This window comes from Nitrosomonas sp. Is24 (genome assembly GCF_033063335.1).
Taxonomy (GTDB): domain Bacteria; phylum Pseudomonadota; class Gammaproteobacteria; order Burkholderiales; family Nitrosomonadaceae; genus Nitrosomonas.
Map to the genome: position 1 here is coordinate 2,478,845 of NZ_JAWJZG010000001.1, position 57,671 is coordinate 2,536,515.

The following is a 57,671-nucleotide window of genomic DNA, read 5'->3' on the forward strand; positions in this document are numbered from 1 at the left end:
TACCGTTACCGTGTTGGTGTGTTCTTCACCGGCATCCAGCACCAGATTGCCCGTCGGGTCAAAGCTGAAACTGAGCGATTCGCCCGGATTCAGTACGATGGCCGTTGCACTTGGGTTTGTTTCCTGGTATTTCGCCAGCGCCGCAGCAAACAACGCTGTGTTATCCGCCGCACTGAAGGTGTTGTCGCTCAGTGAGGTGATCGTCACAGGGTCGGTCGATGCATTCGTGGCGTCCGCTGTGATGGTGAAGTTGTAAATTACGTTTGCTCCACCTTCGCTGATCGTCGCAGGGCCGCTCTTGTCTATCGTGATCTTCGCAGCCACGTTTTCACCGGTTACGGTGTGATCATCGGTATCACTGATCGTCGGTGTGCCAGCGTCATCGTCCTTGCCTTCTACCGTTACCGTGTTGGTGTGTTCTTCACCGGCATCCAGCACCAGATTGCCCGTCGGGTCAAAGCTGAAACTGAGCGATTCGCCCGGATTCAGTACGATGGCCGTTGCACTTGGGTTTGTTTCCTGGTATTTCGCCAGCGCCGCAGCAAACAACGCTGTGTTATCCGCCGCACTGAAGGTGTTGTCGCTCAGTGAGGTGATCGTCACAGGGTCGGTCGATGCATTCGTGGCGTCCGCTGTGATGGTGAAGTTGTAAATTACGTTTGCTCCACCTTCGCTGATCGTCGCAGGGCCGCTCTTGTCTATCGTGATCTTCGCAGCCACGTTTTCACCGGTTACGGTGTGATCATCGGTATCACTGATCGTCGGTGTGCCAGCGTCATCGTCCTTGCCTTCTACCGTTACCGTGTTGGTGTGTTCTTCACCGGCATCCAGCACCAGATTGCCCGTCGGGTCAAAGCTGAAACTGAGCGATTCGCCCGGATTCAGTACGATGGCCGTTGCACTTGGGTTTGTTTCCTGGTATTTCGCCAGCGCCGCAGCAAACAACGCTGTGTTATCCGCCGCACTGAAGGTGTTGTCGCTCAGTGAGGTGATCGTCACAGGGTCGGTCGATGCATTCGTGGCGTCCGCTGTGATGGTGAAGTTGTAAATTACGTTTGCTCCACCTTCGCTGATCGTCGCAGGGCCGCTCTTGTCTATCGTGATCTTCGCAGCCACGTTTTCACCGGTTACGGTGTGATCATCGGTATCACTGATCGTCGGTGTGCCAGCGTCATCGTCCTTGCCTTCTACCGTTACCGTGTTGGTGTGTTCTTCACCGGCATCCAGCACCAGATTGCCCGTCGGGTCAAAGCTGAAACTGAGCGATTCGCCCGGATTCAGTACGATGGCCGTTGCACTTGGGTTTGTTTCCTGGTATTTCGCCAGCGCCGCAGCAAACAACGCTGTGTTATCCGCCGCACTGAAGGTGTTGTCGCTCAGTGAGGTGATCGTCACAGGGTCGGTCGATGCATTCGTGGCGTCCGCTGTGATGGTGAAGTTGTAAATTACGTTTGCTCCACCTTCGCTGATCGTCGCAGGGCCGCTCTTGTCTATCGTGATCTTCGCAGCCACGTTTTCACCAACATACGAGCTTGGATCAGAGCTATCTACGGTTTTAAGCAGATTAGCACTATCAAGATACTCACCGGATGCTGTACCTATATTTGAGTAATTAACAGGGTACGCGACACCGGTCGCTTGGAAAGTCCATACCTCATTTAATCCAAGAATACCGTCATCACCATCATCACCAGAAATTAATGTTGGTTTAAAATCATCGCTGTTGCTCGCGGTACCATTGTCATCCACAACTTGAATATTGGATAAATCCACATTACCTGTATTTGATACCGTGTAAGTCCATGTAACAGTTTCGCCTTCAGAAATAGTCGGACCATCAGTTCCATTGGTGGTCTTGATGATGGCAATGGCTCCACTCGGCGTAAATCCCACTTCCAGATTAGTCGGCTCGGTATTGATATTGTTGCCAGGGGTCGGATCTTTGGTGATCGCAGTGATGCTGACACTATTCAGTAAGTCTTGCGTGAGATTGCCGGTTGGCGCGTTGTCGTTTACTCTGACGGTGACGGTAAGCACCTGAGTTTCACCAGGACTAAGGGAACCGACATTCCAAGTTACGGTATCCGCCGCAGCTCCATTATCTGCGAAAACTCCACCACCTGTTACTGATACAAATGTCACATTGGCATCAAGCGTATCGGTAACCACAACGCCATTGGCAACCGTGTCGGTTGAGTTATTCTTTGCGAGAATCGTATAGGTAAACGTGTCGCCCGGATTCAGGTCGGCTGGATCAACATCGGGATTGGCTGTCAGATTGGCGGAATTAGTGGAAGCATCGGCGCTATCACTTTTGATGATTGACAGATCGGCCTGACTGGTAAAGAAATCCCCAACTTGTAACAAAGGAACTGTTTCCTTTCCAGTATTGATACTATTGTTTTTATCAATCGGAGTCGTCGCTGGTCCTGTGTGCGCACTAACCAAGCTCGTTTGCACGTTACCCGACACACCTAAAGAAATCGTATCTTTAAGTACAGCCCACAATTCGACGACGATATTGTCGCCATTGTTTAGCCCCGAAAGCTGAACAGTGCTTTGTATACGCTCGTCCTTTGTGCCTGCTCCAAGAATCACGGAACTAAAAATATCCACTGTGGCATTCAAACCGGGATCGACGGTAGCGACATCACCAGTGTCAACAAAAGCTGCAATAATTTTATAGTTGGTATCAAACCCAAAGTTGTCACCACTGGTCGTCTTGGCCAGCAAGTCGGTGGTAAATGTAATCACGCCGTTCTCGGGCGTTGTATCGCCATTCACACTGATGATCATTTCAAATGGCACGATTTGACCAAGCGCCATGTCCTTCGGAGTTAAAGAAGTTACAGCATCGAGATCACTGGCTATGAAAGTCGGACCATAGGCGACAGCATTGTCGATCGGATTCGAAGACGGCAAATCCGCACGTCCGCTCGGATAAGTAAACCCCGCCGTCAAATATTCCGCTGGTGAAATTTTAGTATAGGTGGGCAGGTAAGGAGCTTTGTTCACCGCTGGATCGGCTGCTGTCCACTTTAAAGTATAAGTGCCCGCTGAATCGGTAAAGATGGATGTGGCCACTTCATCATCAGACGTACCAAACTCACCGTCGGCACCTGCGCCGGTTGCCGTTAACAGAAAAGTTTCATTCAAGGAGTCATCGGGATTGACATACCATAGTGTTTGGATGCTACCGTTGATGCTCTTATCCAAATCATTAGCTTCGTCACCATCAGTGACAACCCACGGCAGGTGCCCCGAGCCGGTATTATTACCTAGCAGATCATCGTTGATGCCCGTTAAGGGGTTTACACCGAATACACCATCAAGACCCGCAAGGATATGCTGAACCTGGAACTTGATGTTGGAACCTAGGAGAAATCCATCGGTTGTAATCAACGCTGTTTGCCCAGGGTTATAATCCGGTTTATCTGTAAAAACGGTTGCCATTGTGCCCACTCCTTTTTTAAATAATTAGAGAATCCAATCCAAGAAATTAAATTTCTCTAATTAATGTTATTGTTATAGCCTTTACTTACTTTAACTTATTACTTTTCTTACGATTATTGTTCATTCTTTTACACTGCTCTTATATGCTATCTTACAAATCAAGTAAAAAATTAACTAAAACATCACAAAAAATTAACTAATTTGCCTTGAAGATTTCTTTTTTCCGGCAGACAAATATCCCGATTTTTCCTTGTTGATTTCCTTCAATCGTATGCCGAATTTGAATTTATTCATGAATCTGAAGAAACCTTGACCAATCGCCAATCTGTCAAAGCGGAGTTTTCCCATGCTGAAAGGTCAAATGGGCGCATCCGGCGCGCTGGTCAAAATGGCGGACGGGCCATCCGGCGGAAATGCTGTGCTGGTCTATTTTTCCTGTGCGGATTGTGCTGTTGAGGCTGCTCGTGCAGCCTCTGCGGGAGGGCATTTGATCCGTGAAAAAATGTCCATCGGTCCCTATGGCTTTATCGCTTTGATCCGGGACACCGAAGGCAACATGATCGGCTTGCATTCAATGCAATAACTCCCGCTTCTCTCAACCGCAATAAAAAAACCCCGCCACACGCAGCGGGGCATCAAACCGGAAGGAATTGAATTATTTGTTACGTACCCCAGCACGCTTTTGCTCCAGCACCTTGGCAACGGCTTTGATATCGGCTTCGCTTATACCGGCCAACTCAGCTTGTTGACCGATGATCTGAATGAATTTTGTAATGGTTCTATCCGGAATATTGCGCCCCTTGTGAATTTTAGGCATCGAACCCCGGCATTTATGACCGGTATCGAGCACGGTGCCATCATGCCGTGAGGAACCGCCCAAGTCATGATCCAGCATCATGGCCAAGCACTGCGAGATATCCACGGGGGTTTCCGTCAAATTGCCAAAGAACGATGCGATTTCACGATCGGACAATAAAGCAGGCAATGCATAGTTATCCAAAAACGCCAAAATGCCATAATACCCGCCCAATCGAGACGCAACAGAGTCACTATGTATCACCAGACGCGGTTCGTCCGAGCTATCGCTGGTGTTTGTTTGCTGTGTACTGGTCTTGACTTGATCCGCCATGACCGAACCGATGCCATCGACGGCAACCAGTGCGCAGATTAACGCCATCGCGAGATATTTAAGCCATTCCGGTGAAACTTGTCTTGATTGTGCAAACATCATGATTTCCTCTCCTGTTCATTCATTTCAGATTATTGTTTCCAGTACGCGTTTCCGCTCTCACTGGCAGTTCGTGGAATCTCTCAAAAATATTTTTGAAGTCCTTCCATTGCACAATACGCAGCCACTTGAGATTTGGATGCAAGCCATCATAAGATTTTTAATCTTTCTGCATATTCAATTTATATACAGACAGTTAAATAGCACTCACAAGAAAAAAAACCGGCTCACTCAATCATGCAGTCATAGTCCGTTGCATCCAAACAGCAGATTCCTTCGTATAGATTTATAGAAGCGATCGCTTTCATATCGCTTGAGATGGCTCATCAACCGAAGGAAGGAAAATTTCATGTCGAAGCAAACTATCAAAGTCGTTGCGCACCTCATCGCACGCGCAGACAAAATTCCACAAGTGCAAGCGATTCTGCAAGGAATCGTCGCACCAACGCGCCAGGAAGCTGGATGCTTGAGCTACCAGTTATTCAGCAATGACGGTAATCCGGTTGAATTTTTGTTTATCGAAGAATGGACAGACGAAAATGCCATCGTCGCACACTTCGGCACGCCGCATATCCAGAATGCACTGGCAGAAGTAACGCCCCTGCTGGCCCAAGCACCGGACATCCAGAAATACACCTTACTGGCCTGACAAATCCATTCAGCCCGATAACACTGAGGAGAAACCGGCAATGGCTGCAACCGGAAGATGTGCGCATTCCCCGCAAACTCGCGCGCAGCCGGTTTATCACGCCTTACTATCAGTAGTTTTTAGTGTGATGATTTTTTACCGCCGGCGACAGGAACCGTGTGCCTGAACGCATCTGATGATATATTTCAGCACAGAAAAAAGACCAACGTAATGCGAAGGATTTGACCGGGAGTGACGACGAGCAGCACACACAATCGTGACAGCAGCGCTGCGGATGCGCACATGCGGGCTTTAGTCACTGCGATTGCGGCGCATGACGAGCAGGCGCTGGCCGATCTGTACGAGGCCACGCTGAACCGGGTTTATGGCGTAGCGCTACGCATCACGCGCAATGCGCAAGCGGCTGAGGAAGTGAGCGAGGACGTGTATTGGCAAGTGTGGCGCGAAGCGCCGCGCTTCGATGCGCAACGCGGCAACGTCATCGCCTGGCTGCTGACGATCGCGCGCAGCCGCGCGCTGGATTACTTGCGCAAGGAAGATCATGCTGAACTTTGCGAGGAGCCGGAGCTTCTATTAGCCCTTGAACCTTCGCACGACGGCGATCCGCAAGATCTGCTGGCCGCTACGCAGCATAATCTGAAATTGAATCAGACGTTGCAGCAACTCGAACCGGTCCAGCGGCAATTGGTCGCGATGGCTTTCTTCCGCGGTTTGACGCACGAAGAGATCACTGCTTCCACGGGCCTGGCGCTGGGTACGGTAAAGTCGCATATCCGCCGCGCCCTGAAACAGCTGCACGAGGTGCTGGAAGACGATTTAATCAAAGGCTTTGAATGATGAAAAAACGCTATTCATTAGACCCGGACAATCCGCAACACGCAGAAAAAGTCGAATCGGCTTTGCTGGAAGGAATGGCGTCATTGCAGCCGAGCGCGCAACAACGCGCAAAAATCCGCGCGCAGCTTTTTCAGCGCATTCATGCCAGCGCGGCTGCGGAATCGGCGCGCATCACCGTGCGCAGCGATCAAGGCCAGTGGCGCAAGATCCGCCCCGGCGTGCGCGCCAAAACGCTGGATAAAAACAGCCGTGCCTTCTTGCTCGATCTCCAACCCGGCGCCAGCCTGCCGATGCACCGCCACCATGAAGACGAAGAATGCGTGGTATTGCGCGGATCGGCCAGTCTCGGAAACCTCAGGGTGAGTACCGGAGATTATCACATGGCGCGCGCGGGCAGCCGGCATGGCAAAATCTCGTCGGAAAGCGGCGCGCTGCTGTATTTGCGCGGCATACCGGTAGGCCACAGCGCGGAAGTCGCGCGCGACTTGCTCACCGCGTTCCTGCTCGGCGAAGGCCGCGAATTAATCACCATCCGCGCCAACGAAGGCGAATGGTCGGATGTGGCGCCCGGCGTCTCCAGCAAACCGCTATACGACGATGGCCATAGCCGGTCGGCACTGATCCGCATCGCCGCCGATGCGTGCTGGACCACACCGCAACCGTTGCTCGCGCACGACGAAGAGTGTCTGTTGCTCGAAGGTGACGCATTCTTCGGCGACACGTTGCTGCGCAGCGGCGACTGGCAACTCGCACCGGCGGGCTCGGAATCCCGTCCGATCTCGACCGGCAAAGGCGCATTGGTATTCATGCGCGGCGCGCTGGACAACCGGCAATCGATCTAAAAACCCTGGCACTATCCATTGAGCAAAACATTATTGAGATTCACACATGCGTATCGGTATTGATCTGGGTGGTACAAAAATAGAAGGCGTAGTGCTCGACCACAGTGGCAACGAGCTGCTGAGAAAGCGCGTGGATACACGGCAGGCGGAAGGTTATTCCGCCATTCTGCAAATCCTGCGGCAACTCGTCCGCGATCTGGAAGCGGAAGCCGGCACACGCTGCCCGGTTGGCATCGGCACGCCCGGCGCCATTTCGGCGGTAACCGGCAAAATGAAAAATTCCAATACCGTTTGCCTGAACGATCAACCGCTGCTGGAGGATTTGCAAAACATACTGCAACGCCCGCTGCGCATCGCCAACGACGCCAATTGCTTCGCCCTGAGCGAAGCGCTGGATGGTGCGGGAAAAGGTTACGGCATGGTGTTCGGCGTGATCATGGGCACCGGCGTGGGCGGCGGCATCGTGTTCAACGGGCAATTGCACCCAGGCCGCCAGCACATCGGCGGCGAGTGGGGACACAATATCCTCGAATGGAATGGGCCGGATTGCTACTGCGGCCAGAAAGGCTGCGTCGAAACCCTGATCTCCGGCCCCGGCCTGGCCGCCGATTATCACCGCCACGGCGGCAATCAAACATTCACGGCCAACGACATCGTGGCGCTGGCAGCGCAAGGCGACGCCTTGGCGGAAGCAACGATGCAACGCTTCTTCGACCGCTTCGGCCGCGCCTTGGCGATGGTCATCAACATCCTCGACCCCGATGCCATCGTCCTTGGCGGCGGGCTTTCCAACATCGACCGGCTCTACAGCGAAGGCCGCAACCGCGTCGCGCATTACGTGTTCAACGATCAGCTCATCACCCCGATTCTGAAAAACATCCACGGCGACAGCTCCGGCGTGCGCGGCGCAGCGCAGTTGTGGCGAACCGATGAAATCTAATGTTTAAACACCAAAAACCATGAATACCGAATTCAAGATATACTATAAATCTATGTATATCATTACTTAAGGATTAACTAATGCAAGTTGCCAAATGGGGTAATAGCTTAGCGGTAAGATTACCCGCCGCCGTGGTTGAAGTATTGGATCTCAAGGAAGGTGACAATATTGAAATTCATGTCACGGGATCGCGCGACCTGGAAATCAGCAAAACACCCGAAGTGCGCGAGATTCTTGCCCGCTTAAGAAAATACCGCGGAAAATTACCAGCGGATTTTAAATTCGACCGTATCGAAGCCCATGACCGATAAGGCATTTCTGGATACCAATATTCTCCGAACTTACTATCTGCAAATCACATAAATCCAGCAACACACTTCAACCGGTTCACAATCCCTCTCAAATTCGATAACCAAACTTGCATAGGCTTTATGCGTAGCGCCATTATTCCAGCAGATTAGGATAACTCACTACCCATTAATCGGATTAGCATCAAGCTTTTCTCCGACTATTCTAACGTCTGACTTTGGATTAGCCGGAACATGGATAAAAATATCACACGTACTCTCGGGAAAGTAATTCTGGAAGCAATGCCAGAATTGTAGGATGGACAAGTAAAACGTCGTCACTAGAGAATCCGGTGGATGGCGCTTCGCTTATCCACCCTACAAAACCGAAAAATCCCTGGCGATGCGAAAACCGAGGTAATAGTTGGCTTCAGCAGTGTTAAACCTGAGACGAAGAGCAGACCGCAAGTTCTGTGCCTTGCTGAGCCACGAACCGCCACGAACCACCCGGAGATTACATTCTCCGCCGTCTTTCTCCAACCAAGCGGAGCCATCATCCGGTGCGTTGTGATAATTGTCATGCCAGCAATCCTGCACCCATTCCCATACATTACCGTGCATATCGTACAAGCCGAACGCATTCGAGGCAAATGACCGGACTGGCAATGTTCTCCCATGTTTTCTATTAAAATTGGCTTGCTGGGAATTAATCGTTTCTCCAGTATGAAACGGTGTTTGGGTTTCAGCACGACAGGCATATTCCCACTCGGCTTCACTGGGCAATCGATACGGCTGATTGCTCTGTTCGCTTATCCAGGCACAGTACGCTTGCGCATCACGCCAAGAAATATCGATGACGGGACGGTTTCCCCGTCCCCAATCGTAATCTCTCGGCCTTCTACCGGTTGCTTCGCAAAAGCGATCGTATTCCACAAACGTGACCACAGCGACACCTAGTGCAAAAGGTTGCGCTATAATTATTTCATGTTGCGGAACTCCATCATCACTCCGGTCGAGTTCATTTAAGGGTGATCCCATTAAAAATCGCCCTGGAGGAATCACCGCCATCAACGGCCCCTCACCACCGGATTTCAATTTATCGCGAAAGACTCGCCCGGGTTTGAGGATGTGGTGAGCATTAGAAATCGGTTTTTCTGGCTCAGCGATAATTGGTGGCTTAGCAGCTGAATCGTTCAGGTGCACTCGTAAGGACTCCAATAACTGAATTAATCCGGCATGTTCCGTTCGATGATCCCAGCCAATCAAATCCGCAGTTTGGATACGACCGAATCCATACGGAAATTCCATACGCTCAATGAAAGCCGGAAAAAGAATGTCTTTGCGTTTGCCATATTCCGCTTCTTCCAGCACAAAATCACTGTCGCGCGAGGTCACTGACCACAGCACCACCACCGCTTTTGCCGCATGTAATTCCCGTTCGATTTCCTTATGCCATCGCCGTCCCACATGCGTTTGCTGATCGATAAAAACCTTCCATCCTTCCTGGCGAAAATGTTGCACCAACCGATTCGCAACGGCGGTATCGCTTCTCGAATACGCAATAAAAATATCGCTCATGGTTGTTTCTTGTGATTACAATGCGGGGCATTATAAATGGATAGCAAATTTGCGGTATTTAAAAATCCGCCCCCACACGTAGTCCTGTTTCATGGCGCCACATTGATCCGTTATAATGCCAATTCTGTTTCATTAATCTCATGATTAAAGAGGATCATCTCATGAAAGCAGCCGATCTCACTGTTGATGAATTGCAAGCATTGATTCGAAAAGTAGTTCATGAAGAATTACAAAACCTAATAGCCGATCCCGATCAATTTCTCGAACTATCGAATGAAATTAAAGCAAGACTCCAGCTTTCACTCACTTCCCGGGAGCGCACTTCCCTGCGTGAAGTAAAAGACAGGTTAGGTATTTCTTGAAATATCACATTGAATTTACACCGCAAGCTCTCGAAGATCTTTCGCAGCTTGATCTTCCCGTCGCAAAAAGGATCATAGAAAAGATCGAATGGCTTGCCGGACACTTCGATGAAATTCAGCCCGAAACACTGACAGGGTCTTTGGCGAACTTATACAAATTACGAGTTGGCGATTGGCGTGCGCTGTACACCGCACAATCCGAACACTGCGTTATCACGATTCATGTGATAGCGCATCGGAGAAAAGTCTACAAAATGTAATCAGATGGCTAGCCTGCGTGGCCGGAATCAGCCAACGCAAACACCACCCCCGCCAGCGGCGGCAACGTAATCGCGATCGAATCGGCGAATCCCATCCAGGGCATTTGCACGCTGGCGATGCTGCCTAAATTGCCGGCGTTGCTGCCGCCGTAATAGGCGGAGTCGCTGTTGAAAATTTCCCGGTACGTGCCGCTGGCGGGGACGCCGATGCGGTAGCCGTTGCGCGGAACCGGGGTGAAGTTGAGGATGACCAGCACGAATGTGCCGTCCTTGCCGCGCCGCAGGTAGCTGATGGTGGATTGATCGGCGTCCTGGCAATCGATCCATTGAAAGCCTTCGGCGGCGAAGTCGAGTTGATGCAGGGCCGGGGTGTTTTGATAGCAGCGATTCAAATCGCGCAGCGCGGCTTGCACACCGGCATGCAAGGGGTATTGCAGCAATCCCCAGTCCAGCTCCGCGCTTACACGCCATTCCTGCTGCTGCGCGAATTCGTTGCCCATGAAATTGAGTTTCTTGCCCGGACAAGTCATTTGGTAGGTCAGTAACAAGCGCACATTGGCAAATTTCTGCCAATCGTCGCCGGGCATTTTGTTGAGCAGCGAGCCTTTGCCGTGCACGACTTCATCGTGTGAAAACGGCAGGACAAAGTTTTCGCTGTACGCATAGAGCTGGCTGAACGTAAGTTGATCCTGGTGATAGCGCCGGTAAATGGGATCTTGGCGCATATACGATAAGGTATCGTGCATCCAGCCCATGTTCCATTTCATCGAAAACCCCAGGCCGCCGACGTAGGTCGGGCGCGACACCGCGGGCCAGGCGGTGGATTCTTCCGCCAGTGTCAGTGCGCCGGGAAATTCGCCGTGCACCATGACGTTCAGATCGCGCAGGAAATCGATCGCTTCCAGGTTTTCCCGGCCGCCGTATTTGTTCGGCAGCCATTCGCCTTCCTTGCGCGAGTAATCGAGGTACAACATCGAAGCGACCGCATCGACGCGCAATCCGTCCAGATGAAACTCAGACAACCAATAATGCGCGCTGGAGAGCAGAAACGATTTCACTTCGTTGCGCCCGTAATTGAAAATGTACGTACCCCAATCCTGGTGAAATCCCAAGCGCGGGTCTTCATGCTCGTACAACGCCGTGCCGTCGAAACGCGCCAACGCGAACGCATCCTGCGGGAAATGCGCGGGCACCCAATCCAGAATTACACCGATGCCCGCTTGATGGCAGGCATCGACAAAGAAGCGGAAATCATCGGGTGAACCATAGCGGCTAGTGACGGCAAAATAGCCGGTGGTCTGGTAACCCCACGATTCGTCCAGCGGATGTTCCGAAACCGGCATCAGTTCGATATGCGTGTAGCCCATGTCCACCACATAGGGCAGCAGATGCTGCGCCAGCTCGCGGTAGTTATAAAAACGCCCATCGGGATGACGCTTCCACGAACCGGCGTGCATTTCAAAGATGTTTAGCGGCGCGTGCAGCCAGTCCCAGTTCTCGCGATGGGTCATCCATGCCGTATCTTGCCAGTCAAAACCGCTATCTGCGGGCGCCAATGCCGCCGTCTGAGGGCGCAGTTCAAAGCGCTGGGCATACGGGTCTGTTTTGATCAGAATCTCACCGCTGGCGCGGTTGCGAATCTCGAATTTGTACAGCGAACCGGGCGGCAATTCCGGAATGAACAATTCCCAGACACCGCTGGCGTGATGCACGCGCATGGGATGCATACGGCCGTCCCAACGGTTGAAATCGCCGACCACACTGACGCGCTCCGCATTCGGCGCCCACACCGCGAAACGCATGCCGGTCACCCCGGCATTGCTGACAGAATGTGCGCCGAGGGTACGGTACGTCTGCCATAACTTGCCTTCGTTGAACAAGTACAAATCGTGATCGGAAATTTGCGGCGCAAAAGCATACGGATCGAATAGCTCATAAACGATATGCCGCTCCCCTTTTTTCTCGATGCGCAAACGGTAAGGCATAGCAGGCGCTGTGTCTCCGCGCCATTCGAAAATTCCATCCGGATGGATGCGTTGCATCGGTTCAAAACCGGTTGCCGTTCTGATCCACACCTGTACGTCGTAGGGACGGAATACCCGTACCAGCGTTTGACCCTGCTCACGGTGCAGTCCGAGGTAGGCATAAGGATCGTGCAGGCGCGCATCGAGCAGCGCATTTTGCATGGCGTTGGTTTTTCTGACTGTAATCACATTATTTGACCGGTTGGCTGATATCTCGTGAATTATAACGTGTCTGCTCTTTGACTTAAGACAATTGAACTGAGAGCTTAATGTGAGAAAGTGCCATAATACGATACTATATCGACATGCATTAAAAAGGGACATCGCGATGGACAATCATAATGAACCGCACTATGCCGGTGAATCCCAGGCGCAAAACAAAACCGGCAGTCACTTCCACAGCAACATTTCGCACGACACACTGGCACTGATTCTGGCCGGAGGACGCGGCAGCCGCTTGCATCAACTGACCGATTGGCGCGCCAAACCGGCGGTTCCCTTTGGCGGCAAATTCCGCATCATCGACTTCCCGCTTTCCAACTGCGTCAATTCGGGTTTCCGGCGCATCGGCGTGGTCACGCAATACAAGGCCCAAAGCCTGATCCGCCATATCCAGCATGGCTGGAGTTTTCTCGATGGGCGTTTCAAGGAATTTATCGAACTGCTGCCCGCGCAGCAGCGCACAGCCGATGAAACCTGGTATCAAGGCACGGCCGACGCGATTTTTCAGAATATCGACATTATGCAGCGCCACGCAGCCAAATACGTGATGATTCTGGGCGGCGATCACATTTACAAAATGGATTACAGCAAACTGCTGGCCGAGCATATCCAAAAAGGCGCGGATATGACGGTGGCTTGCCTCGAAGTTCCATTGGAAGAAGCCACTGCTTTCGGGGTGATGGGCGTCAATGAAGCCTGGCAGGTCACCAGCTTTACCGAAAAACCGGCACATCCTGCGCCGATACCGGGTCAACCGGAAAAAGCGCTGGCGAGCATGGGAATCTATGTGTTCAACGCCGCATTTCTTTACCAGCAATTAATCCGCGACCATCAAACCCAGGATTCATCGCACGATTTCGGCAAAGACCTGATTCCTTACCTGGTGCCGCGCTACCGCGTCTTCGCGCACCGTTTCCAGAACAGTTGCGTCAACATGGCATCGGATACAGTACCGTACTGGCGCGATGTGGGAACGATCGATGCGTATTGGGAAGCCAACGTCGATCTCGTCAGCGTCACCCCGCAGCTCAATTTGTACGATGCCGACTGGCCGATCTGGACGCATCAGGAACAATTGCCCCCCGCCAAGTTCGTTTTCGACGACGACGACCGCCGCGGCCAGGCTTTGGATTCTTCGGTATCGGGCGGTTGCATTATCAGTGGCGCGACGGTGCGCCGTTCCTTGCTGTTTTCCAATGTGAAAGTGAATAGTTTCAGCAGCGTGGAAGACTCGGTCATACTGCCCGATGTGGTGGTCGGCCGACATGCGCGTCTGCGCCGTGTGGTGGTGGAAAAAAAATGCATCATTCCCGAAGGATTGGTGGTGGGCTATGATCCCGATGAAGATCGCAAGCGGTTCTATGTAACAGATAGAGGTATTACCTTGATCACACCCGAAATGCTGGGACATGAAATCCACAAGGCCTGCTGACCCGGTCATGGCGAACGTAACCTATGAAAAGCCTCTCTAATAACAATAATTCAGCGGGTATCACCATTTTTAAATGAAGCAATTAAATCTAGTTTTACTGTGGCACATGCACCAGCCGGACTACCGGGATTATGTCACCAACGAATTTGTGTTGCCGTGGGTATATCTTCACGCCATCAAGGACTATACCGACATGGCGTATCATCTGGAAATGCACCCGCGCACCAAAGCGGTCATTAATTTTGTGCCGGTGCTGCTGGATCAGCTGGAAGATTTCTCCATGCAATTTTCCACCGGGCAAATCCGCAGCCCCTTGCTGCGTCTGTTAGCAACACCCGACCTGGAACACATCTCCATCCAGGATCGCTTATACGTGTTCGACAGTTGCTTTCTCAGCAATCACACCACCATGCTACAGCCGTATCCGGCCTATAAGCGCTTGCACGAGCTGTACCAGATGTTCAACAAACGCAGCGAAAGCGAGCTGACTTATTTCTCCGGGCAGTATTTAGCCGATTTGCTGGTGTGGTATCACTTGGCGTGGATGGGCGAAAGCGTGCGCCGCAATAACGAGTTTGTGATGAAATTGATGGCGCAAAGCCAGGAATTCAGCTACGAAAACCGCTTGCAATTGTTCAACCTGATCGGTGAATTGATCCGGGAACTGATCCCGCGTTACCGCAAACTCGCCGAATCCGGCCAGATTGAATTATCTACGACGCCGCACTATCATCCGCTCGCACCGCTGCTGATCGATTTCACTTCCGCCCGCGACAGTCAACCCGGCGTGACATTACCGGAGCATCAGCTGTATCCGGGCGGCCGCAGCCGCGTCGCGTTTCATCTTTCTTCGGCCATCTCCAGCCACACCCAGCGTTTTAATGAGCAACCCACCGGGATATGGCCAGCCGAAGGCGCTTTGTCGTCGGCATTACTGAAAATCTTTGCCGAGCAAAATTGCCAATGGAGCGCCAGCGGCGAAGGCGTACTGGCCAATAGTCTGCGCGCCTCTTATCCAGATGCGCCGTTACCGGACCGCAACGAGTATCTATACCGCCCCTACCAAATCGATGGAGAATCCGGTCACGTCACCTGCTTTTTCCGCGATGACCAGTTATCCGACTTGATCGGCTTTGAATACGCCAAATGGTTTGGCCGCGATGCGGCAGAAAATTTTATCCAATCGCTGGAGCGGATCTACCATGGTACCCCCGCTGGCGAGAATCCGGTGGTCAGCGTGATTCTGGATGGAGAAAATGCCTGGGAGTCATACCCCTATAATGGCTTTTATTTTCTCGACGATCTCTACGGTTTGCTCGAGAACCATCCGTTTATCCGCACCACGACGTACCGGAACTATATCGCCGGCACGGAGAAGACTAATATTACTAGAACATTGCCAACACTGGCGGCCGGTAGCTGGGTGTATGGCACCTTCTCAACCTGGATCGGCGACAAGGAAAAGAATCATGCCTGGGATATGCTCTGCGCCGCAAAACAGAGTTTTGACCTGGTCATGCAAAGCGATCGCTTGAGCGACGAAAGAAAGGTTGAAGCCAGCCGTCAATTGGCCTCCTGCGAAAGCTCCGACTGGTTCTGGTGGTTTGGTGATTACAACCCGGCGCATTCGGTCGCCAGTTTCGATCATCTATTCCGGTTAAACCTGATGAATCTGTATCGCTTACTTAAACTGCCGGTACCACCGGCATTACAGGAATCGATTAGCAAAGGCAATGAGCAAAACGAAGCAAGCAGTGCCATGCGGCGGTCTTCATAGCATCTGATCAGCTCCAACTGCTTCGCGCAGTTGTAATCGGGTGTGCGGTCGCGCTGGTTTTTAAAAACGACTACCAGGATCATTGAATGTCACAACGTGTATCGCTACTTTTCGGTGTGCATGCGCACCAGCCCGTCGGTAATTTTCCCGAAGTGCTCGAAGACGCGCATCTGCGCTGTTACAAACCGTTTCTGCAGGTGCTGTACCGCTATCCGGATTTCCGCTTTTCCGTGCATTTCTCCGGCTGGCTGCTCGATTACCTGTTGCAGCGTTTTCCCGATGATATGGCATTACTGCACGAAATGGTCGCACGGCGGCAAGTGGAGTTATTCGGCGCTGGCGATACCGAACCGGTGCTGGCAGTCATTCCCAACCGCGACCGCACCGGGCAGATTGACGCCTTCTCCAATAAATTAGCGGCAAAATTCGGTCAACGCCCGCAAGGCGCATGGCTCACCGAACGCGTGTGGGAATCCACAGTCGTTCCGTCGCTGGCAGATTGCGGTATCCGCTATGTCACCGTGGACGACTACCATTTTCTCTGCGCGGGCAAAACACCGGAGGAATTAAACGGTTACTTCACCACCGAGGAAGATTCCCATAAGCTCGACTTATTCCCGATTTCCGAATCGCTGCGCTACAAAATTCCTTTTTCTCCCGTCGAGGAAACCATCGCCTATCTGGAATCACTCGCCGGTCAACATGCGCAAAATACCCGCGCGGCGGCGATTTACTTTGATGACATCGAGAAATTCGGCATCTGGCCGGAAACTTACCAGTGGGTATACGAAAAAGGCTGGCTCGAACGTTTTATTCAAGGCGTACTCGCTTCGAACAAAATCAGCACGCAGCACTACAGCGAATATCACGCCAGCGAAAAAACCCGTGGCATCGTCTACCTGCCCACGGTATCGTACATTGAGATGAACGAATGGACCTTGCCCGCGCAATCCGCCAATACCTACGCGGACTTGGTGCAGCAAGCCAAAACTAGCGGCTGGTACGAACACAAAAAATCGTTTTTACGCGGTGGTATCTGGAAAAATTTTTTCTCGCGCTACCCGGAATCCAACTGGATGCATAAGCGCATGCTGAGTCTATCCGCACGGTTGAACGCGCTGCCGGAAAAACACCGCAGCGCGCTGATGCAGCAAAAGCTTTACGAATCGCAAGCCAACGATGCCTACTGGCACGGCTTGTTCGGCGGGCTGTACCTGCCTCATCTGCGCCGCGCCGTGTACAACGCGCTGATTGAACTGGAAGCGTTGCTCGACGCGCGCGCGCCACGCGCGGCGTATTTCACCGAAGACACCGATCTGGATGGCGTGGAAGAAACTTACTTGCACAATGGCGTTCTGCAAGCCGTGCTGAAACTAGATCAGTTTGCCAGCATTTGCGAGCTGGATGCCTATCCGCTCCGGCATAACTTTGGCGATACCCTGCGCTGCCAGGTCGAACATTATTATCAGAAAATTCAACCGGGTGCAGGCGCGCCATCCAGCCACACAGCCAGCGGCATCGCCTCCGCGCATGACCGAATCAGCTACAAGCATGAAATCAGCGCCGAAGACATTGTGCCGGACGATCATCCGCGTAATCTGTTCGTCGACCGCCTGGACGGCATGTTCATCACCTACCGGTCTCTGGCTTCAGCGCTTGAAAACAACCATTTCCAGTCGGAAAACACGGCGTATCCGGTGCATAAACTGATTATGCTGGACGGCAACCGGCTGCAAGTCACTTATCATTTCACCGCCAAACTGGCGCACAGCTTCAGCACCGAAATCAACTTGGCGATGCCGAGCTGCGACGGTGTCGGCGGACGCTATATTTATCAAGGTAAAATTCCCGGCGGCTTCGGCCAGTGGCTCGAATTAACCGGTCTATCCGAACTCACCCTGGACGATGACACCTTGGGCGGCAGTGTCACACTGACGACATCTCATCCGGTTACATTACGTGCACACCCGCATTTCTCGGTATCGCAATCCGAAAGCGGGTTTGAAAAAATTATGCAGGCAACGACGCTTATCCTGGAATGGCCGGTCACAGCACCGGAATTAATCGTCACGTTGCAAATCAATACACGCAAACCGTAATCAATGAACCGGCAATCTGCAAAATCCATCATTCTTAGCAACTAAAACATCATGCTATCCCTTACGCAATCACCGGCCTGGCTTGCGCTGCAAGCCCATCAATCCGCCATGGCGCAACAGCATTTGCGCAGCTTGTTCCAGCAAGATCCGCAGCGTTTTGAAAAATTCTCGCTGTTGTTCAATGATATTTTGCTCGATTATTCCAAGCAACCGGTCAATCAGGAAACGGTCGATCTGCTGCTGGCGCTGGCGCAGCAGCAAAAACTGAAGGATTGGATCGGTCGCATGTTTGCCGGGGAAAAAATCAACTCAACCGAACAGCGCTCCGCATTGCATATCGCGTTGCGCAGCGAGCAGCCGGTCCATGTGGATGGCATCGACGTGCTGCCCGAAGTCAAACGCGTGTTGAAACAAATGGAGCGTTTCACCATCGCGGTGCACAGCGGCGCGCGTAGAGGCTATACCGGCAAAATGTTCACCGATATCGTCAACATTGGCATCGGCGGCTCGGATCTCGGCCCGGTGATGGTGACCGAAGCGCTCAAGCCTTACCAGCTCAGCAGCATCACACCGCACTTCATTTCCAACATCGACGGCGCGCAATTATCCACCACGTTGTGTAATCTCAATCCTGAGACAACCTTGTTCATCATTGCTTCGAAAACCTTTACCACGCAGGAAACGCTGACCAACGCGCACGCCGCGCGCACCTGGTTTCTGGCGCATGGCGGCGGCGAGCAGGACATCGCACAGCACTTTGTCGCGGTATCGACCAATCGCACCGCCGTGGAAAAATTCGGCATCGATCCTGACAACATGTTTGAATTCTGGGATTGGGTCGGCGGGCGTTATTCGTTATGGTCGGCAATCGGCTTGCCGATCGCGCTCGCCGCCGGCATGGACAACTTTTATGCCTTGCTCGCCGGTGCGCGCGGCATGGACCGGCACTTCGCCACCGCGCCGCTGGAAAAAAACCTGCCGGTGATGCTGGGCTTGATCGGTATCTGGCAAATCAATTTTTTCGATACATCATCGCATGCCGTATTGCCGTACGATCAATCGCTGCATCGCTTTCCCGCTTATTTGCAGCAACTGGAAATGGAAAGCAACGGCAAGCGCATCACCCGTAACGGCGAGGCGGTCGATTACGCCACCGGCGCGATCGTTTGGGGCGAACCCGGCACCAATGGGCAACATGCGTTCTATCAATTATTGCATCAGGGCACGCAAACCGTTTCCGCCGATTTTCTGGCGCCTTGCCAGAGTCATTATCCGGTCGGCGATCACCATCGCATGTTGTTGGCGAATTTCTTCGCCCAGACGGAGGCATTGATGACCGGCAAGAATGAACAGGAAGTCCGCGCCGAGCTAACTGCACAGGGCATGAGCGCGAATGCCGTGGAACAATTGCTGCCGCACAAAATTTTTCCCGGTAACCGTCCGACCACGTCGATTCTATTCAAAAAACTCGATCCCGAAACACTGGGGGCGTTGATTGCCCTGTACGAACATAAAGTGTTCGTGCAAAGCGTGATCTGGAATATCAATCCGTTCGACCAATGGGGCGTGGAGCTGGGCAAGCAGCTGGCGGGAAAAATCCTGACCGAACTGGAACACACAGGTACCGTCACTTCTCACGACGCATCCACCAACGGCTTGATCGGTTACTTCAAGGCCAACCAGTAGACAATCCTCATGCCGTCACCGCAAGAACTGCGTGTTCTATTCATCACGCCGGAAGTTTTTCCACTCTGTAAAACCGGCGGTTTGGGCGATGTCAGCGCGGCATTGCCCGCCGCATTACGCGCATTGCATACCGATGTGCGGCTGCTGCTGCCGGGTTACCCGCAAGTGCTGGCCGGGGTTAAATACAAATCCAAAGTGGCCGAGTTCACCGCGCTGCCGCAATTCCCCCCCGCCACCTTGCTGTCGGCACGGCTTTCGCTGAGCAAAACCGAACACATTCCGGTCTTTGTCATCGACTGTCCGGGGTTGTACCGCCGCGATGGCGGGCCTTACATGGATGAATTCGGGCGCGACTGGCCGGACAATGCGCTGCGTTTCGGTTTGCTGTCGAGAATCGGCGCAATTCTGGCCAGCGACGACAGTCCGATCGCTTGGCGTCCGCACATTGCGCACTGTAATGACTGGCAAAGCGGTCTCACGCCCGCTTACCTGCATTTTCACCCCGGTAAAAAAGCCGCCACGTTGATGACGATCCACAACCTCGCATTCCAGGGTGTTTTCCCGCCCGGCAGCGTGGTGCAACTGGGATTGCCGCCGCACAGTTTCGCTATCAACGGCGTGGAATATTACGGCAATCTGTCGTTCCTCAAAGCGGGACTCTATTACGCGAACCATATCACCACGGTCAGCCCCAACTACGCGGAAGAAATTCAAGCGCAACCGTTGGGATTCGGCTTGCAAGGACTACTGGCGACGCGCCGCAGCCACTTGTCCGGGATCGTCAACGGCATTGATGTTCACGAATGGGATCCCGCGGCCGACCGGCATCTGGTCAAAAACTACAGCAGCAAAAAACTCGCCGATAAAGCGCTCAACAAGAGCGCATTGCAACAGCAAATGGAACTGACGGTAAACGCCGAGATCCCGCTATTCGGTGTAATCAGCCGCTTAAGCCACCAAAAAGGAATCGATGTGCTGATCCAAATCGCACCGCAACTGGTCAAGATTCCCGCGCAACTGATCGTGCTCGGCAGCGACCAGGCGCAATTGGAACACCAGCTGTCGATGCTGGCCCAGGCTCATCCCGGCGCTATCGCCGTGCGCATCGGCTTCAACGAAGCGTTATCGCATCTGATCGAAGCCGGGGCGGATTGCTTCCTGATGCCGTCGCGTTTTGAACCGTGCGGCCTGAATCAAATGTACAGCCAGCGCTACGGCACTCCGCCGGTAGTACATGCAACCGGCGGCCTGCTCGACACCGTGGTTGATTGCACACCGCAAACCCTGGCCAATGGCAGCGCCAGCGGGTTTGTATTCGACACGATGAGCGCGGATCACTTGCTCGCCACGATCAAACGCGCGGCAGCGGCTTATCACGACAAAAAAATCTGGCATCGCTTGCAGAAAAACGGTATGGCGAAGGATTTCAGCTGGCATGCCAGCGCGGCGGCTTACCGGGAAATCTATTTGTCGTTGTTATCCTGATCCCGCATTCTGGCTGCTCGTCATAGCGCCATTAGCGCATGCAGCGCAAGACAGCTATCAATCAAGCGCTTCCGTATTATAAGCGCCGCACATGGACAAATCGGATTCGTTGACGGACGGCAGCTGCACCGCCAGCGCGCGCAGTGCCGTGCGCAGACCCTCCTCCAGAACCGGATGGTAAAACGGCAGACGCAGCAATTGCTGCACTGTAAGCGAGCGATCGATAGCCAGTGCCAGCAGATGTGCCATATGTTCGCCAGCAGGCGCGCACATTTCCGCACCCAATAACTTGCCGCTTACTGCGTCGGCATAAAGACGCTGAATACCCTTGTTGCGCTGACCGGCGCGCGCCCGTCCCTGACGGTCAAAATGTACTTCTCCTACCACAATCTTTGCCGGATCCAATGCCTCAAAGCGGCAACCTACGACCGCGATGTCCGGGTCAGTAAAAACGATGGCCAAGGGTGTCCGGCGTGTAAAGCAAATTGGATGAGAACGCATGGCATTCAGCCCGGCAATGTATCCTTCATCGGCCGCTTCATGCAGCAGCGGCGCTTGATCATTCGCGTCACCCGCCATGAATACGGGCAGATCAGCCACTTGCATGGTACCTGGATTTACAGGCGGCATGCCGTGTTCATCCAGCGAGACGCCCAATGTCTCGAGACCCAGATTGTCGATATTCGGACGTCGCCCCAACGCCGCAAGCACACAATCGACTACCACTTCTATACTCCCGGCACGTACCTGCACGCCATCTTTCACAAGGCTCAATTCGGCTTTCTCGCCCATATGCAGAGGAAATTCTTTCTTAAACAGATCAGCCGCCACTGCAATCACCTGCGGGTCTGTTAATCCGGCAATCGCTTTACCGCCAAATGCCGCCACTTGAATACCCAGCCGAGAAAGCGCCTGCGCCATCTCAGCGCCAATGGGCCCCATGCCCACAACAGCCATGCGTGCGGGCAGCGTTTCCTGTTCAAATAAGGTATCTGTCGTGAGCAACCGGTTTCCCAATGCATTCCAGGGCGCAGGTACAACCGGACGCGATCCGGTCGCAATAATAATTTTATGCGCACGCAATTCCGTACCATTGACTTCCAATCTATCCGGCGCAAGCAGATGCACACGCCCGGAAATGGCACGTTCGCCCAGTTCTTCCGTCGTTTTTACCGTGCTGGCAACAAAATCATCGCGTAACCGCCGCACACGCCGCAGCACCGCCGGTATATCCAGCGTAAGCTGATCCCCGCCGCGGATACCGAATTCTTCAAAGGTGCCGCGCCGCTGAAAGGCATTGGCCGCTTCGATCAGCGTCTTGGATGGCATACAACCCACCCGCGCGCAGACAGTCCCCCAGGGTCCGTCATTGATAATCACAAAGTGTTGCGTATATTTTCTCACTTCCCGCAGCGCGGACAAGCCTGCGCTACCCGCTCCGACGATTATCACATCCAGTATTTCATTCACAGCCATTTCCTCCGATGAAGGCGGCAATTCAGTACCGCGCCCGTTTTCAGTTCAGGTTCCCGGTGTCCCCGTATCTTGATTTCCCAGATTTAACTCAGAGCGCACCCTGAGTTGCACGGATCAACGCATCCGGTTTTACTTGGATCATTGCAGCTCATTGGAGTTGATGCGGGTAATCCATCGCTTTAACTGGTTACAGTATCAAAACTGGAGAAACTGAGGATTACCGCCGGATTTCACCACTATTCAGTCTGGTAAGACGCTGGTGGCGGCCATTTTACGGCAGCTCTCCGCGCAGTCGCGGCAGGCCTTGACACAATCCTCCATGCCGCCGATCTGTTCGCAACTCTTGGCGCAAGCCTCGCAGATTTCTGCACAGGTAGCACAAACCCTGTGATGAAAGATCGAACCGCTTAACATTAAGTCGGCTGAAAACTGACAGATTTCGACGCAATCGATCATGAGGCGGAAATGACTGGCTTCGACATGTTTGCCACCCACCACAAGACAATGATTCATCGCGGTATGCAAACAGGTTGCGTGGCAGCGGCTACACGCATCTATGCACGCCTGCATGTTGATATCGTTCATATCATATTCTCCAGCAAGGTAAAAGGCGCTAAGCGATTGGCACTCATTGCAGTTCGTCTAAAAGAAAAAGCGGCAGATATGAATTGCAATTACGCAAAAGATACGAGGCGCGAAAAGAAGCGTCTGTACGGTATCACACAGAGCGATCACTCAAAATTATGCTAATATTCGGACTGCAAAACACTTCTCTTAAAAAGATCAACGAGTTCCAGACGAACTGACGATTCAGGTCAAGGCCGGAATAATTTGGATAGCCATTATGCCCACGGCCAAAAAAACCCCCTCCCAAATACAGAATCTGCTTCTGGCAGCCTTGCCGGAAAAGATATTCGACAAGATTGAACCTTCGTTAAAACTGGTCGACCTGAAACTGGATGAAGTCCTGTGGGAAATGAACGAAAAGCGCAAACATATCTATTTTCCCACGAGTGCCATGATCTGCTTGCTCTACGAAACAGAAGACGGCGAATCGATTGAGGTTGGAATGACCGGCAGGCAGGGGCTGGTTGGTGTCGTCACTTTTATCGGCGATGCGCGGATGGCTAAACGGGCTGTAGTCATGAATTCTGGCCAGGCCTATGTGATGCAAGCCAAAGATGTTGAGCAATATTTTGAAGAAATACCCGATTTTCAGGAAATCTGCATGTTGTATACACAAACGCTGCTTGCCCAGATTTCTCAGAATGTGATCTGTAATCGCCTGCATTCTATCGAACAGCAGCTATGCCGGTTCTTGCTGATCATCAGCGACAATCTGCAAACGACAACCATTCATATGACCCACAGCCGCATCTCCAGCGTGCTGGGTGTGCGCCGCGAAAGCGTTTCCGCCGCTGCCGCACAGCTTCAGGACAATGGGTTCATCAAATATACGCGCGGCAAAATCGAGTTGCTTGACCGGAAGGGTCTGCTGGGCACCGCGTGCGAGTGTTACGAGGTTGTTAAGGATCAATACGAAAGGATACTGGGAAAATATATCTCCCAGCACGATTCGTAATGACACTTATAGTTTTTCAACGGCCTGTTAGCGAGATCTTAGGTACTTCAGCATAGTATCAGCGCTTGAAATCTCAAAAGGATCGGTAGGGCAATGGTCCGCAAAACCTGGCTCCACGAATATTTTCTCGATCTGCTTATCCTGAACAACCATGGAATACCGCCAGGAACGCATGCCGAACCCTAAGTTCGATTTGTCTACCAGCATTCCCATCTTGCGCGTGAACTCGGCATTGCCATCGGGCAGCATGAATATGTGCTCGACCCCGAGATGTTTACGCCATTGATACATAACAAATGCATCGTTCACCGACAGGCACATCACCTCATCGACACCCAGCGTTTTGAAATCGTCATAGTGCTGCTCGTAACCGGGCAAATGCGCGGTAGTACAGGTCGGCGTGTAGGCGCCGGGTAACGCGAATAATACAATCCGCTTATTCTTAAAAATATCGTCCGTCGTTACATCCTGCCAGCGAAATGGATTATCACCGCCTATCGATTCATCGCGCACGCGCGTTTTAAACGTTGCACTGGGAACTTGCCATTGCTCGATCATGATTGCCTCCTGAAATGATTGCGCTATTTCTCAATTGCTATACCCGAATGGGCAGATAACCAAGGGTACTATCCACATTAGACCGCCCCTTTACTGCGCTCTTACAACTCAAGGGTTAAATTGGCCACTTCGTAACCAGGCTAAAATCTCGAACAATGGATGCCCATTGATTAATCCCGGGGCTATCGGGATTTGGCGCCCCCCAGGCAGGGCGGCGAATCGTTGCGTGTCCCGCTCTTTTCAAACCATTCTTCCATCGTCATGGTGTTTAGAACAAGCGCATGAATCGATTGCGCCAGCTCATCAGCCAGGATTGCATTCACCATCCGGTGACGCGCCACAAGCATTTTGCCTTGAAATGCACCGGAAACGATCGTCACCTTGAAATGGGATTCGGATCCTGCCGGTACATTGTGCTGATGGCTTTCATTAACCACTTCCAGAAATTGCGGTTGCAGTGATTGCAGTTTGGTTTCGATCGAATTCTTAATGTTCACAGTACGTTCACTCTCCTATCGCGCAGCGCGGATTCCAACAAACAAAGCCCGTCAGTCTACCGCGATTCGCCCGTCCTGTTGAGATTTGCTCGTGTCATTTACCTTGTTCAATATCTTGCTTGAGATCACCATAACCCTTCTGGGCTTTGCCGACATTTTTTTGCACATTGCCTTCCGTTTGCATTTTTTTATCGTCCAGTATCACGCCGGCGGCTTCCTTGGTCTTACCTTCGGCTTCACCGATTCTGCCGTCTACTTGGTCTTTATTCATCGGCGCGGGCACATGGCTTTTTTGCGCATTAACGCCAAAGGCGCAAAACGTCAATGCGATCACGGTCACTAACTGAGTACATTTCATTTTATTGAATTGCATGTTTTTTCTCCCTGAGAAAATAATTGAAATCAGGAATTTCTCCCGAAAACTTTTCAGCCGCAACCGGATAGTTGCAACCCGGGCGTGAATTACTTATTTCACTGCCCGGAAGTTACATTACAATCATCTTTGAATTGGATCTGTACAGTAACGCACATATACACAGGATAAAATCAAAAAACCGGTTAATCCGCTCCCGATGCGCCATCAAAGCCAAGCCGCAACGGGCCCGCGCTGAGAAATGCCGCACAGCCTGGAGCCTTCTATTCAACTTCACGATAAGGAATGTCCATGAAAACCCGGATCGCTGTTCTGTTTGCCCTATCCGCCATTACCCTCGCTGCTTGTAGTTCGCATCCGCTGGAAGCCCCTTCTCCTCCGGCCTATGTCAGCCCGGTGCCGGATGATTGGCCGCAGGCGCAAGCCAAAATAGTGCAGAAAAAAGCGGATTATCTCCAGTCGCATCAGGTCGCTTACGACTGGTTCGGCAATTTTGCCTTCAGCGAAGCCGACGGCATTCCCTATCTCGTTTTGAAACTGCTGCCGAAACTCGCGCCGGAACTGTGGGGCAGCGAAGACAACTTTCTCGACGCGGTCGGCTTGTTCATCGACGAGCGGCAAAAAACCTTCCCGGTCGCGCGCGGAATCGGTTTCAGCGGCTTATCGCGAGCCGAAGCGCAAGGCAACATCGACTACGCTTCGTTTACTTGCGGCGCTTGCCACATTGGCCGCGTGCGGCTGGAAAACGGGCAAATGGATTACCTCGACGGCGGGGTGAACGGTTCGTTCAACATTGTGCAGTTCCGCGTCAAAGCCTATCAAACGCTGCAAAAAGCCTATGCAGGCAAAACCGGCGATGAGCGCTACGCAGTGCTAACGCAGAAGCTGCTGGACGCATTGGATGCCACGCACCAGCAAAACCCAAATTATTTTTACAACAATTACCAGTCCGCGGGCAGAAACTTTGACGCGGATTACGAAGCAGCGCAGATCGCGCTGTTCAAGAAAACCGCCGGGCAAACGGTGAAAAAATACGCGCAACGCGTCGAAGCCGAATACGAAGGCTTTGGCGCTCTGGTCGCCAAAAACTACCCCGGTCTTGAATCCGCGATGATCGCCGGATTCCCCGGCATGGCCGACGCCACCGGCTTGAGCGCGATCAATGGCTATATCGGCTTGCGCAGCACCCCTATATTGAAATGGTTTGCCGGTATCGTTCTGCCGCCGGAGCCGGGCATTACCGATTTCATGTCAGTGTGGGAACAAGACAAACGCCTCGCCAGCTGGGATGAAAGCCACAAACGCCTGATCAACGGCGGCGGGCAATGGAACGGCAATATACCGATGCCGATCTACCGCAACCTGGTCGCCATGCTGACGCTGGGCTTGGAAAACACCGACGTGCGCGTGGCCGCATTTGCCGAGGAATTGCTCGACGGTTTACCCGCCAGCCCTTATCCGTTCGCGGTCGATGTTGCATTGGCTAAAAAGGGACAGGACTTATTCGCCGAACACTGCGCCGATTGCCATCAACCGAAAAACGGCAAAGTGTACGACAACCTCGGCACCAGCATGAAACGGGCTTACGTGGTCGGTGCAGTGCTGAACTACGCCGCGCGTAAGGGGTTGTACGACAACTGCTCCCCGGATACCACCATCCGGCTGTACAACAAAGACATCAAGCCTTGCGCCGAGTTCGACGGCGTCTCGCTGGCCGGTAAAAAAGACTTGCTGATGTCGCCCAACAGCGAACACCACGGCTACAATGCGCGGCCATTGAGCGGCGTGTGGGCGCAAGCGCCGTATTTGCACAACGGCACGGTACCGACGGTTTACCACCTGCTGGTACCGGACGAACGCCCGGCCAGCTTTGTCAAAAGCCGCCTCGATTACGACCAAAAACTGCTCGGTTTCTCCTGGAACTCGCAACAAACAAGCGGTAAAGAAGAAGGTTATGTGTTCCAGACCAATGCGGTTCCCGCGCTGAGCAACAAAGGTCACGACAAGGACATCGTGGAAGGCAAGAAAACCTACCGTCTCAACTGGTCGAACGATAAGGACGGCGCGTTTGCCATCATTGAGTATTTAAAAACTTTGTAACTTTCAGCACAAGGAGGAATCGTCATGGCCAGCCCTTTAATTCAACCTTATCTGATGTTCGGCGGGCGTTGTGAAGAAGCGCTCGAATTCTACCGTGCCGCTTTGGGCGCGCAGGTCGATATGCTGTTGCGCTTCAGCGAAAGCCCCGATCCCACGCCACCCGGCATGCTGCCGCCGGGATTTGAAAACAAGGTCATGCACGCCAGTTTCCGCGTCGCCGGTAATGTGCTGATGGCTTCGGATGGCTGCGAAGTGGGGGCGCAATTCAAAGGTTTCTCACTGTCGATTGCGGTGACCACCGAAGCCGAAGCGGACCGCTATTTTGCCGCGCTGTGCGACGGCGGCCAGGTGCAAATGCCGCTGACCAAAACCTTCTGGTCGCCGCGCTTCGGCATGCTCACCGACCGCTTCGGCATCGCCTGGATGATCAACGTCGTCGGCCCCGAACACACCGCATGAGCTCCCGCATTCTGGCTATCGTTGCCGCCATCGCCGTGGTGACGGCAACCGGCTGCACCGCACAGCAGCTCTACTCCACCGGACAATCGTGGCAACGCAACGAGTGCAGCAAAATCATGGATCAACAGGAACGCGCCCGCTGCTTGTCGAGTACCAGCGCCTCTTATGAGGCCTACAAGAAACAGTCTGATATTGAAGGCAAGCAAGGAAGGTAGGTAACAGTCCGGTAGTTCTTCCAAGTTACACAAGGAGATATTTCATGAATCAAAAGGTATACAAAGGCAATTGTTTTTGCGGCGCGGTTGAGTTTACGGTAACCGGTGAGCCGGATGCGATGGGTTATTGCCATTGCGAATCCTGCCGGCATTGGTCTGCCGGGCCGGTCAATGCTTTTACGCTATGGAAGCCCGCCGCGCTGCAAATTACGCGCGGCGCGGACAACATCGGCACCTACAACAAAACAGCGCAAAGTTCGCGCAAATGGTGCAAAACATGCGGCGGCCACATTTATTCCGAGCATCCAGGCTGGAATCTCATCGATATATTTGCCCCCATCCTGCAGAATTTTTCATTTCAACCGGCCATTCACGTGCACTATCAGGAATCCGTGCTGCGCATCGTGGACGGACTACCCAAGATGAAAGATGTTCCGAAGGAAATGGGTGGCTCAGGTATCAGCATCGCGGAATAAAAAACCGGCATTCGCGTTGAAAGACATGACTCTGAACTTTGAAACCATGAGCGAACAGCAGATTCTGGCGATCGCCGATCCGATCATGGACAACTTGATGGATGCGTCCACCCAAATCGATCACGCCCGGCATGTCTGCGATTTCACCGGACGGCTCAAAGCCATCGTCACCCCGGACTATTTTCAATGCGTCTGCCAGCAATACCAAACGGAGAAAGGCTACTTCGCCACCCGCCCCCCCATCGCCGTCCTCCACCGCCCGGATTCAGCGGCGATCTTATGGAAGCAACACTTCACCCAAGCACCCGGGGAATTTGTCGCGGAAATGGTGCTGGTGCATCGGGATGGGAGGTATTTAGTAGATCATGTGATGGTATTTTGAATTTTTTCTTAGTGACGGAATACACGAAATCGCACAGTAGAAATCTTTTAACGTAATATTTTGTGTCATTATAAAAGCATAGTTCTAGTTAGAGTCAAAGAGAGAAACTAAACAGAATGGATCAAGCTAATAGGTTCGAACTGCACTATTACTTCAATGAACACGGTCACGAGATTAATGCTCTTGTGCGCAACAAATGTGAGGCAGAGCTCCTCGCAATCTTAATTGAGGCAGCATCCCTTCTTGATATCGAAGCCGACTTAATAGCAGAAGCCTATCGAGAAGGTGGATTCCGAGATATATGGAAATTCCTTGGAAAGAATGCCAATAGTCTGACAGTATTGGCATTAATCGCACAGATTATCATCGCCGCAATACCACTTTTCGATAGTGAAAGCTCCGATCTAGAAAAGGAACTAAATCAACTTAGTATCGAAGAAAAGAAATTGCAGATTGAGAAGCTCAAGAAAGAACTAAGAGAAAGCCAAATCGATCCTGAGACCATAAAACAAGCAGCTGATACCGTTGGAAAAAGTCTTAAAATTATAAAACGAAAATCCAATTTTTATTCACATCTTGAGAGATATCCTAAAGTTACAGAAATTGGAATCTCAGCATTGAACGACGATTTCCACCCAATTTCCAATGAACTTATTGTTCCACGAGCAGATTTCTCAAAATTTGTCTTAAGTACTAATAAGCTCCGATCCAATGAAGATGACAATGCGATTATCGAAATTGTTTCCCCTGTGCTCAAAGAGGGGCGATTCAAGTGGAAGGGCGTCTACGATGAGAAAATCATCAGCTTCGAAATGCAAGATTCAGCATTTCGTGATGCCGTTTTACTCGAAAACATTTCTTTTCAGCATGGCACAAAGATAACTTGTGTTTTAGTGATGCATCGAGAGATTGATGAAGTCGGCGAGATCAGGATTACAGATTACGCTGTTACAACAGTAATAGAAAAAATTGACGGCGACCACACTATAGAAACATTGCAGGGCAAGAAATACCGTCATGCTAAAAAACTAGCCGAGTCGCAGGGTGATCTCTTCAATGAAAGCGCTAACCAGTAGTTCTGGAGGATAGCAAAAATTTCATTTTGAGGTCAGAGCCTACAATTTGCACTACAACAATTGAATTCACCGCCTGCGACCAGAAACAAAGAGGACAGACCACGAACAAAGAACATGGAAATACACTGAATATAAGGCAAATGATCGCCATCTACCGATACCTAGGAAAACCATGGCTATGCCCCCCTCCACGACCTTTACCAAATAATATCGCAACGGCGACAAGACCAACAATGACAACACCCGCCACCACTTTTCTCCAATCCACAACGGTTTTATAGAGCTGAAAATCCTCGCGCCAGCGCATGCGTTGCCAGATTTCATCCGGGGCCAGTGCATGGGGTTGGCCGATGGCATCCGGCGTGACGGTAATTTTCTGATCCGCCCGGACAACCACGAATTGCCCCGTATCCTCCCGCGTCATCACTTCAATCGTGCCGCTGAGCACCATGATGTCAGTTTGTTGTTGCGACACGCTGATTTGCAGCACGGCGTTTCTGGCTTGAATTCTGGCATGCAGTGTCTCGATGTCGTGCAGGCAACTCGATGTGTCCGCGTACGCTTTGCCGGCATTGAACTGGTCGACGCGTATCGAGCAGGTTGAATCCGACGCTTTGAATTCAATACGGGCACCGCTTTGCATACCCGAGCTTACAAACGAATTGTTCTTTACCGGTGCGGAAACTTTTACTTGCTCGCCATTCAACAGCACGTTTTTGCCCGATGCGTAGAGCGTTCCGATGACGGCATCGCTCGCTCCGGCGTTGCGATGAAGGCGGAATCCCATATTCTCGTCTTGCTCCCAGAAACCGCCGTTTCCGGCAAAATTCCTATCCTGGATGGGCACGGTTTTACAGCCGGAAAGCAGCATAACGGCCAGCACAAGGATCAACCAGGATTGAATGTGAACGCCCGGCTCGCCTTGTTTGCGAAAGAATGGTTCGATTCTTGTGATGCTCATTTTACTTCTCCTTTCAGTCGTACTTCCCGCACAAATTGCCGCTGGGGTCACTGTAATGCGATCTGTCTGAATCGGGACTGAATGAAGCACGGAGCCCGATAGCGCGCAATTGGAGTTGCGCCGTGAATTGTTCCAATCAATCGCACCATTTCCGGGTGATTACTTTTCTCTTTGACACCACGTACGCCACAGCGTACGCTTCTATTTTTTTGGAGGTGACTATGACCATACTCAACGCCACGGAAGCCAGAGCAAAACTGTACAGTTTGATTGACGAAACGGCTCAGACTCACCAGCCGATCATGATCAAAGGAAAACGAGCCAACGCCGTGCTGCTGTCCGAGGAAGATTGGAATGCGATCAATGAGACGCTGTATTTGTTATCGATTCCCGGCATGCGTGAGTCGATTATTGAGGGACTCGCTACCGGCGTCAATCAATGCAGCAAAGACTTGGATTGGTGATGTGGTCGCTCGTTTACACCAGCCAAGCCAGAAAAGATGCAAAGAAGCTATCATCCGCCGGTTTAAAGCAAACAGCGCAGGCACTGCTCGACATTATCCGGCAAAATCCGTATCAAAATCCCCCGCCGTATGAAAAATTAGTGGGTGATTTATCCGGTGCCTACTCGCGGCGCATCAACATCCAGCACCGATTGGTCTATCAAATTCTCGAACAAGAAAAAATCGTAAAAATCCTGCGCCTGTGGACGCACTACGAATAACCGCACCCCTCCGGCTTTTGTGAATCGCCACGGCCGTTGCCGCTTATCCTATCGCTTCCATCTTGTACTATAATGCCCCACAACCCGGAAATTCATATCCTTATCAAAACGAAATCCATGAATACCACAGATATCAAAAGTTACATGCAATCCGTCGGGCAGGAAGCGCGTGCAGCGTCACGGCTGGTTGCCAAAGCGGATACAGCGGCGAAGAATCGCGCGCTGACGGCGATGGCGGATGCTATCCGGCGCGACGAAGCGCTCTTGCTGGCAGCCAACGCCAAGGATCTGGACAATGCGCGCGCCAAGGGCTTGGAGGCGTCGATGATCGACCGTTTGACGTTGTCGGCCAAAGGCGTGGCAACGATGGCGGAAGGCTTGCTGCAGATCGCCGCACTGGCCGATCCGGTGGGCGAGATCAGCGGGTTGAATTACCGTCCGTCCGGCATTCAGGTCGGCAAAATGCGCGTGCCTTTGGGTGTGATCGGCATTATTTACGAGGCGCGCCCGAATGTGACCGCCGATGCCGCCGGTTTATGCCTGAAAGCGGGCAATGCGGCGATTCTGCGCGGCGGTTCGGAAGCGATTCACAGCAATCAGGCGATTGCCGCGTGCGTCAAGGAAGGTTTGCGCGTGGCCGGTTTGCCGGAAAGTGCGGTGCAAGTGATTGAAACCACCGACCGCGCCGCGGTGGGCGAGCTGATCACGATGAAGGATTATGTCGACGTGATCGTGCCGCGCGGCGGCAAGGGGTTGATCGAGCGCATCGCCAACGAAGCGCGCATTCCCGTGATCAAGCATCTGGATGGCGTCTGTCATGTGTACATCGACGATCAGGCGGATTTCGACAAAGCGATCCACATTGCCGACAACGCCAAAACGCAGCGCTATGGCACCTGCAACACCATGGAAACGTTGCTGATCCATGTCGGCATTGCACAGAAAATTCTGCCCGCGCTGAGCAAGATTTACTTCGATAAAAACGTTGAACTGCGCGGCGACGCGGCAGCACGCGGCATCATTCCGCAAATCAAGGAAGCCACGGAACAGGATTGGTACGAGGAATATCTCGCACCGATTCTCAGCATCCGCGTTGTCGATGGATTGGATCAAGCGATCGATCACATCACGAAGTACGGCTCGCAACACACCGACGCGATTGTCACGGAAAACTACACGCGCGCACGCCGTTTCCTGCGCGAAGTCGATTCCAGTTCGGTGATGGTCAACACCACCACGCGTTTTGCCGACGGCTTTGAGTACGGCCTGGGTGCCGAGATCGGCATTTCGACCGACAAAATCCACGCGCGCGGCCCGGTCGGTCTGGAAGGATTGACCAGCCAGAAATTTATCGTGCTGGGCGACGGCCAATTGCGGCAATAATCCGCCGCACACGCACTTTTTCGCATCAAATCGAGTGCATGGCACTCACTTATCAACCAGGGTGTTATGACGCAAACTGTTGAAATAAAAATTCCCGATATCGGCGATTTCAAGGATATTCCGGTCATCGAAGTGCTCGTTGCACCCGGCGATAAGGTTGAGAAGGAAACTTCGCTGATCACGCTGGAAACCGACAAAGCTTCGCTGGAAGTACCCGCGCCGCAAGCCGGGGTGGTGCAAGATCTCAAGGTTAAGGTCGGCGATAAAGTGTCGGAAGGCACCGTCATTCTCACTCTGGCAGTCACGGAGCAATCTGCCGCACCGGTGCACCCGGAAGTAACTACTCAAGAACACGAACAAGCACCTGCTCAACCAGCTGCGCCAGCACCCGCCGCATCTTCGCAATCCATCGTTCCGGGCGATATGCACGCGGATGTCGTGGTATTGGGCGCGGGTCCCGGCGGCTATACCGCCGCTTTCCGCGCGGCCGATCTGGGCAAGAAAGTCATTCTGATCGAACGCTATCCGTCGCTCGGCGGCGTGTGCCTGAATGTCGGCTGCATTCCGTCGAAAGCGTTGCTGCACGCGGCCAAAGTGATCACCGAAGCGGAAGAAGTGGCGTCGCATGGGATTGTATTCGGCAAACCGCAGATCGACCTCGATAAGCTGCGCGGCTGGAAAGAATCGGCCATCGGTAAACTGACCAAAGGATTGAAAGCGCTTGCCAAACAGCGCAAGGTCGAAGTCGTGCACGGCAGCGGAAAATTTGCCACCGCACACAGCATTCAAGTCGAAACGGCGGAAGGATTGAAAACGGTTTCGTTCGAGCACTGCATTATCGCCGCCGGTTCCAGCGTCACGCGCATTCCCGGTTTTCCGTACGACGATCCGCGTCTGATCGATTCTACCGGCGCGCTGGCGCTGAGCGATGTGCCGCAACGCATGCTGATCATCGGCGGCGGCATTATCGGCCTGGAAATGGCCACGGTTTATGCCGCACTGGGTAGTAAAGTCAGCGTGGTGGAATGGATGGATCAATTGATTCCGGGCGCCGATGCAGACCTGGTCAAACCGCTGCAGCGCCGCATCGGCAAACGCTACGAAGCGATCTATCTGAAAACCAAAGTCACGAAAATAGAAGCTACCGAAGCCGGATTGACCGCCACCTTCGACGGTGACAACGCACCGCAACCGCAAACGTACGACCGCATTCTGATGGCGGTTGGACGCCGTCCGAATGGACGCGAGATCGGCGCCGAAGCAATCGGCATTCAGGTCAACGAACGTGGTTTTATCCTGGTCGATCCGCAAATGCGCACGAACGTGCCGCATATTTTCGCTATCGGCGATATCGTGGGCGAACCGATGCTGGCGCATAAAGCCAGCCACGAAGGCAAACTGGCCGCCGAAGTGATCGCCGGGCACAAAGCCATCTTCGACGCGCGCACGATTCCGTCGGTCGCCTACACCGATCCTGAAATCGCTTGGATGGGCCTGACCGAAAAAGAGGCGATCAAGCAAGGTATCGATTACGAAAAAGCCGTCTTCCCGTGGGCTGCCAGCGGCCGCGCGATCTCGATGGCGCGGGAAGAAGGCTTGACGCAACTGCTGCTGGATAAAACCACGCGCCGCATACTCGGCGCTGGCATGACCGGTGTCAACGCCGGTGAGTTGATTGCCGAGACGGTGCTGGCGCTGGAAATGGGTGCGGACATGCAGGATCTCAGCCTAACCATCCATCCGCATCCGACACTTTCGGAAACCGTGCTGTTTGCCGCGGAGATAGCGGAAGGAACTATTACCGATCTTTTCCTGCCCAAGAAATAGCCTTCTGCACCGGCATTGACTTCCCGCTCCGCTCCCTTAATGAATTCCAACTTGTTACCGCATTGATCATGATCTCAAAAAAAACCTTTTTGCTTTTATCCGCATGGCTGATAGTCTTAACCGGATTCACCGGTCAGGCATGGGCAACGCATATATCCCAGCCAATTCTGATCGATCCCAAGACGCAGTACACCATCGGAGAAACCATTGTTTTGCATGGCAGAGTGGATTACAACGAACAACCGGCACCCGATGTTTTGCTCAACTTTAAGTTGACCCGCTCGGACGGATCGGTAGCTGCCGATCAATCCTATCCGAGCGATCAGAACGGGCTGTTTGAATTCAAGTTCGATACCCGCAATGAAAAAACAGGGAGCTTTCAATTTACCGTGACGTCGCACTGCCTGGAAATTCACCGCTACGCCTGCACGTACAAAAACCAGACCTTATCGATTCATCTACAATAACAACGCACACAATTATCTTGCCGGATGAACCGCTGTATCGCCCTATTGGCGGACATTGCGATGAAGCATCGGGCACAACCGGCCCATTTTACGGGTACCATTTATCCGGCAGTAATGCCATACTCTCAAAGAATTAGAAAACACGGTCATGAGAATCACTCATTCATACTACTCCACTAAAATTTCCGGCCATTGCTTAATCCTACTGCTCGTGTGCTTCATGCTCTCCGCTTGCAATCCGCAGTCCGATCCATTATCCGAGCGCGAAGCCCGCGTCAATGCACGGGAATCCGAGCTGGTCACGTTGTTCGCCGAACTGGTCGAGCTGAAAAAATCGCTGGAAAAAGATCAGACGGACAAACCTTCCACTGGCGATGACAATGCCGGCGCTCCCAAAGCGGATGGATGCGTTTGCGAGAATACGGAAGCATCCGCCGCGCTGAAAGACGCCGGGAAAATCGACGCAAAAACCGTGCTGGGTGGTATAGAGATCGTGCATCTTGATCCGCCGGGCCTTGAATTCAGCGCACGCATCGATACCGGCGCGCAAACGTCGTCGTTGAATGCACTGGACATTGTCGAATTCGAGCGGGATGGAAAACCCTTTGTGAAATTCAATTTAATTCACCCGCAAACCGGGGAGAAAATAGAACTCACCCGGCGTCTGCGCCGCTACGCGCGCGTCAAGGAGCTGGGAAACCGGGAATCGCAACGCCGCCCGGTGGTTAGAATGCGCGTGATACTGGCCGATATCGATGAGCAGATCAACTTCACCTTGGAAAATCGCAGCCGGTTTAAGCACCAGGTGCTGATCGGACGCAACTTGCTGCAAGACCTGGCCATTGTCGATGTCAGTAAAAAACCCGCTCCGGTTACAGCCGATAATCCCGCAGCCGCCACGACAAAATAATGTATGCCAAATTAAGACTCTATATTGTAGTCATCCTGCTCCTGGGATTGGGAATCGGCTTGACCTTGTACAAGCATTTCGCTTTGGGGTTTCCGTTATCGCCGGATGACAAAAAATCAGTGTGGACCATCGAAGCCAGAATCGATTTTGTTGCACGTGGCGATCCCGTTATCGTTTCCTTCGCGCTACCACCCGAAACCCCCAATACTGTTTTTATGGAAGAAGATTTTGCCTCTTCCGATTACAGCTTCAGCGAATTGACTTCCCCGTCGGGACGCCGCGCGCAGTGGAGTAAAAGGGCGGCATCCGGCTTGCAGACAGCTTATTATCGCCTGAGTATGTACGAAACCGGCCAGCTCACCCAGCCACCCGATACGCCAGACCTGCCCCCGGAACCGGAGAAACCGGAATTTGATGAAGTCATTAAAACCGCAGCAACCACATTGCTGGATCAGGTGCGCAGTAGATCCGCCAACACCGAAATTTTTACCCGGGAACTGATCACGACGTTAAATTCCAAAGCACCCAGCCAGAACTTGAGTTTGCTGATTAATGATCAGTCCAGTGAAGATTACAAAACCCACCTGATCATCAACTTGCTGGCGTTGGAAGGCATCAGCGCGCGCATCGTGCGTGGTTTGTACTTGGAAGATGGCCGCCGCAGACAGTCGCTGACCAATTTTGTGGAAGTGTATATCGGTAACGAATGGTTGCTGTTCAACCAAAACTCGGGAAAAAGCGGAAAACCGAAAAAATTCCTGGTCTGGCAACGTGGCGACCAATCCCTGCTGGATGTGGTCGGCGGTAAAAACTCGCAGATATCCTTTTCCATTATCCGCAATATTCATTCCACCCGGGATTTGGTGGTGCGCGACAGTATGAACAAGCAAGCCGGCATCATCGACTTTTCCATTTACAGCTTGCCGATCGAGCAACAGAATGCGTTCAAAATGATTTTGCTGTTGCCGATCGGCGCATTGATTGTGGTGATCATGCGCTTGCTGGTCGGTCTCCGCACGTCCGGCACGTTCATGCCGATCCTGATTGCACTGGCGCTGATACAGACCACATTGCTCACCGGCCTCATCATTTTTCTCACCGTGGTGGGCACGGGGCTGCTGATCCGATCCTATTTGTCGCGACTGAACTTATTGTTTGTCGCGCGCATCTCGGCGGTGATCATTGTGGTCATCGCCATTATTGCGAGTATCAGCATCCTCAGTAACAAACTCGGCCTCGATCAGGCCATGACCGTGACTTTCTTCCCGATGATCATTCTGTCCTGGACCATTGAGCGCATGTCGGTGCTGTGGGAGGAAGACGGCCCCCGGGAAGTTTTCATCCAGGGTGGCGGCAGTTTGTTGACTGCGGTGATTGCGTATTTATTTATGACCAACCGCACGATTGAATATTTAACCTTTAATTTTCCCGAGCTGATGCTGGTCAATCTGGCACTGATCCTGATTCTTGGACAATATACCGGTTACCGTTTATCCGAGCTGTACCGTTTTCACGCCCTGGAACGACGCAATGTTGCTGGCAAGCGCTAAGAAGCTGCGGAGTTTCGGCATTATCGGCATGAACCAAAGAAATTTTGGTTTGATCTCGCGCTATAATCCGCGCCACTTATATCCGCTGGTCGATGACAAGTTAAAAACCAAACTGCTGGCGCAGCAAGCCGGGGTCACCGTGCCCAAATTGCTCGGTACCGTGCAGTATCAGCATGATGTGAAGTCGCTGAAGGAAATATTGCATCCATACAGCCAGTTTGTCATCAAACCGGTCAAGGGCAGCGGCGGCAAAGGTATTCTGGTGATTACCGAACATGACCATAATCTTTACTTCAAACCCAGCGGCGATGCGATACAACTGGCCGACATCGAACGGCATGTATCGAATATTCTGAGCGGATTGCATAGCTTGGGCGGCAAACCGGATACCGTGATGATCGAATCGCTGATCCAGCTTGACCCGGTTTTCTCCGATTACAGTTATGAAGGTATTCCCGATATCCGCATCATCGTGTTGCGCGGTTATCCCATCATGTCTATGCTGCGGCTGACCACGCACGCTTCCGATGGCAAGGCGAATCTGCATCAGGGCGCGGTCGGCGTTGGCATCGACATCGGAACAGGCCGGGCGTTACATGCGGTGCAGTACGGCGAATCCGTCACGCACCACCCGGATACACGCAAGACTTTTGCCGAATTGACCGTACCGCATTGGGATAAGCTATTGCAGCTGGCTGCCGCTTGTTATGAGATGACTGGTTTGGGTTATTTGGGTGCGGACTTGGTGTTGGATAGGGATCAAGGGCCGATGATCATCGAGCTCAACGCCCGCCCCGGGCTTGCCATTCAGGTGGCTAATCGCGCCGGTCTGGCGCCGCGCGTTGCGGTCATCGAAGCGATCGAAACTATTGATTCCGATCCACAATCCCGCGCCGCTTTCAGTAAGCGGCAATTCGCTTTCGATACGGATATCCATCCGCCCCGCTTGCTGCGTACCCGCAGCGATGACCGGTAACTACGCGGATTCAATCCCCGGCATTCACGATCACCTTGTTGCGCCCTCTTTGTTTCGCTTGATAAAGCGCTTTATCAGCTGCTTCGCTCAGGCTCACGGCATCGGAAAAATGCGCGAGATCGGCAATCCCGCAGCTGAAGTTGACTGAAAACTCTTCATCGTGGCTCAGATGCAGCAAGCGCGAGAAAACCGTGCGTATCTCATCAATCACTTTGGCCGCCGACGCCGCATCGGTATCGTTCATGATCACGGCGAATTCCTCGCCGCCGTAACGTCCGACGATATCCGTTTCGCGCAAACGCTGTTTCAGTAGCCGCGCCAGGCTCTTGAGCACACGATCGCCTGCGGCGTGTCCGTAGGTGTCATTCACTTTCTTGAAGAAGTCGATATCCACCATCGCCAGCGAGAGCGGCGAGCTCAAACGGCTGGATCGTATCACTTCGCGCGCCAATTCTTCCTTGATCGCGGTGTGATTGAGCAAACCGGTTAAACCGTCATGAATCATCATCGAACGCAAAAAGCGCGCGCGCGTCGCCCGTGTCGTCACGGCCGAAACCAAATGCCCGGCCCCGATCGGTTTGACCAGAAAATCATCGCCGCACAAGCTCATGGCTTCCGCTTGTGTATTGAAATCATTTTCCGAAGAAAGATATACGATTGGGGTGCTCAGAAAACCATCGATTTGCCGGATGACTCGCGCCAGTTCAACGCCGTTACACCCTGGCATATACAGATCCATCAGAATCAGATCGGGATTGAAATCGTTCAATGCGCCCAGCAGCTTCAGCGGTTCGCCCACGGTTTTCACCAGCATCCCGGCTTGTTCCAGTATCGTGGCGTGGTACGCCAATATGGTTTGACTATCGTCCACAATCAATACCCGGAACGGCTCCTGAATTTGCGAGGCGGTAATCAAATCGAGTTGATCAATCAATTCGGTGGAGTTGATCGGCTTGGTGAAATACGCCACGCCGCCGGCACGCACGGCACCGAGCCGGTAAGCCATCGCATCGTGCGTTGAGATAAAGATCACCCGGGCCGGTTGCGCCAGCTCTTTCTGAATCTGTTCCATGACCAGAATCCCGCCCATTTCATCTTCCGGAAACTCAACATCCATCAGGATAATGGCATCGGGCCTGTGCTGCACGGCGGCGCGGAATTTATCCAGGTGGTTGAATACCTCCACTTCGTAACCGTAATAGCGCAGTTGCAGTGCAAGCTCCTGCGCGGCTTCGGCATCCGCTTCCACGACATATATCAGGCTGGATGTTTGCGCGTTCGGCAACAATGCATTTTCGTCATGAACCGTCGCAGCGGCATCCTGTGCTTGCTTGGATTCCTGCTCGATAGAAATCCGCTTCAAGGCGTCGATCTGCTGCAAAATCCGGCTCGATTGCGAATCGTCTACCGGAGTCGTAACCTGCAACATGCTTTTCAGGATTTTTTCCAGCGCACGTGCTTCAACACTCAGTTCCGGGTAACCGAACGTTTTACCATTGCTGACCAAATGGTGCACGGAACGATGCATTTCCTGCAAAGCTTTGCTATCCCATTCCGACCGCAGCTTTTGCCATAGAGACTCAATCTCACTGATCCGGTGCGGCAGCTCTTGCGCAAATGCAGCCAACACCAAACGCATCCTTTCCTGAAATTCTTTGTGCTCTTTAGTAATCATGATAAGGTATCCAATCCTGCCTAAGCTTTGCAGTTTAATGCATAGGATTTATGTCTCTGTGATAAAACCTGCCTTGCCGCGGCAGTCAGAGCAAAAGCATCCATTGCGGGTTAACGTTTCTTACGATCTGTATATCTTTTGCAGCCAGTGTATTCAAAAAAAGGAAATTCAATTTCACAATCTAACCCCTAAAAGTCGATCACTAAATTAATTTACTTTTAAATTTCATTAGCATCATATAGAGAACTGAAAGTGAAATGTCAAAATCATCTCTATCCGGGCTTGTTTATCATCAGTTAAAGTACTCATTAATGTTTTTACCCGATTCCCTGCACTCCAGGTATTACGCCCTATTCAGCAATATTGGCTGGATTAGAAGATAAACAAACATTCCCCGACAACGCTTATCACTCATTTGCAATTATGCAACACACAACTCGCTTCCGGATCCTGCTCATCACCATCGCAACCACCGCCATCACACTCATGCTGTTTTCCCTCGGCCCGCTTCTGACCGCTCCGGCACCCACGGCAGTGAGTACACTGTCAGCGGATTTTCCGGTGGAGTCCGTGGAAATTCCCTCGCAACAAGGAGTCACCGTGCATGGTTGGCTGGCTCGCGGAAAACCCGGTGGCGGTGTGCTGCTGCTGGTGCATTCGATGCGTAGCAACCGGATGGAAATGCTGAGCCGGGCGCGATTTCTGAAGGATCAAGGATACAGTGTGCTGTTTATCGATCTGCAAGCGCATGGGGAAACTGCCGGAGATCACATTACGTTCGGTTTGCGCGAAGCGGAAAATGTCGAAGCGTCCGTCGCCTTTCTGCGCAAGACCTTTCCGTCCGAGCGGATTGGCGCGATCGGCGCTTCCCTGGGAGCGGCCGCGATTGTGCTCGCGCAGCAGAATCTGAAACTGGACGCTGTCATTCTGGAGTCGCTTCACCCCACCATCGAAGAAGCGGTTGATAACCGGTTAAAGCTGCATTTTGGCGATCATGGCTCGATCCTGTTGCCGCTCATGCTGTGGCAACTATCATTCTACTTGGATGTTTCCCTGGATGCACTGAGTCCGATCACGCGGATCAATAACCTCAGCGCGCCCGTATTGTTCATTTCCGGGACGCATGATGTGCACACAACGCAAACGGAAACCGAACGCTTGTTCGATGCGGCAAGATTTCCCAAGGAATTATGGATTGTCCCCGGCGCGCGGCATTTCAATATGCACAGCTATGCCGGCAGAGAATACGAGCAGCGCGTCAGTGATTTTTTGTCCTATTATCTGCGCCCGCAGGATGACGGATAACACAGTATCATTGCGGCTCTCACGAGCACAGCTATGATAAAGTGCCTGCCTGTTTTAGAATGCGTATTGCCGCTTTTGCATCCACTCAACAAAAAGAACTCAACATGAATCAATATCAGAATATTTTGCTCGCTGTCGATTTTTCCGATCATGGCCAGGCTGTCGCACAAAAAGCGCAATCGCTGGCAGAGCAGTTTAATGCGCAGCTTCACATCATTCATGTGCTGGATAATATTCCCATGCCTGACACACCCTATGGCACGGTGATTTCACTCGATGAAGATTCATCGGATGATTTGCTGGAAGCGGAAAAAAACAAATTAATCCGGATGAGCGATCAACTCGGTATTGCAGCGCAACGGCGCTGGCTGATCTGGGGTGAACCGCAACAGGAAATTATCCGGCTGGCCGCGCAAGAACGGATCGATTTGATTGTCGCCGGTTCCCACGGACGGCACGGATTGGCGGTGCTGATGGGTTCGACGGCGTCAGGCATTCTCTATCACGCGCAATGCGATGTGCTGGCCGTTCATCTGTAAGTGGGTCAGGAAATAACCCAGGTGTGATCGGGCAGCGTCAGTTTCTCCAGAATTGCCACCAGTTTTTTCCGCCCACTTCGGGCAACTCGGTCAAAAAGTAACTTTGCGGAAAATTGATTCGCATCACGCGTTCCGCATCCTCGCGCAAATCGTACATTCCCAGCGCTTCATAGGCTTTGATCATAATATACAAGGCTTCTTCGGTAGCCGGTGTGCGGGGATATTCCTTCACCACGTTTTGCGCCCGGTTGGCTGCGGCGACATAGGCTTTGCGCTTCATATAGTAACGCGCGACGTGAATATCGCTCATGGCGATGGAATTCAGCAAATACGCCATCCGCTGCCTGGAATCAGCCGCATATTTGCTCTCCGGATAACGCGTCACCAGCTCCTTGAAATTCTCAAACGACTCGTACGAAGCTTTTGAATCGCGCTCGCTCATGTCCTGCTTCAGCGGGCCTCTCAGCAAGAACCCCATCATGCCCCAATTATCGTTAAAGTTTGATAATGCCTTAATATAATAAGCATAATCTACATTCTGATGATTCGGATGCAATTTGATAAACCGGTCCGTTGCTGCGATCGCGGAAGCATGCTCTTCGTTTTTATAATGCGCATAAGCAATTTCAAGCTGCGCCTGCTGTGCAATCCGGCCGTAGGGATAACGTGCTTCCAATGATTCATACAGCTTGATAGCCGCAGTATAATTGCCCTCATTAAGTTTTTCTTTCGCCTCCGAATAAAACCTATTGGCCGACCAATCCTGCTGATCTTCCGTGCGATCCTGCAATAATTTGCACGCGGATAACGTTAACAACAGAATAAAAGCTAAACTACGTAACATGACGAATTCCATAAAAAACAAAGATGCAGCCGGAGATTATAGCGTAAAGCCGCCAGCGCAAGCACGCAATGAACTTACCACGCCTGCCATTGAATTAACGATTCCCGCAGATTACGCCGGCTTACGACTTGATCAAGCGTTGGCGAAGCTGCTGCCCGATTGGTCGCGCAGCCGGTTGCAAACTTGGATTAGCGAGGACAGGGTCACGCTGGACGGTGTGAAAGCCAGTGTAAAACAGAAAGTGTGGGGGAATGAACATATCAGGATCTTGCCTCAGGACAGCGCTGCGGAATCGGTGTACACGGCGGAAGCGATCAGCTTGACCATTGTGTACGAAGATGAAGCGCTTATCGTCGTTAACAAGCCCGCCGGTCTCGTTACCCATCCGGGCAATGGCAACTGGCAGGGCACTTTGCTGAATGCCTTGCTGTACCACGCGCCGCAATTGGAAAACGTACCGCGGGCCGGTATCGTTCATCGTTTGGACAAAGACACCAGTGGACTATTGGTCGTGGCCAAAACGCTCGAAGCGCAAACAAACTTGGTGCGCCAGTTGCAGCAACGCACGGTGAAACGCGATTATCTGGCGCTGGTTTTAGGTGAAATGACACAATCGGGTAGTGTCGATGCGCCGGTCGGACGCCACCCCGTTCACCGCACGAAAATGGCGGTAACCCACACAGGAAAACCGGCAGTTACGCATTATCAGGTGCTCGAGAATTTTTCCGGGTGCACTTTGCTTCAATGCAGTCTTGAAACGGGCCGCACACATCAAATACGGGTGCATATGCACTCCATCGGGCACCCGCTGGCGGGCGATCCTGTTTACGGCGGCCATCCCAAGAATATCCAGCAAGCCATCGGACAACGATTAGCTGATTTCCCCCGGCAGGCGCTGCATGCTCAGAAACTGGCGCTCACTCACCCGCAAACACAACAAATGCTGACATGGGAAGCTGAGGTGCCAGCCGATATGGATAATCTATTGCACACAGTGCGGCAATACAGCCAGCCGGATGCTACAGAATTTAATCCAGTTCTTGGATTGGAATGAAACTAGCTTTTTATTCGATCAGCCCGTCTTTAGTCCACTCCAATTCAAAGAAATAACGCCTTATCTTTCATCTCCCGCAAACACTATCTCCCTCATCCATTAAGTTGCCGCAGATTGAATGCACCGGCAACAGCCCAAATCCATGTTGGCCTTACTCCCGTCTCTTCAAGCGGCAATGTCAATCACTCCTATATACATAATTATTATAGATAGATGAATTAATATTGTTTGTCATTATAAATAACGATCGATAAAGTAAGCAGCCATCGGAGTTCGCATCTGATCTGACAGATCGTTTGAAAACGCATTCAAACCAGCATTAAACCTATTCTTCACAGGGTAGCGGCGGCACAGTTAGTTTCTCAACAACCTGTAAGGTGATCGTGCGTTTTCTCCGGTATGCCATTGAAATCTCTTAACTCATCAATCAATTAAATGCAGGAGAGCGCATGAAGAAGATTACAGAAACCGCTATATTGGCTGAGATTGGAACACTGACTAGCTTATCGTCGCTATTGAGCAAAACCTTGGAACACGCAAACCATTCCCAATGGATAGCCGGACGGACACATCTCTATTTAATTTTAGAGGGCATCATGAAAATCTCAATCCATTTATTCTCATTGCCGCATGCCATTATCACCCTTGCTGCAACCATTATTTTATCCGCACCTCCAGCGCACGCTGATGTAATTACCGACTGGAATCAGCATATCGCCAAAGCCACCAAAGGTTTTGATGGCACCACCGGCAGCGGTGTCACGCTGAATTCCAATCTGTCCACCCGCATCTCCGCTATTGCGGCGCGCGCAGTATTCGATGCGGTAAATTCCATCAACCACTTCAGCAGCGGTTATTACTATTACCATCAGAGCAATGCCGGTTCCGCTCAAGCCGCAGCAGCGCAAGCCGCGCACGATGTGATCGTGAGTCAGCTCCCTGCGGCAGATGCTTGGGGACCGACCAGAATCTGGCTGGATACACAGCTCGCCGCTGATTTGGCCGCTTTGGGCGTAACAGCATCAGATCCGGGTATCCAGGCGGGCAAAGAGGCGGCAGCCGCCGCTATTGCCGCGCGGCAGCTTGACAATGCCAGTCCAGCCACAACTTATGGCGCCGCGCTATCGCCAACAACCAATCCCGGCATCGGCCTGTGGCGTCAAAGCAATGCCGGAGCCGGAGTTACCAATCCCAGCACCGGCGCGCCAACCGGGTTTGATGCCAGCGGCGTGATCCAAGGCAGACCGGCCATCGATCTGAACTGGCGGGATGTCACGCCATTCAGCCTGAGTAACTCGGAGAAAGCCAGATTGGTGGCGCTGGTACCCATTTCTCCCGAAGTTGGCAGCCAGGAATATGAGCTGGAGCTGGATTATGTCCAAGCCTATGGCCAGGATACATCCAGCGTTCGCAGCGCCGACCAGACCGCGCAAGCCCTGTACTACAAAATCGATGCCGAGCTCTTCGTCAATGAAGCCGCGCACATCGCCTCCACAGCCAGAGGGTTAACACTGGACCAAAACGCCAAACTATTCGCACTGCTGCACAGCGCTGTCGCCGATGCCCGCATTGCCGCATTCGCTTCCAAATACGAGCAGAAATTTTGGCGGCCGATTACGGCATTGAATGCCGGAACGGATGGCACGGTAACCAATGGCTATAGCGATTGGCGCCCGCTGGCTGCAACCCCATCCCATCCTTCCAACACCTCCGGGCACAGCGCAACCGGCGCCGCAGCGTTTGAAATCTTGCGTGCATTCTTTGGCGATAAGATCAGACCCGATGGAGGAGCTGTCAGTTTGGGCACCCTCCCTTGGCTTACCGGAACTAACAGCGGTACAGGCAACATCACCAGCCGCTCAGTCAAGACGTTCTCGCAAGCACAACTGGAGAATGGCGCCAGCAGGCTTTATCTGGGGGTTCATTTCGGTTTTGACAACTTGCAGGGACAATTGCTGGGATTGGCGGTAGCCAACGCAATCATCAATTCGGATGATCCTGCAGCTGCTAACTTGACGGCAAGAGAGTCGCCCGCTTCCCTCAAACGCATCCGGCATACGCTACTCAAATCTCCCGAGCTTTATGGCTACTACGGGCGGGAATCGCACGATCAATCCGGACTCGATACGATTGATTTTTCGCATCGCCGTCACCACCGGTAAGAATGCAATTCCTCAATGAAGAACTTCGCTTCAAGGCGTAGCGGAGCTCTTCGACAGATCCTCCGAAGCCTACGATGCAGTCATTCCGGGTCGCCGGAGTATTGGGAAGGTATGGATAATCTAATGTACCTGATACAGCAATATCGTATCAATTCACTGCAGAATAAAAAAATGCGCCCAAGGGCGCATTTTTTTGTTTCATATTTCATAACTCTCGTCACATGTATCAAACTATTAACTTAGAAAGGCAAAATCGCATCCAGTGAAAATACGATCTGATCCTTGTTGCCGCCAAAAGGCCGGTAAGCCGAAGCTTGCAGCGATTCGTGCAATGCATCCACACGGTCATAACGGATATTCGGACGGATGTTCAATTGTTTCAATCCTTGCCAGCCGATTTTTAATGTTTTAGCGGCTTTCCAGTTCGCGCCGAGGGTCACTGCATAATAATCGGCGGGAGTACTGGTACCCAACAAGCCGATGTTACTCGCAAAGCTTCTTCCCGTGTAATCGGTTGCCGCGGTCACCCTGCCCGGTGCAAACACACGGAAGCCGTCACGGTCACGAAACCATTCAGCCCGCACACCGACCGATACATCCGGCGTCACATCATAGTAAAAGTGTGAATTAACACCGTACCATTCCGCATCCTTGACAACACCGGAATATATGTTATTAAATAACATAACGTTATCCGCAAAACCGTGATCATGTTGCAGAATCAGATGCGTTTTGTCTGTGAATTTATGTTTCAGGACGATGCTGTACATTCCCCAAAAACTGCTGTTGCGTGTTGAAGTCGTACTACCGGTACCGCTGACATTGAGAGAAGTGTTGTGATCATCACTGCTCCATGTGACACCACCGATCCCGCCCCAATTTTCCATCTGTTTGTCAAAATTACCATCCCAGCCGCCTGTTCCGCTACCGCCGATAGTACCAAACATCGCCACGACGTTTTTATTCACATTGTAGTTACCCAATACGCCGGTATGCGTGAAAGGCTCGCCGTACTGCATCGTATAGGCATGGGTATAGAAAAAGTTATTGGGTGCTGGAACCGTTTCATACCCGATTGGTGTATAGAAATGGCCCACTTTAATATTCAAGCCATTACCAACTGGCGCATATATCTCGGCAAAAGCTTGCGGAATTGCAATGCCATACGTACGGCTGGAATTACAGCATATCTCCAGGTCCCAGTTACCCCTATCCGCCAAGGGCCTGCCGTTATTCACATCAAAAGCGGGATTACCATAAGCTTGGGTGAAAATAGCATCAGTACCGAACATAAAATCAGCCCGGAAACCAAAATCCCAACCTTTGCCTTCTGTTTTTACCCCGCGTTGTATAAAGAAATTTAATTGATTCAATTGAAACCTGTTCGCTTGATCCGCGAAAGTAACCGGTCCCATGAAACCATGTGTCTGGCTTGGGTTAAACGTTGCACCACCTTGCACCCAGCCACCAAATTCAATGCCGCTATTTTTAATTGCTTTGGCAAAAGGATTATTATTTAAACTGTCGGTACTCATCACGCTGTTTGCATGAACACCAGATGAACTCATACCAAGCAGCAACAACCCTCCTGCCACAGCATGCGTCATCTGTTTTTTGTCGATCGCTTTATACGCCATTCTTCCCCCTCTTTAAAAAAGACTATAAAAAATAAACACATAATAGAGCCACAAAAACCATAACTAGCACATGGATTGAACTCTAACACCGAATTGCTTGAAGGGTCAACGCAAACCTTCGGGATATTTGACTGATTAGAAAAAAATATAACACGGAAAATTGTGTTGTGCGCCTTCGTCACTGATACTTGATTCATCACCAGAGTATTAGCGGGAACACACCTTTAATATTTAATTTTTCCTACAATCCGTAGGCAAAATCCTTGCGTTTATTCTATATCTTAACCCTGTAATACACCCACCGCTGTTAAAGTTTTAAAACAACCGCTCCGTTAAAAGCAAATCTGATACTGACAGTTTAAATGCAGGTTCGCGTCCCGTGATCCGATTGACTAGTCCGTTGAGCAAATTTCACGATTAACTTTAAGCAAACGACTATGGATTTGATACCCATACAAACAACAGACTTGATGGTTGGCCAACCGCTGCCGTGGGATTTATTCGATCAGGGTCGTCAACCCATACAAAAGCGCGGTTACATTTTCAAGACGGAAGATGAGTTAAAACAACTGGAAGAATTACCGGTCTTCCGCATGGAAAAGCAAGATCCAGAACAAACGGAACCCGTTACTCAAGCACCGGAAAAAACCGGCTTTGAAGATATGCATCTGAAAGTAGGCCATAAAATGCATCTCACTTTGGCCACTTATTCAAAAAATGCCAGCGAAAACAACTCATGCGCGGTTTCCATGATCGGCTATGTGCCGGACAGCACTTTGATTGTCTCCATGCCTGCATCCGATCAATTAATCGGCGAGCCTTTTATTGAAGGTGAGCAAATTCACGTGCGCTTAATTACCGGGCAATATGCGTATAAATTTACCGTTTTTGTCGACAAGATTATTCGAGTGCCTTTTAAATACTTACACTTGTCTTTCCCCAAAGACATACAAGGTCAAAGTATCCGGAAGTCACGCCGAATCAAATGCAATTTCCCCGCAACAGTTGCTGAGAAATCAATTCCGATCAGCATCACGGATCTCAGTATCTGCGGCGCCGGAATCACGTCAAGCCTGCCATTGGGAACATTAGGTTCGGAAGTCACGCTATCTTTTGCTATCGCTTTACATGACAGGGAAATACCTTTATCCATCAAAGCGACCATCAGATCCGCCAAGCAAAGCGCCAAGAAAAATCAGAAAATAATCTGCACGGGCGTTGAATATACCGGCATCAAACCGGATCAAGTATTCGCGCTACGTCACTTGATTTATCAGGAAATAGTTGAACACCCTGAAAATGTAATTTAAACGATGGCGGGAAGGAATTCCCGCCATCGTTTTCCCTCTACCAGAAACCCCAATTCCCTGTCAGCACGATCCATATACCCAATACCGCATTGGTAACCGCATGCGCGAGAATCGGCAACCACAGCGTTCTGCTACGCGTGTATAACAGACCGTAAACAATACCGGCAAATAACCCCGCCAGCCATAAGCTGTGCGCGAGCGCAAATAAGGCAGCAGCGATGCCGAAGGCTTTAATTCCAACCTGCGCCGGATTGACGGTCAGAAAATTGGGATGCTCAATCCAGCGCATCAGAAATGACCGCCAGAAAAGCTCCTCCATCACCGGAACCACCAGCGCTGCGCCGATGATTCGCACTGTCACAAGAAACCAGTCGATTTCACCGTTATCGCGCGGATCAAATCCCACCGCGTCACCCATCACCATCCAATCGGCCGTCAGATTAATCCACGCGATAAAGACCACAATACCGGCGACCAGCGCAGCCCCCCAAATCCGGAAGCCTGCACCGCTGGGCCAGCGCAATTCACTGTAAGCGCTTCGCATCACCCACAACAAACCGGCCACGACTGCGATTTTCACCACATAGAGCAGACGCAATTCATCAACTTGCCAGCCAAACTTCAACAACACATCTTCCAATATCATGAAAAAAACATAGGCAGCAAAAGGCGCAATCCGGTACAGATTCGTGCGATCAATCATTGATCAATTCCTTATTAAATTTTTGTGATGGGCAACGAACAACAGCGGGTATTCAATCCATGGATCTCATTCCAGCCAGTGTATAAGAGCGGGTAAAAATCAAAATAGCAATAACAACCAGTTACCTGTCCTTTATCGAATATTAACGTCAACCGCGTTGCGATGAAATCACAACACCAGTGGCAATTCCCATTGACGGGAAGCGTCGGCCGCCGGCACGGCAGTCTCGGCGCACAGCGCGCTGACTTTCACACCCAATAACCGGATCTTCTTCTGCAACGGCACCCGGCGTAAACACTCCCCGGCAGCCCTGCGTATCCGGACCGGATCGTTGGTATAGCCAGGCAGAGAAAAATCGCGCGTGATAGTGCGAAAATCCTCGAAACGCAGCTTGATACTGATGGTACGCCCGGCATAGCCCTTGCGTTTCAAATCACCGGCAACCTGCACACACAATGCGGTAAATGCCTCGGATAAGCCGGGGCGATCCTGGCGCGGGTGCAGATCGCGCTCAAACGTGGTTTCCCGGCTGATGGACTTAGGCTCTGCATTCGTAATCACCGGACGATGATCGATCCCGCGCGACACCTCATACAACCAGGCTGAGTAACTGCGCCCGAAGTGAGTCTGAAGCAAACTCAGTTCGGCCTGCGCCAATTCGGCAATCGTCGTGATACCCAGTGACGCGAGCTTACTGGCCGCTTTGGGGCCGATACCGTTGATTTTTCGCACCGGCAGCGGCCAAATCCGCTCCGCGATGTCATCAAACGCCAGGATGGTCAAACCATCGGGCTTCTCCAGATCGGAGCAGATTTTTGCCAACAGTTTATTCGGCGTGATACCAATCGAACACGAAAGCCCGGTCGCGTCTTTCACCGCCTGCTTAATCCGCCGCGCCAGCGGCAGCGTATCTTCCGGCAGACCGGTCAAATCGATATAGATTTCATCGATACCGGAATCTTCAATCTGCGCGGCAATACCGGCAACCGCGCTTTTGAACAAACGCGAATAATGCCGGTAAACAGGAAAATCAACCGGCAGCAGAATCGCATCCGGCGCCAGCTGTGCAGCCTTCATCACCCCCATAGCGGAATGCACACCCAGCGCACGCGCCTCATACGTAGCGGTGGTAATGACACCGCGCCCGGCATAATCGCGCAAACGGTAAAAATGCCGTTTGCCATCGGCTTGCAGCACCGGCTGGTGCTCGTCCCTTCCGCCGATCACGACCGGCAAGCCGCGCAATTCTGGATAACGCAACAGCTCGACCGAGGCGTAAAAAGCATCCATATCCAGATGCGCGATGCGGCGTTGCGGGGTATCCATTGTTTACACGATAGCAAAATGAGGATTGTGATAAATTACACCATAAAACCAATATCAGTGAGCACGGCCTCTTCTTTGGCCACAAGCTTTTTACTTTATGTTTGAGATTGAACGATCAACAAAGAAAATTGATATGCATTGGACAGTCTATATCCTAAGATGCGCCGATGGAAGTCTGTATACCGGAATCACAACCAATCTGACGCGCCGAGTCAAAGCGCACGACGCAGGCAAAGGCGCGCGCTACACCCAAGGCCGTGGGCCATTCCAGCTTGTACACCAAGAATTCCATAAAAACCGCGCAGAAGCGACAAAAAGAGAGCTATCGATAAAATCCCTATCGCGCAGCCAAAAGCTGGAATTAATTTCCGCATACTCAGCATCTTGAGTACCAGCATGAAAAGCACACAAGAATCATCCTGCCCGTGCGGCAGCGGCAAGCCATACAACAGCTGTTGCGGCCGTTATCTGGATCAAAACGAAATTGCCATCACGGCGGAAAACCTGATGCGCTCACGCTACAGCGCCTATACATTGATGCGTGAAGACTATCTGCTGGCCACCTGGCATTCCAATACACGCCCGGCCTCCCTGAATTTGACCGGACAACCGGCGCAGCATTGGCTTAGCTTAACCGTCAAACGGCATGAACAAACTGCTGCGGATCAGGCCATCGTGGAATTTACCGCACGTTACAAAATCAACGGCCGGGCGCACCGCTTGCACGAAATCAGCCGCTTCGTGCGGGAAAATGGCCGGTGGTTTTATGTGGATGGCGAGATTCTGTGAATTTTGCGGGATTGCGCTCCAACACACCCGGCTCTCTGAATCGTAAAAGATGTTCCGCGAGCGCTTAAAACGATGTTTTATTCCCCGTACCGAAAAATTGCGCGATCAAAGCTATAAGATCAACGATTGATTGAATATTCCGCGCACCGGTAAAAAACCGGCCATCTTCGATCATATCGCTCCATAAGAACACACCCAGCCCGCCAATTTCTTTCGATTGATCCAATAAATAGGCATATCGGTATAGTTGATCCATTAGCGTTTCGACATCGTCAAAGAGTTTGTCGGCTAAGAACCCTCCAGGCACTAAAAATAATTTACGGCCTATCGGATTCGCTGATTCGAGCGCCTGCATGGTGCTCCACACCCCTGTTCCATAATCAACGTGTGAGTTATAACCCAGTTCCGGCGAGCCGCAGAAATTAAAATCGCCATAACAATCAAAACCCAAATACTCGGCATCATCCAGCATAATCACGAGTTCATCGGGGTAAGCTTGCTTTTGCAGGACTAACTCAGCCCAAGCTTCAATATGTATCACACCAGCCCCCGGAAATTGCTGTCTAAGCAATCGCCCTACCGATCTCAATGCAGACAAAGTGCCTGCATAGCGATTTTCGATATCATGGCATGCCTTGGGTTTTCCTTCGCTACACGCCTTTCGTATCATCCACAACGGTTCATCGAATAAAAATAAAATTTCTCTATGGTGCACGGCAGACATCTCAATTGCATCAATAATCCCATACGGATCGTTCCGGTACATGCCGGTTTCCGGATCAAACAGAAGCTTGCCTATCGAAATCACCGGAAGCATCTTGTACACATTAGCATCAAGATAGCGTGTAATTTCATCGACACTCTTTGGTATAAATCCAAACGCATTACTGAATTCTGCTATTTCATCGATGTGTTCGACCTCATTCAAAAATGATCCAATGATTTTTTGAGGCCGGTCGGTATTGAAATATGATGCTTGCACATCAACCGGAGATAACAAAACAACCAGCATAAAAGCAATATACTTATCCATACGTCCTCCACTTTTTCACCACGGATTCAGTATAAGGCTATGATTAATATTGTTCTGTGCGAAAAATCACGGAGTTACTACTATTCAGCACAAACTGCTTATCCGGATAAATTGCTGATAAGGAATTGAATCTCACAACGCTTCGTAACGAATTTCCACCACCTCCAGTTCTTCCAATCCACCCGGCGTATGCAGCTTCACCACGTCGCCTTCATGCGCCTTGAGCAGCGCTTTGGCGAGCGGGGAAATCCAGCTGATACGGCCGCGCCCGGGATCGGCTTCGTCCATGCCGACGATGCTGTAGGTGTTTTCCTCGCCTTGGCTATTGCAAATGGTCACGGTAGCGCCGAAAAACACTTGATCGCATTCGCCGCGTTGCGCGGGGTCGACCACTTCGGCGTTATCCAGGCGCTTGGATAAAAACCGCAAGCGCCGGTCGATTTCGCGCAGCCGACGCTTGCCGTAGATATAATCGCCATTTTCCGATCGATCACCATTGGAAGCCGCCCAGGTAATGGTTTTAACCAATTCCGGCCGTTCCACTTTCCACAACTGATCGAATTCATCCTTCAGCCGCTGATGGCCCGCCGGGGTAATGTAGTTTTTCAAGCCCTGCGGCAACTTCGGCGTATCGTCCGGTTCGTCGTCGTCTTCGTTTTCCTTGGTAAAGGCTTTATTCATGATCACCATTATTATCAGCAAAAGGGAACCGCTAAGATAGCGGTCTTCCCTGTTCTATTCAAGATCATTCACCGCAACGCCTCTCCCATCTTGCAAAATAGGGAAGAAACCTTACGTTCAGCACAGTATCTAATGATCGTACTTAACAGGAGGTCATCATGCTAATGAACCGGCGCCAATTTTTGAGCATATCCGGCGCAACAGCCTGTATGGCTGCATGCTCACCTCAGGTTCTCGCAACACAACCGCTGACGCGAGTTCCGCAACAAAATGGTTCGGCTGCATTGAAAGCCATGCGGAACCTGTCGCAACAACGCAGCCGGTTGCTCGGCTATCCCATCAATATGACCACTCCGCCGGATGAGTTTTTCGCCTGGCGCAATGAACTCGCGGCCGTGGGTTTCAATCAATTCGCTTTCAACAATGTCGGCAATCCTTACGACCATAGCCATATCCCGTTTAATTGCCATCCGTTTGAAAAGGAATTGATCGATCGTTTCGGCGCAGTGTATGGCTTCGCACCGGATAATATCTGGGGATTCCTTACCAACAGCGGCACCGACAGCAATATGCACGGGCTGTATATGGGCCGTACGATTCTTAAAAGCCGCACCGGCGTCATGCCGAAAATCTATTTCACGCGCGAAGCGCATTATTCGATTCAGATTCTGCGCGACCTGTTGCATCTCGACTGGGTGGTGGTAGGCACGCGGCCCGACGGCAGCATGGACGCCAATGATCTGGAACGGCAGTTGAACGCCAATCCCAATCATCCCGCCTTGGTGGTCGCAACCATTGGCACCACGTTTAAAGGCGCGATTGATCCGGTTGATGCTATCCAAGCCAAACTAAAACAACGCACCGCCTATCTTCACTTGGATGCCGCGTTATTCGGCGGCTATTTGCCACACACCGCGTTTGCCGCTGACTTGCGGCACAACGTCAGCCATCCGGTTTCCAAAGCAGGACTGAAACGCTACGATTCCATCGCCGTTTCCTGTCACAAATTTTTTGGCTTCCCCTCGCCCGCCGGATTGTTCATCACCACGCGCACGAACTTTGAAGCGTTCCGCACCCCGTTCAGCCAAATTCACGACCCGGAATACATCCAGCAAGTACCCGGCACGATCAGCTGTTCGCGCGATGCCGTCAAACCGGCCGAATTTTACTTTTTCAGTTCGGAATCGGCGTTTGCCCGGCAAGCTGCCGATGCCAAAGCAATGCTGGATAACACCGCTTATTTACTGAAAGAAATGAACAATCACTATAGTTACCTGCGGCCGGTGCGCGCCAATGACCGTTCGAATACGATTTACTTCATCACCCCGAGTAAAGCCATCGTCGATCATTACTCGTTAGCGACCATGCAACTTGATATTGACGGAGAACGGACGCCCTGTGCGCATGTCGTGATCATGCCCCATGCCAAGAAAGAGATTCTCGACCGGTTTCTAACCGACTTGCGCAAATCCTGACGGCGGCATCAATGCACCACGCTGCGGGAAAACACATTGATCACGGCCACGCCCGCGATGATCAGAACCAAACCGATCAGCGCGGGCGTATCCAGCGACTGCCCCAGAAATAGCCAGCCGCTCAGGGCGATCAATACGATGCCAACGCCCGACCAGATCGCGTACGCCACACCGACCGGAATGGTTTTCAGCGTCAACGATAGCAAATAAAAAGCCAGCAAATAACCGGCGACAACGATCAACGATGGCCACAAACGGGTAAACCCTTCGGCGGCTTTGAGGAACGATGTCGCGATCACTTCGCTGACAATCGCGACGGCAAGATAAATCCATGGCTGCATGGGTATCACTCCTTGTGTTGGGATGGTCACAGGCACCGGTTTCAGCCGGATGCATGAAATAGCTTCGGCTATGTTACCAAAACACGATGGAGTAAACGCAAACCACAGCATGGACGCTGCATGATGATAAACGTGACGATCGAATATCGTCAGCGATGGTCCAAAAAAAACCGGCACTGCGTTTACCGCAGCGCCGGTTCTTCTAAAACAATTTACTACAATCCTACGATCAAGCGATTAAACTGCGGCCGCTTGTTTACGACGGTAGCCAGCAAAACCGATCAGGCCAAGACCTGCCAGCAACATCGCATAGGTTTCAGGTTCTGGAACGGGAACCAGGTTAGCGGCAACGTCATGTCCAACAATGCCCATCGTGCCTGAGTAGGTGAGAACCTCATCAGCAGAAAAACGAACCGATGCGGTGACCACGGTTCCAGCCAGTTCGGCTACGATTGCACCGTAACCGCCGTTACTGGCGACATCCGGATCCCAGGAAAATACGAATACATTCAGTGGATCGAAACCGGTGAAATCAAAACCGAATACCGTTGAGCCCACCGCGCCAAATAATGACGATGTGCCATTGGCTTCCGGATCATAGGCAAAAGATCCGCCGCCCGAACCACCGAATACCAGCGACTCACCCAGGATGCAACTTCCGCCATCGATACAATGTGTACCGGACAGATTGAACGTGAGTTTCTCGATTTGACCGCTGGTGCCGTCAAAAGCGGCGGTATTGATGCTGAAAGAACCTAATGGGCCTGGGTTGGTTACGGTGATTGAGCCAGCTGGTGATGCATAGCTGACGCCGCTCAATAGGACAGAGAGTCCAAGCGCGGCAGCAACTTGCGTAGTGCCTTTAATAAATTTCATTATTTTTCTCCTTAAATTATAAAAACCACATTGATACTTTATCAACGCATGTTCGTTTAACTGCACGTTCGCTTTCTAATCGCTTACGGCAGTAAACTGCCAAATGGCATTAACGAGCCCTTCTCGCAAAAGATTCCTATTCTTTGTAGGAATTTTCTTTCTGATTTTACCTTCTTTTTATTTCTTTTAGTGCCAATTTTGTACTAATTTCGGGTACCCCCTAGTGCATCAGTAACCTGATTGAATGGTTTATTTTGGAAAAAATGCGCGATATTCCCAGCCAGTTGATCCAGCAGCCGCTGCCGCGATTCGTGGCTGGCCCAGGCGATGTGCGGCGTGACAATCAGATTCGGTGGCAATTCGCGCAGAATCCGGTTATCCGCACTAGGCGGTTCGCCCTGGATCACGTCGATAGCCGCTCCGGCGATCTGTCCGTTCGATAAGCTTGATAACAAATCGGCTTCGTTGACCAGTCCGCCACGCGCGGTGTTGATCAGATACGCCGTCGGCTTCATCAAGGCCAATTCGCGCTGACTCATCAAATGCTGCGTTTCCGCCGACAATGGGCAATGCAAGGTGATGAAATCCGCCTGCCGCAACACCTCGTCGAACGCGGTTCTACCCGCCCGAGGCGGCTTGCCTTTGTGATCCGCGATCAGCACTTGCATACCGAATGCCTGCGCAACGTGCGCCACCGCATGCCCGAGTTCGCCGTGGCCGATGATGCCGAGCGTTTTGCCGGACAATTCCATAACCGGATAATCGAGC

General features: G+C 51.8%; 56 protein-coding genes (2 of these 56 running past the window's edge). 37 read left to right on the top strand and 19 right to left on the bottom strand.

Features of this window, described 5'->3' with window-relative positions:
* On the bottom strand, positions 1 to 3,453 hold the 5' portion of the coding sequence (locus R2103_RS11410; RefSeq protein WP_317531519.1) for a DUF11 domain-containing protein. It extends 3,402 nt beyond the left edge of the window; only the first 3,453 of its 6,855 coding nucleotides appear in the window; its start codon is at positions 3,451 to 3,453; the stop codon falls past the left edge of the window.
* Between the two features lie 346 nt (positions 3,454 to 3,799).
* On the opposite strand from R2103_RS11410, the gene R2103_RS11415 reads away from it, so the two are divergent.
* A complete protein-coding gene (locus R2103_RS11415) occupies positions 3,800 to 4,036 on the top strand; it encodes a hypothetical protein (RefSeq protein ID WP_317531520.1) in 237 nt (78 codons plus the stop codon).
* Positions 4,037 to 4,108: 72 nt separating this feature from the next.
* Here R2103_RS11415 and R2103_RS11420 read toward each other — a convergent pair whose 3' ends face one another.
* Entirely contained in the window at positions 4,109 to 4,684 is a 576-nt protein-coding gene (locus R2103_RS11420; protein WP_317531521.1) for a hypothetical protein, read from the bottom strand.
* Between the two features lie 346 nt (positions 4,685 to 5,030).
* On the opposite strand from R2103_RS11420, the gene R2103_RS11425 reads away from it, so the two are divergent.
* The 5 genes from R2103_RS11425 to R2103_RS11445 all read left to right on the top strand — a co-directional run bounded on the left by R2103_RS11425 (position 5,031) and on the right by R2103_RS11445 (position 8,260).
* Positions 5,031 to 5,330: a putative quinol monooxygenase gene (locus tag R2103_RS11425; RefSeq protein ID WP_317531522.1), complete on the top strand. Its 300-nt coding sequence runs from the start codon at positions 5,031 to 5,033 to the stop codon at positions 5,328 to 5,330.
* A 231-nt stretch (positions 5,331 to 5,561) separates the two neighbouring features.
* Positions 5,562 to 6,167 carry an RNA polymerase sigma factor gene (locus tag R2103_RS11430; protein WP_317531523.1) on the top strand — a complete coding sequence of 202 codons (606 nt, stop codon included), beginning with the start codon at positions 5,562 to 5,564 and terminating at the stop codon, positions 6,165 to 6,167.
* Positions 6,164 to 7,009, top strand: coding sequence for a cupin domain-containing protein (locus R2103_RS11435; RefSeq protein ID WP_317531524.1), 846 nt, complete (start codon positions 6,164 to 6,166; stop codon positions 7,007 to 7,009). Before R2103_RS11430 ends, R2103_RS11435 begins: the two co-directional genes overlap by 4 nt.
* 46 nt (positions 7,010 to 7,055) lie before the next feature.
* On the top strand, positions 7,056 to 7,949 hold the full coding sequence (locus tag R2103_RS11440) for an ROK family protein (RefSeq protein WP_317531525.1): 894 nt from the start codon (positions 7,056 to 7,058) through the stop codon (positions 7,947 to 7,949).
* An 80-nt stretch (positions 7,950 to 8,029) separates the two neighbouring features.
* Positions 8,030 to 8,260 (top strand): AbrB/MazE/SpoVT family DNA-binding domain-containing protein, encoded by a 231-nt coding sequence (locus R2103_RS11445; protein WP_317531526.1) that lies wholly within the window; start codon positions 8,030 to 8,032, stop codon positions 8,258 to 8,260.
* A gap of 354 nt (positions 8,261 to 8,614) precedes the next feature.
* Here R2103_RS11445 and R2103_RS11450 read toward each other — a convergent pair whose 3' ends face one another.
* Positions 8,615 to 9,814: an SUMF1/EgtB/PvdO family nonheme iron enzyme gene (locus R2103_RS11450; RefSeq protein WP_317531527.1), complete on the bottom strand. Its 1,200-nt coding sequence runs from the start codon at positions 9,812 to 9,814 to the stop codon at positions 8,615 to 8,617.
* A 161-nt stretch (positions 9,815 to 9,975) separates the two neighbouring features.
* Here R2103_RS11450 and R2103_RS11455 point away from each other — a divergent pair, with 161 nt between their 5' ends.
* Positions 9,976 to 10,176, top strand: a complete 201-nt coding sequence (locus R2103_RS11455) for a hypothetical protein (RefSeq protein ID WP_317531528.1) — start codon at positions 9,976 to 9,978, stop codon at positions 10,174 to 10,176.
* Complete coding sequence (locus R2103_RS11460) at positions 10,173 to 10,436, top strand: type II toxin-antitoxin system RelE/ParE family toxin (RefSeq protein ID WP_317531529.1); 264 nt, start codon at positions 10,173 to 10,175, stop codon at positions 10,434 to 10,436. The genes R2103_RS11455 and R2103_RS11460 overlap by 4 nt, the downstream gene beginning before the upstream one ends.
* 8 nt (positions 10,437 to 10,444) lie before the next feature.
* Here the strand turns inward: R2103_RS11460 and glgB are convergent, their stop codons facing one another.
* Positions 10,445 to 12,622, bottom strand: a complete 2,178-nt coding sequence (gene glgB / locus R2103_RS11465) for a 1,4-alpha-glucan branching protein GlgB (protein WP_317532089.1) — start codon at positions 12,620 to 12,622, stop codon at positions 10,445 to 10,447.
* Positions 12,623 to 12,788: 166 nt separating this feature from the next.
* Here glgB and glgC point away from each other — a divergent pair, with 166 nt between their 5' ends.
* From glgC to glgA, 5 genes are all read left to right on the top strand, one after another.
* Positions 12,789 to 14,114, top strand: a complete 1,326-nt coding sequence (gene glgC, locus R2103_RS11470) for a glucose-1-phosphate adenylyltransferase (RefSeq protein WP_317531530.1) — start codon at positions 12,789 to 12,791, stop codon at positions 14,112 to 14,114.
* A gap of 73 nt (positions 14,115 to 14,187) precedes the next feature.
* On the top strand, positions 14,188 to 15,891 hold the full coding sequence (locus R2103_RS11475; protein ID WP_317531531.1) for a glycoside hydrolase family 57 protein: 1,704 nt from the start codon (positions 14,188 to 14,190) through the stop codon (positions 15,889 to 15,891).
* Between the two features lie 86 nt (positions 15,892 to 15,977).
* Positions 15,978 to 17,990: an alpha-amylase/4-alpha-glucanotransferase domain-containing protein gene (locus tag R2103_RS11480; RefSeq protein ID WP_317531532.1), complete on the top strand. Its 2,013-nt coding sequence runs from the start codon at positions 15,978 to 15,980 to the stop codon at positions 17,988 to 17,990.
* Between the two features lie 51 nt (positions 17,991 to 18,041).
* The gene (pgi, locus tag R2103_RS11485; protein ID WP_317531533.1) at positions 18,042 to 19,676 is read left to right on the top strand and encodes a glucose-6-phosphate isomerase; all 1,635 of its coding nucleotides are present in this window, start codon (positions 18,042 to 18,044) and stop codon (positions 19,674 to 19,676) included.
* A 9-nt stretch (positions 19,677 to 19,685) separates the two neighbouring features.
* Positions 19,686 to 21,161, top strand: a complete 1,476-nt coding sequence (gene glgA / locus R2103_RS11490; RefSeq protein WP_317531534.1) for a glycogen synthase GlgA — start codon at positions 19,686 to 19,688, stop codon at positions 21,159 to 21,161.
* A 57-nt stretch (positions 21,162 to 21,218) separates the two neighbouring features.
* On the opposite strand, the gene R2103_RS11495 is transcribed toward glgA, so the two are convergent.
* Entirely contained in the window at positions 21,219 to 22,631 is a 1,413-nt protein-coding gene (locus R2103_RS11495; RefSeq protein ID WP_317531535.1) for a dihydrolipoyl dehydrogenase, read from the bottom strand.
* Between the two features lie 471 nt (positions 22,632 to 23,102).
* Here R2103_RS11495 and R2103_RS11500 point away from each other — a divergent pair, with 471 nt between their 5' ends.
* Both R2103_RS11500 and R2103_RS11505 read left to right on the top strand, forming a co-directional pair.
* Positions 23,103 to 23,387: a hypothetical protein gene (locus tag R2103_RS11500; protein WP_317531536.1), complete on the top strand. Its 285-nt coding sequence runs from the start codon at positions 23,103 to 23,105 to the stop codon at positions 23,385 to 23,387.
* A gap of 94 nt (positions 23,388 to 23,481) precedes the next feature.
* Complete coding sequence (locus tag R2103_RS11505) at positions 23,482 to 24,219, top strand: Crp/Fnr family transcriptional regulator (RefSeq protein WP_317531537.1); 738 nt, start codon at positions 23,482 to 23,484, stop codon at positions 24,217 to 24,219.
* A 27-nt stretch (positions 24,220 to 24,246) separates the two neighbouring features.
* Here the strand turns inward: R2103_RS11505 and R2103_RS11510 are convergent, their stop codons facing one another.
* The 3 genes from R2103_RS11510 to R2103_RS11520 all read right to left on the bottom strand — a co-directional run bounded on the left by R2103_RS11510 (position 24,247) and on the right by R2103_RS11520 (position 25,647).
* Positions 24,247 to 24,777, bottom strand: coding sequence for a peroxiredoxin (locus R2103_RS11510; RefSeq protein ID WP_317531538.1), 531 nt, complete (start codon positions 24,775 to 24,777; stop codon positions 24,247 to 24,249).
* Positions 24,778 to 24,959: 182 nt separating this feature from the next.
* Positions 24,960 to 25,274, bottom strand: a complete 315-nt coding sequence (locus R2103_RS11515) for a BolA family protein (RefSeq protein WP_317531539.1) — start codon at positions 25,272 to 25,274, stop codon at positions 24,960 to 24,962.
* Between the two features lie 94 nt (positions 25,275 to 25,368).
* Complete coding sequence (locus R2103_RS11520; RefSeq protein ID WP_317531540.1) at positions 25,369 to 25,647, bottom strand: CsbD family protein; 279 nt, start codon at positions 25,645 to 25,647, stop codon at positions 25,369 to 25,371.
* Between the two features lie 291 nt (positions 25,648 to 25,938).
* On the opposite strand from R2103_RS11520, the gene R2103_RS11525 reads away from it, so the two are divergent.
* From R2103_RS11525 to R2103_RS11550, 6 genes are all read left to right on the top strand, one after another.
* A complete protein-coding gene (locus R2103_RS11525; protein WP_317531541.1) occupies positions 25,939 to 27,747 on the top strand; it encodes a cytochrome C in 1,809 nt (602 codons plus the stop codon).
* 24 nt (positions 27,748 to 27,771) lie between these two features.
* On the top strand, positions 27,772 to 28,206 hold the full coding sequence (locus tag R2103_RS11530) for a VOC family protein (protein WP_317531542.1): 435 nt from the start codon (positions 27,772 to 27,774) through the stop codon (positions 28,204 to 28,206).
* A complete protein-coding gene (locus R2103_RS11535) occupies positions 28,203 to 28,421 on the top strand; it encodes a hypothetical protein (RefSeq protein ID WP_317531543.1) in 219 nt (72 codons plus the stop codon). The genes R2103_RS11530 and R2103_RS11535 overlap by 4 nt, the downstream gene beginning before the upstream one ends.
* Positions 28,422 to 28,465: 44 nt before the next feature.
* Complete coding sequence (locus R2103_RS11540; protein WP_317531544.1) at positions 28,466 to 28,897, top strand: GFA family protein; 432 nt, start codon at positions 28,466 to 28,468, stop codon at positions 28,895 to 28,897.
* Positions 28,869 to 29,279, top strand: coding sequence for a hypothetical protein (locus R2103_RS11545; RefSeq protein ID WP_317531545.1), 411 nt, complete (start codon positions 28,869 to 28,871; stop codon positions 29,277 to 29,279). The genes R2103_RS11540 and R2103_RS11545 overlap by 29 nt, the downstream gene beginning before the upstream one ends.
* 116 nt (positions 29,280 to 29,395) lie before the next feature.
* Positions 29,396 to 30,355, top strand: coding sequence for a hypothetical protein (locus R2103_RS11550; protein WP_317531546.1), 960 nt, complete (start codon positions 29,396 to 29,398; stop codon positions 30,353 to 30,355).
* A gap of 151 nt (positions 30,356 to 30,506) precedes the next feature.
* Here the strand turns inward: R2103_RS11550 and R2103_RS11555 are convergent, their stop codons facing one another.
* On the bottom strand, positions 30,507 to 31,316 hold the full coding sequence (locus R2103_RS11555) for a hypothetical protein (RefSeq protein ID WP_317531547.1): 810 nt from the start codon (positions 31,314 to 31,316) through the stop codon (positions 30,507 to 30,509).
* 221 nt (positions 31,317 to 31,537) lie between these two features.
* Here R2103_RS11555 and R2103_RS11560 point away from each other — a divergent pair, with 221 nt between their 5' ends.
* From R2103_RS11560 to R2103_RS11595, 8 genes are all read left to right on the top strand, one after another.
* The gene (locus tag R2103_RS11560) at positions 31,538 to 31,780 is read left to right on the top strand and encodes a type II toxin-antitoxin system Phd/YefM family antitoxin (protein WP_317531548.1); all 243 of its coding nucleotides are present in this window, start codon (positions 31,538 to 31,540) and stop codon (positions 31,778 to 31,780) included.
* A complete protein-coding gene (locus R2103_RS11565) occupies positions 31,756 to 32,040 on the top strand; it encodes a Txe/YoeB family addiction module toxin (protein WP_317531549.1) in 285 nt (94 codons plus the stop codon). Before R2103_RS11560 ends, R2103_RS11565 begins: the two co-directional genes overlap by 25 nt.
* Before the next feature lie 117 nt (positions 32,041 to 32,157).
* Positions 32,158 to 33,423 (top strand): glutamate-5-semialdehyde dehydrogenase, encoded by a 1,266-nt coding sequence (locus tag R2103_RS11570; RefSeq protein ID WP_317531550.1) that lies wholly within the window; start codon positions 32,158 to 32,160, stop codon positions 33,421 to 33,423.
* A 66-nt stretch (positions 33,424 to 33,489) separates the two neighbouring features.
* Entirely contained in the window at positions 33,490 to 35,250 is a 1,761-nt protein-coding gene (gene lpdA, locus R2103_RS11575; RefSeq protein ID WP_317531551.1) for a dihydrolipoyl dehydrogenase, read from the top strand.
* Between the two features lie 68 nt (positions 35,251 to 35,318).
* Positions 35,319 to 35,717 carry a hypothetical protein gene (locus R2103_RS11580; RefSeq protein WP_317531552.1) on the top strand — a complete coding sequence of 133 codons (399 nt, stop codon included), beginning with the start codon at positions 35,319 to 35,321 and terminating at the stop codon, positions 35,715 to 35,717.
* 220 nt (positions 35,718 to 35,937) lie between these two features.
* Positions 35,938 to 36,627 carry an ATP-dependent zinc protease gene (locus R2103_RS11585; RefSeq protein WP_317531553.1) on the top strand — a complete coding sequence of 230 codons (690 nt, stop codon included), beginning with the start codon at positions 35,938 to 35,940 and terminating at the stop codon, positions 36,625 to 36,627.
* Positions 36,627 to 38,177 (top strand): inactive transglutaminase family protein, encoded by a 1,551-nt coding sequence (locus R2103_RS11590; RefSeq protein WP_317531554.1) that lies wholly within the window; start codon positions 36,627 to 36,629, stop codon positions 38,175 to 38,177. Before R2103_RS11585 ends, R2103_RS11590 begins: the two co-directional genes overlap by 1 nt.
* Complete coding sequence (locus R2103_RS11595) at positions 38,158 to 39,153, top strand: alpha-L-glutamate ligase-like protein (RefSeq protein ID WP_317531555.1); 996 nt, start codon at positions 38,158 to 38,160, stop codon at positions 39,151 to 39,153. Before R2103_RS11590 ends, R2103_RS11595 begins: the two co-directional genes overlap by 20 nt.
* Before the next feature lie 10 nt (positions 39,154 to 39,163).
* On the opposite strand, the gene R2103_RS11600 is transcribed toward R2103_RS11595, so the two are convergent.
* Positions 39,164 to 40,828: a diguanylate cyclase gene (locus tag R2103_RS11600; RefSeq protein ID WP_317531556.1), complete on the bottom strand. Its 1,665-nt coding sequence runs from the start codon at positions 40,826 to 40,828 to the stop codon at positions 39,164 to 39,166.
* Positions 40,829 to 41,251: 423 nt separating this feature from the next.
* On the opposite strand from R2103_RS11600, the gene R2103_RS11605 reads away from it, so the two are divergent.
* Together R2103_RS11605 and R2103_RS11610 are read left to right on the top strand one after the other, a co-directional pair.
* Positions 41,252 to 42,133: an alpha/beta hydrolase gene (locus R2103_RS11605; protein ID WP_317531557.1), complete on the top strand. Its 882-nt coding sequence runs from the start codon at positions 41,252 to 41,254 to the stop codon at positions 42,131 to 42,133.
* 104 nt (positions 42,134 to 42,237) lie between these two features.
* Positions 42,238 to 42,672: a universal stress protein gene (locus R2103_RS11610; RefSeq protein ID WP_317531558.1), complete on the top strand. Its 435-nt coding sequence runs from the start codon at positions 42,238 to 42,240 to the stop codon at positions 42,670 to 42,672.
* Between the two features lie 37 nt (positions 42,673 to 42,709).
* Here the strand turns inward: R2103_RS11610 and R2103_RS11615 are convergent, their stop codons facing one another.
* Positions 42,710 to 43,516, bottom strand: coding sequence for an outer membrane protein assembly factor BamD (locus tag R2103_RS11615; RefSeq protein WP_317531559.1), 807 nt, complete (start codon positions 43,514 to 43,516; stop codon positions 42,710 to 42,712).
* Between R2103_RS11615 and rluD the strand changes: the two genes are divergently transcribed.
* Both rluD and R2103_RS11625 read left to right on the top strand, forming a co-directional pair.
* Entirely contained in the window at positions 43,515 to 44,570 is a 1,056-nt protein-coding gene (gene rluD, locus R2103_RS11620) for a 23S rRNA pseudouridine(1911/1915/1917) synthase RluD (RefSeq protein WP_317531560.1), read from the top strand. The two genes, R2103_RS11615 and rluD, sit on opposite strands and share 2 nt — an antisense overlap.
* A 449-nt stretch (positions 44,571 to 45,019) precedes the next feature.
* The gene (locus R2103_RS11625) at positions 45,020 to 46,732 is read left to right on the top strand and encodes a vanadium-dependent haloperoxidase (RefSeq protein WP_317531561.1); all 1,713 of its coding nucleotides are present in this window, start codon (positions 45,020 to 45,022) and stop codon (positions 46,730 to 46,732) included.
* Positions 46,733 to 46,971: 239 nt separating this feature from the next.
* On the opposite strand, the gene R2103_RS11630 is transcribed toward R2103_RS11625, so the two are convergent.
* Complete coding sequence (locus R2103_RS11630; protein ID WP_317531562.1) at positions 46,972 to 48,369, bottom strand: porin; 1,398 nt, start codon at positions 48,367 to 48,369, stop codon at positions 46,972 to 46,974.
* A gap of 437 nt (positions 48,370 to 48,806) precedes the next feature.
* Between R2103_RS11630 and R2103_RS11635 the strand changes: the two genes are divergently transcribed.
* Positions 48,807 to 49,679, top strand: coding sequence for a flagellar brake protein (locus tag R2103_RS11635; RefSeq protein ID WP_317531563.1), 873 nt, complete (start codon positions 48,807 to 48,809; stop codon positions 49,677 to 49,679).
* 37 nt (positions 49,680 to 49,716) lie between these two features.
* Here the strand turns inward: R2103_RS11635 and R2103_RS11640 are convergent, their stop codons facing one another.
* Both R2103_RS11640 and dinB read right to left on the bottom strand, forming a co-directional pair.
* Positions 49,717 to 50,382, bottom strand: coding sequence for a CAAX prenyl protease-related protein (locus tag R2103_RS11640; protein WP_317531564.1), 666 nt, complete (start codon positions 50,380 to 50,382; stop codon positions 49,717 to 49,719).
* A gap of 168 nt (positions 50,383 to 50,550) precedes the next feature.
* Positions 50,551 to 51,708, bottom strand: coding sequence for a DNA polymerase IV (dinB, locus tag R2103_RS11645; protein WP_317531565.1), 1,158 nt, complete (start codon positions 51,706 to 51,708; stop codon positions 50,551 to 50,553).
* Positions 51,709 to 51,841: 133 nt separating this feature from the next.
* On the opposite strand from dinB, the gene R2103_RS11650 reads away from it, so the two are divergent.
* Both R2103_RS11650 and R2103_RS11655 read left to right on the top strand, forming a co-directional pair.
* Complete coding sequence (locus R2103_RS11650) at positions 51,842 to 52,096, top strand: GIY-YIG nuclease family protein (RefSeq protein WP_317532090.1); 255 nt, start codon at positions 51,842 to 51,844, stop codon at positions 52,094 to 52,096.
* Between the two features lie 8 nt (positions 52,097 to 52,104).
* Positions 52,105 to 52,497, top strand: a complete 393-nt coding sequence (locus R2103_RS11655) for a YchJ family protein (RefSeq protein ID WP_317531566.1) — start codon at positions 52,105 to 52,107, stop codon at positions 52,495 to 52,497.
* 64 nt (positions 52,498 to 52,561) lie between these two features.
* Here the strand turns inward: R2103_RS11655 and R2103_RS11660 are convergent, their stop codons facing one another.
* On the bottom strand, positions 52,562 to 53,530 hold the full coding sequence (locus R2103_RS11660; RefSeq protein WP_317531567.1) for a hypothetical protein: 969 nt from the start codon (positions 53,528 to 53,530) through the stop codon (positions 52,562 to 52,564).
* Positions 53,531 to 53,662: 132 nt separating this feature from the next.
* A complete protein-coding gene (greB, locus tag R2103_RS11665; RefSeq protein ID WP_317531568.1) occupies positions 53,663 to 54,211 on the bottom strand; it encodes a transcription elongation factor GreB in 549 nt (182 codons plus the stop codon).
* 158 nt (positions 54,212 to 54,369) lie between these two features.
* Between greB and R2103_RS11670 the strand changes: the two genes are divergently transcribed.
* Positions 54,370 to 55,686: a pyridoxal-dependent decarboxylase gene (locus R2103_RS11670; RefSeq protein WP_317531569.1), complete on the top strand. Its 1,317-nt coding sequence runs from the start codon at positions 54,370 to 54,372 to the stop codon at positions 55,684 to 55,686.
* A gap of 8 nt (positions 55,687 to 55,694) precedes the next feature.
* On the opposite strand, the gene R2103_RS11675 is transcribed toward R2103_RS11670, so the two are convergent.
* From R2103_RS11675 to R2103_RS11685, 3 genes are all read right to left on the bottom strand, one after another.
* The gene (locus R2103_RS11675; RefSeq protein ID WP_317532091.1) at positions 55,695 to 56,027 is read right to left on the bottom strand and encodes an SMR family transporter; all 333 of its coding nucleotides are present in this window, start codon (positions 56,025 to 56,027) and stop codon (positions 55,695 to 55,697) included.
* Between the two features lie 237 nt (positions 56,028 to 56,264).
* The gene (locus R2103_RS11680; protein ID WP_317531570.1) at positions 56,265 to 56,903 is read right to left on the bottom strand and encodes a PEP-CTERM sorting domain-containing protein; all 639 of its coding nucleotides are present in this window, start codon (positions 56,901 to 56,903) and stop codon (positions 56,265 to 56,267) included.
* A 203-nt stretch (positions 56,904 to 57,106) separates the two neighbouring features.
* Positions 57,107 to 57,671, bottom strand: the 3' portion of a protein-coding gene (locus R2103_RS11685) for a 2-hydroxyacid dehydrogenase (RefSeq protein ID WP_317531571.1). The gene runs 413 nt beyond the window's last position; only the last 565 of its 978 coding nucleotides appear in the window; its start codon lies beyond the right edge, outside the window; it ends in the stop codon at positions 57,107 to 57,109.

Excerpts from the sequence above, each read along its gene's own strand:
- lpdA (WP_317531551.1), top strand. The coding sequence starts at position 33,490 with ATGACGCAAACTGTTGAAATAAAAATTCCCGATATCGGCGATTTCAAG.
- R2103_RS11590 (WP_317531554.1), top strand. The coding sequence starts at position 36,627 with ATGTATGCCAAATTAAGACTCTATATTGTAGTCATCCTGCTCCTGGGA.
- R2103_RS11505 (WP_317531537.1), top strand. The coding sequence starts at position 23,482 with ATGCCCACGGCCAAAAAAACCCCCTCCCAAATACAGAATCTGCTTCTG.
- R2103_RS11475 (WP_317531531.1), top strand. The coding sequence starts at position 14,188 with ATGAAGCAATTAAATCTAGTTTTACTGTGGCACATGCACCAGCCGGAC.
- R2103_RS11660 (WP_317531567.1), bottom strand. The coding sequence starts at position 53,530 with ATGGATAAGTATATTGCTTTTATGCTGGTTGTTTTGTTATCTCCGGTT.
- R2103_RS11605 (WP_317531557.1), top strand. The coding sequence starts at position 41,252 with ATGCAACACACAACTCGCTTCCGGATCCTGCTCATCACCATCGCAACC.
- greB (WP_317531568.1), bottom strand. The coding sequence starts at position 54,211 with ATGAATAAAGCCTTTACCAAGGAAAACGAAGACGACGACGAACCGGAC.
- R2103_RS11525 (WP_317531541.1), top strand. The coding sequence starts at position 25,939 with ATGAAAACCCGGATCGCTGTTCTGTTTGCCCTATCCGCCATTACCCTC.
- R2103_RS11615 (WP_317531559.1), bottom strand. The coding sequence starts at position 43,516 with ATGTTACGTAGTTTAGCTTTTATTCTGTTGTTAACGTTATCCGCGTGC.
- pgi (WP_317531533.1), top strand. The coding sequence starts at position 18,042 with ATGCTATCCCTTACGCAATCACCGGCCTGGCTTGCGCTGCAAGCCCAT.
- R2103_RS11420 (WP_317531521.1), bottom strand. The coding sequence starts at position 4,684 with ATGATGTTTGCACAATCAAGACAAGTTTCACCGGAATGGCTTAAATAT.
- R2103_RS11650 (WP_317532090.1), top strand. The coding sequence starts at position 51,842 with ATGCATTGGACAGTCTATATCCTAAGATGCGCCGATGGAAGTCTGTAT.
- R2103_RS11520 (WP_317531540.1), bottom strand. The coding sequence starts at position 25,647 with ATGCAATTCAATAAAATGAAATGTACTCAGTTAGTGACCGTGATCGCA.
- R2103_RS11480 (WP_317531532.1), top strand. The coding sequence starts at position 15,978 with ATGTCACAACGTGTATCGCTACTTTTCGGTGTGCATGCGCACCAGCCC.
- R2103_RS11510 (WP_317531538.1), bottom strand. The coding sequence starts at position 24,777 with ATGATCGAGCAATGGCAAGTTCCCAGTGCAACGTTTAAAACGCGCGTG.
- R2103_RS11600 (WP_317531556.1), bottom strand. The coding sequence starts at position 40,828 with ATGATTACTAAAGAGCACAAAGAATTTCAGGAAAGGATGCGTTTGGTG.
- R2103_RS11580 (WP_317531552.1), top strand. The coding sequence starts at position 35,319 with ATGATCTCAAAAAAAACCTTTTTGCTTTTATCCGCATGGCTGATAGTC.
- R2103_RS11540 (WP_317531544.1), top strand. The coding sequence starts at position 28,466 with ATGAATCAAAAGGTATACAAAGGCAATTGTTTTTGCGGCGCGGTTGAG.
- R2103_RS11560 (WP_317531548.1), top strand. The coding sequence starts at position 31,538 with ATGACCATACTCAACGCCACGGAAGCCAGAGCAAAACTGTACAGTTTG.
- R2103_RS11570 (WP_317531550.1), top strand. The coding sequence starts at position 32,158 with ATGAATACCACAGATATCAAAAGTTACATGCAATCCGTCGGGCAGGAA.
- R2103_RS11610 (WP_317531558.1), top strand. The coding sequence starts at position 42,238 with ATGAATCAATATCAGAATATTTTGCTCGCTGTCGATTTTTCCGATCAT.
- R2103_RS11655 (WP_317531566.1), top strand. The coding sequence starts at position 52,105 with ATGAAAAGCACACAAGAATCATCCTGCCCGTGCGGCAGCGGCAAGCCA.
- R2103_RS11635 (WP_317531563.1), top strand. The coding sequence starts at position 48,807 with ATGGATTTGATACCCATACAAACAACAGACTTGATGGTTGGCCAACCG.
- R2103_RS11450 (WP_317531527.1), bottom strand. The coding sequence starts at position 9,814 with ATGAGCGATATTTTTATTGCGTATTCGAGAAGCGATACCGCCGTTGCG.
- glgC (WP_317531530.1), top strand. The coding sequence starts at position 12,789 with ATGGACAATCATAATGAACCGCACTATGCCGGTGAATCCCAGGCGCAA.
- R2103_RS11435 (WP_317531524.1), top strand. The coding sequence starts at position 6,164 with ATGATGAAAAAACGCTATTCATTAGACCCGGACAATCCGCAACACGCA.
- glgB (WP_317532089.1), bottom strand. The coding sequence starts at position 12,622 with ATGCAAAATGCGCTGCTCGATGCGCGCCTGCACGATCCTTATGCCTAC.
- R2103_RS11535 (WP_317531543.1), top strand. The coding sequence starts at position 28,203 with ATGAGCTCCCGCATTCTGGCTATCGTTGCCGCCATCGCCGTGGTGACG.
- rluD (WP_317531560.1), top strand. The coding sequence starts at position 43,515 with ATGACGAATTCCATAAAAAACAAAGATGCAGCCGGAGATTATAGCGTA.
- R2103_RS11425 (WP_317531522.1), top strand. The coding sequence starts at position 5,031 with ATGTCGAAGCAAACTATCAAAGTCGTTGCGCACCTCATCGCACGCGCA.
- R2103_RS11670 (WP_317531569.1), top strand. The coding sequence starts at position 54,370 with ATGCTAATGAACCGGCGCCAATTTTTGAGCATATCCGGCGCAACAGCC.
- R2103_RS11555 (WP_317531547.1), bottom strand. The coding sequence starts at position 31,316 with ATGAGCATCACAAGAATCGAACCATTCTTTCGCAAACAAGGCGAGCCG.
- R2103_RS11415 (WP_317531520.1), top strand. The coding sequence starts at position 3,800 with ATGCTGAAAGGTCAAATGGGCGCATCCGGCGCGCTGGTCAAAATGGCG.
- R2103_RS11595 (WP_317531555.1), top strand. The coding sequence starts at position 38,158 with ATGTTGCTGGCAAGCGCTAAGAAGCTGCGGAGTTTCGGCATTATCGGC.
- R2103_RS11550 (WP_317531546.1), top strand. The coding sequence starts at position 29,396 with ATGGATCAAGCTAATAGGTTCGAACTGCACTATTACTTCAATGAACAC.
- glgA (WP_317531534.1), top strand. The coding sequence starts at position 19,686 with ATGCCGTCACCGCAAGAACTGCGTGTTCTATTCATCACGCCGGAAGTT.
- R2103_RS11500 (WP_317531536.1), top strand. The coding sequence starts at position 23,103 with ATGACTGGCTTCGACATGTTTGCCACCCACCACAAGACAATGATTCAT.
- R2103_RS11585 (WP_317531553.1), top strand. The coding sequence starts at position 35,938 with ATGCTCTCCGCTTGCAATCCGCAGTCCGATCCATTATCCGAGCGCGAA.
- R2103_RS11445 (WP_317531526.1), top strand. The coding sequence starts at position 8,030 with ATGCAAGTTGCCAAATGGGGTAATAGCTTAGCGGTAAGATTACCCGCC.
- R2103_RS11680 (WP_317531570.1), bottom strand. The coding sequence starts at position 56,903 with ATGAAATTTATTAAAGGCACTACGCAAGTTGCTGCCGCGCTTGGACTC.
- R2103_RS11630 (WP_317531562.1), bottom strand. The coding sequence starts at position 48,369 with ATGGCGTATAAAGCGATCGACAAAAAACAGATGACGCATGCTGTGGCA.
- R2103_RS11675 (WP_317532091.1), bottom strand. The coding sequence starts at position 56,027 with ATGCAGCCATGGATTTATCTTGCCGTCGCGATTGTCAGCGAAGTGATC.
- R2103_RS11455 (WP_317531528.1), top strand. The coding sequence starts at position 9,976 with ATGAAAGCAGCCGATCTCACTGTTGATGAATTGCAAGCATTGATTCGA.
- R2103_RS11640 (WP_317531564.1), bottom strand. The coding sequence starts at position 50,382 with ATGATTGATCGCACGAATCTGTACCGGATTGCGCCTTTTGCTGCCTAT.
- R2103_RS11565 (WP_317531549.1), top strand. The coding sequence starts at position 31,756 with ATGCAGCAAAGACTTGGATTGGTGATGTGGTCGCTCGTTTACACCAGC.
- dinB (WP_317531565.1), bottom strand. The coding sequence starts at position 51,708 with ATGGATACCCCGCAACGCCGCATCGCGCATCTGGATATGGATGCTTTT.
- R2103_RS11530 (WP_317531542.1), top strand. The coding sequence starts at position 27,772 with ATGGCCAGCCCTTTAATTCAACCTTATCTGATGTTCGGCGGGCGTTGT.
- R2103_RS11440 (WP_317531525.1), top strand. The coding sequence starts at position 7,056 with ATGCGTATCGGTATTGATCTGGGTGGTACAAAAATAGAAGGCGTAGTG.
- R2103_RS11625 (WP_317531561.1), top strand. The coding sequence starts at position 45,020 with ATGAAGAAGATTACAGAAACCGCTATATTGGCTGAGATTGGAACACTG.